Here is a 57,671-nt window from a genome sequence, read left to right as displayed (position 1 = left end):
TTCCAGTCGCACCGAATGAATATCGCCCACGTGGAAATAGGTATGGAAAGCTTCACCCAGAGTGATTGTTTCGTTTCCGGCGTTATGGGTAGTCAGAGACATTTCCAGAGTTTCGGAAACGACAATTTCAAGGCTGACCGGAGTCTCATGAGGCCACTGCGCCCGGGTTTCTTCCGTGGGTTCGAGGGTCAGGGTAATCCGGGTACTGTCCTTGCTGCTTGCTGAATCACTAACGGTCCACAAATGGGTGCGGGCAAAACCATGGGCTGGAAACTGGCTATTGTCGGGATGCGGACCGAACCAGGGCCAGCATACCGGCACGCCACCGCGAATGGATTTGCCGACGGCGAAGCGGGATTTTTCCGAAAGCCAGATGAGTGGATCGTACTGGGAGCGTGGTTGAAACGCCGTCAGATGAGCCCCTTGCAGGAAAACACTGGCACTGGCACTGCTGTTGCGAATGTCCGCAAAAATCTGCCCCCCCGGACCAAAACGAAAAAACACGTGTTCGGGAATGGCGTAGCGATTCAGTGCATCAAGGGATTGCATGGTTATTCCAGGAAGTGAGGGAATTTGGCACATTCTGCTGCTGAAGGTTGCTGCTGGTCAATTGACGGATTGCGATAATGCAGCCAAAGCGGTCGGGCAAGCGTATGCTGTGTTATTCCTGAAATTCGCTGACAAGGTGACTGAGTGGCGCAAAATCCCTGGCAACGTCCGGCCAATAAAAACCTCTGGGTGTTATGGAAACTCAAGCCCTTTTTACGCTCCCGGCTGGGGCTGCTGCTCGCCTATTTGCTGGCCATGCTCTTCAGCGCTGCTGCTTCCTTGGTTTTGCCCCAAGGCGCACGATTTATTCTCGACAAGGGGTTCCACAGTTACAAGGCATTACTTTGGATCAGCATTGCGCTGTTCATATTAGGGATGTTTACGGTCGCCATGCGCGGGCTGCGAGATGGTCTGGCAACCTGGCTGGGGCAGGGGGTTGTCGCCGATTTGCGCAGTGCCGTGTTCAGTCATGCTCTGCATCTTCCCGCCATTTTTTATGAAACGTTCCGGACCGGTGAAGTCATTTCGCGTCTGAGCAGTGATGTGACCATTTTACGTTTTGGTTTGACGGGCGTGCTCGGGCGCAGTCTGCAAAGCGGAATCACCCTGGTCGGCGCGCTGGTGTTGATGCTGGTAACCATGCCTCAGTTACTGATCCCGGGAATATTGGTGTTGCCGTTGCTGGTGTTTGTCAATATCCGCTCAGGACGCCTGCAGCGCGGATACAGCCGCAAGGAACAGGATTATCTCGCCGATCTCAGTGCGCACACCGAAGAATCCATCAATGGCATTCGGGTTATTCAGGCGCTTACCCTCGAACCCCAGACCGAAACCCGGTATCGCCAGGATATTCATCTGTTGCTGGGGCAAGTCTGGTCGCGGGTTAAAGTCCAATCCTGGTCCACCTTTCTGACGGGAAGCCTGGTTTTTCTGGCACTCAGTGCCATGCTTTATCTGGGTGGTCTGGCGGTTCTTGAGAAACAGGTAGGCATGGGCGTACTGGCGGCATTTCTGCTTTATGCCCTGATGGCTGCCACGTCTTTAGCCTCGTTGGGGGAGTTATGGGGCAGCATGTCGCGTTTGGCGGGTGCCACCGAACGCTTGCTGGCGCTTCTGGATGAACGGCCAGAACACAGTGTCCCGGCTTTACCAGGCGAAGTCGGCAAGGTTCCGGAACCCTCTGAGTTCTCTGTCAGAAATCCGGCACGATTAACCCTGGAGCGTGTCGCCTTTCGGTATCCTTCGCGGCCGGATGTGCCCGCTATTGAAAATATTTCCCTGAATATTGAACCTGGAGAAACCGTGGCTTTTGTAGGTGCTTCCGGGGCCGGTAAAAGCACCGTATTTTCCCTGCTGATGCGCCATTATCAACCCAGCGAAGGGCAAATCTTGCTGGATGGAACGGCCATTGATGCCATGCCCTTGCGTAGCTTGCGCCAGCAACTGGCGGTAGTTCCTCAACATCCTGTCATTTTTTCCATGAGTATTGCAGATAACATTTTGATGGCGCGTCCTGATGCCAATGAGGCAGCTTTACTGGCTGCTGTTCAGGCTGCTCGGGTGGATGAATTTTCTGACCGACTGGAAGACAAACTGAAAACCCATGTTGGGGAAAAAGGCGTAACCTTATCCGGAGGACAACGCCAACGCATTGCCATTGCCCGAGCCATTCTAAGAAACCCTCGTGTGCTGATTCTGGATGAGGCCACCAGCGCCCTGGATGCAGAAAATGAGCGGCTCATTCAGGAAGCACTGGCTAATTTGACTGCCCAGCGGACCACCCTGGTGGCGGCGCATCGTTTGGCCACTATTGTTCATGCCGCGCGCATTGCCGTGCTTGATCAGGGCCGACTCATTGCTATTGGCAGTCATGAAGCGCTGCTGAAAAGTTGCCCCACTTACCGACAATTTGCGGAATTGCAGCGCCTGCACGAACAATCTCCGGAATTGTCTGCCATAGAAAAAATACGCGCCTAAAGAAAAACAGAACTATAGTCAAAGCTGGCGGTCTGAACTTGGGTAGTTATTTTTGAATACCAAATGTGACCGATAAAAGGGTGGGAGGCCCTCTATGAGCACAGATTTTGACCAAAGTACCGCCTGGATCAGGCGCGCGCAAGGTGACATGAAGGCTTTTGTTGAAGGATTGGCGGCAAGGCTGGAGGGAGATATGCCCGGCCTGGTTGAAGTAGAAAGAAAAAAAGACGGTTTTTTTGCCAAAACCAGCCATGTCCATGCCATTACTGTTCACACCAACAATAACGATTATTTACTGACTCATGAGGGTGCGCATATCAGCACGGTTCGCGCCAAAACCGTCCGGGGTGTGGTGCTAAAACACGAGGATTTACCACTCGCCACCTGGCTGGAAAGCCTGGTGAAAGACCTCGGTGATTTGTCTGGGGAAATGCAGGGAGCCAGCAATACATTGCACGATTTTCTCATGGGGTAACGGCAAGGAGGTACTATGTCCATTTGGGACAAGATTAAACACGGAATTGAGGAAGTCGCCCAGGATGCCCAGCGCGCGGCCGATAATCTAAGTCATAACGTGAGTCAGGGCGTCCGTTCACAAACCCCTGAGGAAATGCAGCGTTATTCTGAATGGGAACAGGCCTTGCAGCAACGCCGCCTGCCCAATTTTGTCCAAAATCGCATGTTTGCGACCAGTCAGGGTCATCTTCCCTGGATCAGTACGGCCACTGCCGCAGAACTTCTTTTGCAGCGTAGTCACGGGGTTCAGCCCATCGGAATGGTAACCGGAAACTGTTGGTATCACTTTGGCTATTCCTGGACCCAGGGACACTACGATGGCTGGCACACGGCAGTAGAACGTATGCGCCTGGAAGCCATCGCTCTGGGAGCAAATGCCATTGTCGATGTGCGTATGAAAGTGCGGCATGGAGAAGGCGAGGATATGGATTATGGGGTGACCGGCACCGCTATCCTGCTAACCGGAATTCCCCCTGCTGCTGTGCCCGTTATTGCCACGGTGTCGGCCCTGGAATTTGTCCGTTTACTGGAAGATGGTGTGGTTCCTGTGGGTATTGCCATTGGAGCCAATTTTGACTGGTACATGCCCTGGATGGGTACTGTCGCTGATCAGGCTTCCCAGCAGGCACCTTTTGCGGCACGTTACTGGAACATGGAAATTACCGACCTTTCTACTTTTCAGGAAAATGTCCGGCGTCGGGCGCTTTATGATTTGCGCGAAGATGGCCGCAAGATGGCCGCTGGAGTGCTTGGACACACCAGTTATACCCAAATGTTTCGGGTACCCGCCGATCAGGACAACCCCGAACGTTTTCTTTGTCGCCACATCAGTATTGGTACCGCCATCAGTTATCTGCCAAAAAACCCACCGCAACACGAACTGCTTGCCATGATATCACTGGCTGATCACCCACTGACCAGTGCTACTGACTCCAAAAAGGATTTGATATGACCGATAGTACAGAACATCTCGCTCCCCATGCTGTAGAACGTCTGAAAGGACTGCGTTCGCAGGGCAGTCACGAAGGTATATTTACTTCAGATTTGTCTGTCAACGAATTTGTGATGGTCCGCAAGGCCAATTTTGAGCCCTTGGGCCTGGTGGTTGGCTCGTGTATTTATCACATGGGTATCCAGTATGGAAACTGGAATCAAAACATGGAAATGGATGTGCTCTCCCAGGCCATGTATCAGGCCCGAGAGCTGGCTATCAGTCGTATGGAGCAAGAATCCATTTTACTGCAGGCCGACGGTATTGTGGGTGTGCGTCTGGAAGTGAAGCGTATGGAATGGGATCAGGACATTCTCGAATTTATGGCGATTGGTACGGCCATCGCCCACCGCAGTGGTGCGTCAGGCTTTAAGGGGGTGGGCGGCAAGCCCTTTACCAGTGATCTGAGTGGTCAGGACTTCTGGATGTTGTTGCAGGCGGGTTACCGCCCCATGGAAATGGTCATGGGTTCCTGTGTGTATCATGTGGCGCATCAAGGGCTGCTGAAATCTATGGGAAATGTGGGTCGCAATACGGAAATGGAACAATTTACCCAAGCCATGTATGACGCCCGGGAACTCGCCATGGAACGTATGCAACATGAAGCGCAGGAAGCCCAGGCGGACGGCATTACCGGTGTTCAGCTTCATGAAGGCAGTCACAACTGGAAACCCCATATTATCGAATTTTTTGCCGTCGGTACCGCCGTGAAAGCCATGGAAAATGCCGATGCTCTGGTTGATGGCCTGAGCCCGCAACTGGTTATTCCGGTCAACGATTAAAGCGCGAGTCATTCGCAAGGAGAATATTCAATGTCATTATTTAAGCATGCCTCAGAAATATTGCAGGGCAAGGTCAATCATTTTCTGAATAATGCGGAAGATCCTGCTGAAACTCTGGATTTATCGTATGAAAAAATGATCACTAACCTGCAGGAAACCAAGCGCCACTTGGCCGATGTGGTCACCGAAAAAGTCTCGCTGGAAAGTCAGATGGCACAAGCTCAAAAAGCCGCTGACAAGGCCGATGCAGATGCCAAGATGGCTCTGGGTGCCAACCGTGAAGACCTGGCCCGTGCCGAATTGGCCGAAAAGCAGTCCGAATTGCAAAAACTGGCCAGCCTCAAGGATGCGCATGATGCAGTAGCGGCTCAGTCTCAGAAACTGCAGGATTATGAGCAGAAATTGCAGGATCATATCGAACAGTTCCGTACCCAGAAAGAAGTGACCAAAAGCGAAATGATGGCGGCCAAGGCTGAGGTCCAGGCTGGAGAATCATTAAGTGGTATCGGCAAGGGTATGGATGACGCCGGTGAAGCCATGCGTCGCGCCCAGGACCGCACCGCCCAAATGGAGTCCAAGGCGACTGCCATGGATGGCCTGATTGAGTCGGGTGTCCTCAGTGATCCCCTCGATACCCGCAGTCAAACCGATAAGGAACTGGATAAAGTGCGCGCCAGTAGCGGCATCGATGATGATCTCGCCCGTCTGAAGGCGGAAATGGCCAAAGAAAAAGCCGGAGGGGCATCTGGAGACAATTCGGGAAATCCCTGAGCATTTGTGGCGGCTGCTGGCGCAACATATTGACCCCGGCCAGTGCAGTCGCTATATTACGCCCTCGTTGCGCTCGTAGCTCAGCTGGATAGAGCAACTGGCTACGAACCAGTAGGTCGGGAGTTCGACTCTCTCCGAGCGCACCAATAAAATCAAGGGTTTAGACTTAGGTCTAAACCCTTTTTCTTTGCCTAATTGAGTTTGCAGCGTAATTGTTAATCAGCGTCATTCGTTTGCCATCTGTCAGCATCAGGTATTTACCGCCCCATATGTTGCGACTAAGAACTAATAAAATCACTATCTCGCTATTTATTGCGAATTGACTAAAGTAGTTTATTGATCTATATATATCGCAACGACTGACGATATACAGCGGTTCAACCGGAATATTCGCAATATATTACGACTATGAAAATCACTGGTCTACACACCGATGATGCCGTGCTGGCCGAACTGGGCGCACGGATTGCCAGCCGTCGGGTTGAATTGCAGTTGACCCAGGCAGCGGTGGCTGAACAGGCGGGTATCGCCAAGCGCACCCTCGAGCGCATGGAGGCTGGGCAAACCTCACAGTTGGCCACTCTGGTTCGTGTGCTGCGGGTGCTGGATGCCGCATCCGGGCTGGATAGCCTGATACCGGAGTCCGGGCCCAGACCGATGGATTTGTTGAAGCGCAAGGGCAAGGTCCGGCAACGGGCGTCGGGCCAACGTGCCGCAAAGGCGACCGGCAAACCATGGCGCTGGGATGAGAAGCCGTGAGCACGCTTGCCGAAGTCAGGCTGTGGGGTAAGACCATCGGCGCGGTCTCGCTGCAGGATGGGCAGGAAGTCGCCAGCTTTGAATACGATGCGGCATTCGCGCAGAGCGGCATTCAGGTCGCGCCGATGGTGATGCCGCTTTCCCGGCGCGTGTACCGCTTCCCCGAGCTTGCACGCCCAACTTTTTTCGGGCTACCCGGCCTGCTGGCCGACTCGCTGCCGGATAAATTCGGCAACGCGCTGATTGATGCCTGGCTGGCATCGCAGGGGCGGCAACCGAATTCCTTCAACGCGGTTGAGCGGCTTTGCTATACCGGTGAACGCGGCATGGGTGCGCTGGAATTTGCTCCCGTCACCGGCCCCAGAGCAAAGCAGACAACACACATTGAAGTCAGTCAGCTGGTTGATCTGGCATCGGAGGTGTTGACCCACCGGAACAATCTGCAGGCGTCTTTTGCGGCTACAGACAGGGGAGATACGCTGAGGGATATTCTGTGCGTGGGCACATCCGCCGGTGGCGCGAGGGCGAAGGCGGTCATCGCATGGAACCCGAAAACCAATGAAGTGCGCTCGGGCCAGGTCAAGGCCGGCAAGGGATTTGAATACTGGCTGCTGAAATTTGATGGTGTCAGTGGCAACAAGGACAAGGAACTGGAAGACCCGCAAGGCTACGGGGTGATTGAGTATGCGTATTACCTGATGGCGCTTGAATGCGGCATCGATATCAGTGAATGCCGGCTGTTCAAGGAGAATGGCCGGTCGCATTTCATGACGCGTCGCTTTGATCGTTTGGCTGCCGGCGAGAAACTTCACATGCAGTCGCTCTGTGCCTTGGCGCACTACGATTTCAATATGGCGGGTGCCTACAGCTACGAGCAGGCGTTGTTGGTGATGCGGCAACTGCAGTTGCCGATGCAGGCCATCGAGCAACTGTTTCGGCGCATGCTATTCAACATCGTGGCCCGCAATCAGGATGACCACGTGAAGAATATTGCCTTCCTGATGAACAAGGCCGGTGAGTGGTCGCTGTCGCCGGCCTTTGATATGACCTACAGCTTTAATCCTGCGGGTGCGTGGACGGCAAGCCATCAGATGACGATGAATGGAAAACGCGACCATTTCACGCTGGAGGACTTCAACGCCTGCGCAAAGACCGCTTCGATGAAACGGGGGCGCGCTGCGAAAATCGTTGCCGAGGTGCAGGCGACGGTATCGAAATGGGGGTCGTTTGCAGAAAAGGCCGGCGTGCCTGATGGCGTGCGCGAAAAAATCCAGCGCACGTTGAATCTGAAGCCCTATTTATGAGGCCCTATCCATGAAACTGGGCGAACACAAAACAGTCCAGGCGCGCATCCTCGGCTACGCCGAGGCCATCGGCTGGACGCTTGTGTCCCGCGAGGAAGCCGAGCAGCGGCGCGGCTTTGATCTGGAGGTACCGCCCGCCGACCGCACCAAGAACCGCTCGCTCTTCTTCGACGACCTGCTCGATGCCTAGCTGCGGAAATTCAACCCGCCGCCGGGTTACGCATATTCACCAAAAACACTGACTTTGCATTATGTAAGCCTGATAGTGTCGCAGTATCATTGAGCTTTTCAGTCTGGATATTGGTGAAAAGGCAGCCAAGCGACACAAACAGAAAGGCCAGAATAAAACGTTGCATGGGAATATCCTCCTTAATGGGTAGGCTACTGAACGACAGCTCCGGGATTTTTTTGAATCAGTGCCACGTAAGCTGGATTCATTTCCTGCTTGGAGAAAAACGCCTTCCAAGTGGTGATCGGCAACAATTGCGTCGGCGGCGGAGCAAAAACCAGGTCCTGGTGGCGGACCAGCACATGACAGGCAATGCAACTGCCCACTTTGCCATAAGCCAGGACTTTTCCGGTGGGATCATAGGCAGCCATAATCCAGTTACGATCAACCGGATCATAATGTGCATCATGAATAGCCGCGCCCGACATTGAGTTGCCGGACACCTTCAAAAAGAAGGAAGCCTCACTATGGGGCAGGCAGTATTCATTCAAATCCAGTGTCTTTTCCACATAATCATCAGCTAGTGAAGGCATGCCTGCGGCGACCTTGGCAATGAAAAGCGGTACTGTGGATGAAGGTGCATGCGCATCACGCCGCATCACGGTCAGCCCAACCTTGGCAAGCTTCTCTATAGTCCTTGCATCCAGCGTCATGGCTATCCTCTTCTGAGAATAAACTTGAATGACTTTTACCGTATTAACGGTTCACCTAACCCTGTACAGCACCCACCAAACATTTTACCCGAAATATAGGTGTGCCGCTTTCATAGCCATGCGGCTTATCCACCGTTCAATAGCTTGACCAAATCTTCCGGTTTCAGGTGATTGTACCTTTTCAGCATTTGCATGTTCTTGTGGCCGGTGATGGCCGAAACCTGCATGAGGGCAAGCCCTTTTTCAAACAGACGGCTGGTAGCTTCGTGGCGCAAGTCATGGAAGGTCAGACCTTTGATGCCCGCACGTTTGCAGGCTCTTTTATAGCTTGTTCGCATACCATCATCGGTGTAGGTCCATACCTTACCATCCAAATTACGTGGCAAGTCACGTAATATCTGAGTGGCTTTAGTAGTCAGCGGCACGATGCGCTTTTCACCATTCTTGGTATCTTCCAAAGTAACGGTCTGGCGCTTCAAATCCACCTTATTCCAAGTCATGCCCATAATTTCCCCTTGGCGCATAGCGGTTTCAATGGCGATACCCACAATGGATGCCAGTTCGGGACTGATAGTTTGGCAAGCATCCAGCAATCGGGTTTCTTCATCGCCAACCAAGCGGCGGTCTCTACCCCTTGGCAGTTTGGGTTTGCGGACCAGTTCCACGGGATTATTGAGGGATTCCATACCCCATTCCTTGCGGGCGATGGTGAACAGGTGTGAAAGCAGGACCAAATGTAGACGAATAGTATTGGGGGATTTGCCTTCGGATTCCATATTTCTCATGGCGGCAGCGACATCTTTACCTCGGATGGATGCCAGAAACATCTTGGCAATGGGTCGGGTTTGCCATTGGTGCAAAAAGCCCATCTCTCTGTTGCCAGATTTCTTAGACGGGATGATTTCTTCCGCATAACGGTCAAAGGCTTCCATTAAGGTAGTGTTTTCACTTTCGGAACGGTCCCGCCAGACCCCACGCTGCATTTCCGATTCAACGATGGTTGCCCAAGCCTGAGCGTCGGCCTTGCTGCGAAAAGTTTTAGTCTGGGATGGATACCCTTTGCGCTGGACCTGAACTTGATACCCGATGACGACCCCGTCACGGTCTTTTCGTGGTCGAATTGCAGCCATTTTTACCCCCTTATCCGATGCCTAATCTGGGCACGGTTTGGGCATTATTTGGGCAAAAAGTCAATTAGACGCAAAAAAACACCCAGCAAGTTGCGCTAAGTGACTGTTTTATATGGTGCCGTTGAGGGGAATCGAACCTCTGACCTACTGATTACGAATCAGTTGCTCTACCGACTGAGCTACAACGGCGTGGGCGCGATTGTACCTGTCATGGGGCAGCGCGACAAGAATCCACCCCATGCCCGCCCCATGGTTAAGATTACTCCGGTTCGTCCGCAATCAATTCGCGTCGATGTACATAAAAACCTTTCAAATAGCTGCTTTCGGGCACAGCCGGGTGGATGGGATGATCCATGTCCTGGGTTCCTTCGCCGATGATGGCGTAATCGCCTCTTTGCGCTCCGAAGGCAATCTGGCCAAGCAGCGTTTCGCGGTTGAGATGATGGGAGCACGAGGCCGTGAACAAAATACCGCCAGGCGCGAGTAGGCGCATGGCCAGATCATTGAAGCGCCGGTAGGCAATGCTGCCTTCCTTGAAATCCTTTTTGGATTTGATCAATGCCGGAGGGTCGAGGACGATCAGATCAAACTGCTCACCACGGTCCCGAAGTCGAGCTAAAGTTTCCATGGCATCATCGTGCATAATGCGAATAGGTGCTACGGCATTGCGCCGGGCATTTTCTTCCAGCAAGGCCAGAGCGGGCGCTGAGCTGTCTACTGCGGTGACTTCAAGCGCCCCGGCCTTGGCCAAAGGAATACTGAAAGCGCCGAGATAGGCAAAGCAATCCAGAACGCGTCTACCGGGGGCATAGTTCAGCAGGCGGCGACGATTGGCGCGATGGTCGTAAAACCATCCGGTTTTTTGACCGCCGCGCGGGTCCATCTCAAATAAGCAATCATTCTCCCAAATCTGCAGGCGCTCCGGAACCTGTCCGAATAGAACCTCTACCCGATCTTCCAAACCTTCCAGACGCCGCGCTGCGCCGCCAGCTTTCAATAAGATGCCCGTGGGGTGTAAAAGTGCTTGCAGGGCGTTGGCAATCAGGGCGATGTCCCGATCCATGCCCAGACTGCCAGGCTGCAGGACCAGTGTGTCTTCGTAGCGATCAATAATCAGGCCGGGCAGGCCATCTCCCTCGCCATGCACCAAACGGTAAAAAGGTGCGGAAAACAATTTTTCACGCATGCGCAACGCCTGTTGCAGCCGCTCCTGGTAAAACTCCTGATTAATCAGGAGATGAGGATCGCGGCTGAGCAGGCGTCCACAGAGGAGGGTGTGCGGGTTGATATGCGCCAGGCCGATGGCTTTCCCTTGGGCATCTTCTACTCTGCAGACACTACCGGGGATGATGGCATGCAGGGGTGTTTGGGCGACGTCAATTTCGTTGCTGTAAATCCAGAGGTGACCGGCACGTAAACGGCGGTCTTCTTTGGGGCGCAGGCGCAGAACAGGGTAATGGTGGGTGGCAGACATGATCAAAACCTATAGGAAAAGGAAAGTTGCCCCGGCATTTCGGGGGCGGGTAAGGTCCCGCATTTTACAGATATTTCGTTGATCCGTATATTGAGTGCGCCGTGTATTTTATCCGGCGCGCCCGAAGTCCGCCACTCAGGAGATTCTCTGTGCCCATAGTCGATAATATTCGTGCCATTCGTTGGGAAGATCATCAGCTTTGTCTGCTCGATCAACGCTTGTTACCACAACAGGAAATCTGGTTGCAGCTGGGGGACTATCGCGAGGTGGCTGTGGCCATTACCCAAATGGTGGTACGCGGGGCGCCGGCTATAGGCGTGACTGCGGCTTATGCCATGGCATTGGCTGTGCAGGAAATGCAGCAATTTTCTGATTGGCAGCAGCGTCTGGCAGGGGCGGCAGCGGAAATCAAGGCGGCGCGACCCACAGCCGTCAATCTGGCCTGGGCAACAGATCGTCAATTAACGCTGGCGCAAGGCGAAAGTGCTGCCGACCGGGCTGCGACATTATTGCTGCAGGCCGCCCATGACCTGCTGGAACAGGACATCGCTGATAATCAACAGATGGGCCGTCATGGTGCCGCCTTGTTACCCGAGCAAGGGGGCATCCTCACGCACTGCAATACCGGGAGTCTGGCCACGGGGGGCTACGGTACTGCGCTGGGCGTCATCCGGGCGGGCATTTCTGCCGGAAAACAATTGCAGGTGTATGCTGACGAAACCCGGCCCTGGTTGCAGGGTGCGCGTCTGACCGCCTGGGAACTCCAGAAGGACGGCATTCCCTTTTACCTGAATGCGGATAGTGCAGCGGCCTATCTCATGCAGCAGGGGCTTATTCAGGCCGTGATTGTAGGCGCTGACCGGATTGCCGCCAATGGGGATACAGCCAATAAAATCGGAACATATAGTCTCGCGGTATTGGCACAATATCATCAGATCCCCTTTTATGTGGCCGCACCCTTAAGTACGGTAGATTTCGCCATGCCCGCCGGAGAAGGGATCATTATTGAAGAGCGCCCGGACAGCGAAGTCCGGCAGTGTGCGGGGCATGATGTGGCTCCGGCGGGTGTTAAAGTGCGGAATCCGGCTTTTGATGTCACACCCGCTGCCCTTATAACGGCGATTATTACTGAAAAAGGGGTGGCTCGGCCGGACTATCTGCACAGTCTTGCCAATCAGCGTGGCTGAAGCATGCAGAAAGCGTCCTGTTGTGGCATAATGCCGCGTTAAAATAATCAAGGATATCCCGTCTCCAGATGATAGAGTTCGCCAAAGAAACCATTCCCGTCAGTCTCGAAAAGGAAATGCGCCAGTCCTACCTCGATTACGCCATGAGTGTGATCGTCGGACGGGCGCTTCCGGATGCCCGTGATGGCCTGAAACCGGTACATCGACGGGTGCTTTTTGCCATGCACGAGATGAATAACGACTGGAACAAGCCCTACAAGAAATCTGCCCGCGTGGTGGGTGATGTCATTGGTAAATATCATCCGCATGGAGATACTGCCGTTTATGACACCATGGTGCGTATGGCCCAGGATTTTTCCATGCGCTATCCACTCATTGACGGCCAGGGTAACTTTGGTTCGGTGGATGGTGATAGTCCGGCGGCCATGCGTTATACCGAGGTGCGCATGTCGCGCATTGCCCACGAAATGCTCGCCGATCTGGAAAAAGAAACGGTCGATTTTGGCCCCAACTACGACGAGAAAGAATGGGAACCGCTGGTCATGCCAGCACGTATCCCAAATCTGCTCATCAACGGTTCGGCGGGTATTGCAGTGGGTATGGCCACCAACATCCCCCCTCATAACCTGACCGAAATCATCAATGCCTGTCTGGCCTTGGTAGATGACCCGCAGACATCTGATGAAGATTTGTTCGATCTGGTGCCTGCACCCGATTTCCCGACGGCCGGCTACATTCTTGGCCGGGCTGGCAGTATCGAAGCGTATCGCAGTGGGCGGGGCCGCGTGGTCATGCGTGCGCGTACCGAATTTGAAACGGACAAAAAAACCAATCGGCAGAGTATTATTGTTACGGAATTGCCCTATCAGGTGAATAAGGCTCGCCTGATTGAACGCATTGCTGAAATGGTCAAGGAAAAACGCCTGGAAGGCATCAGTGACCTGCGCGATGAGTCGGATAAGTCAGGGATGCGCATTGCCATTGAGCTGAAGCGCGATGCCAATGCAGATGTGGTGCTCAATAATCTGTTCCAGCATACGGCCATGCAAAGTGTTTTCAATATCAACATGGTGGCTTTGCTTGATGGTGCGCCCCGGACTTTGGGTTTACGTGAGCTGCTCGATGCTTTCATTCAGCATCGTCGGGAAGTCGTTACCCGCCGCACCATTTTTGAACTGAAAAAAGCGCGTGATCGTGCTCATATTCTGGAAGGTTTGGCAGTGGCTCTGGTGAACATCGATCCGCTCATCAGTCTGATTCGTGCAGCGGCCAATCCAGCCGAGGCCAAGGCCAAAATGCTGGCGCGGGTCTGGGAACCGGGGATGGTGGCTGCCCTGCTTGCCGAGCGTGGCGAACCCTCTGACGGGATGCAGGCTGATGGTTATCACCTTTCTGAAACCCAGGCGCAGGCAATTCTCGACTTGCGTTTACATCGGCTGACTGGTCTGGAGCAGGATAAAATCCGTGATGAGTACCTGGGCTTGCTGGATCGCATTAAGGAATTACTGGAGATTCTCGGGTCGCATCGGCGTTTGATGGAAGTCATTCGCGAAGAACTGGTGGCCATTCTTGATCAGTATGGGGATGTCCGACGCAGTGAAATTGTGGCTGATACCGGCGATATTTCCAATGAAGATCTCATTGCCGAAGAAGAAATGGTGGTGACTTTCACCCATGCCGGTTATATCAAAGCCCAACCGGTCACCGTATTTAATGCCCAGCGTCGCGGTGGTAAAGGAAAAATGGCGACGACCACCAAGGAAGAAGACTTTGTGGAGCGGATGTTTTGTGCTTCTACCCATGCTTACTGCCTGTTTTTCAGTAACCTCGGCAAGGTTTTTTGGCAGAAAATTTATCAGTTACCCCAGGCGGGTCGCGGTGCCAAGGGCAAGCCGATTGTAAATCTGCTGTCGCTGGCTCCCACCGAACGTATTACTGCAGTGTTAGCAGTGCGTGATTTCACCGAAGGACAATTTGTGTGCATGGTAACTGCACATGGAGTTGTCAAAAAAACCCCGGTTATGGATTATTCCCGACCGCGTAGTCAGGGTATTAACGCCATCAATCTCGATGACGGAGATCGGCTGGTAAGCGTTTGCCTCTCCGATGGACAACGCGAAGTCATGCTCTTTACCCGTCACGGCATGGCGGTCCGTTTCCCGGAAGAAAAGGTCCGGGCCATGGGACGCAATACCCGGGGTGTACGGGGCATCAGTCTGGCAGAAAACGATCGGGTGATTTCTGCGGAACTGGTCGATGCGAATCAGATCGTACTGACAGCGACAGCCAATGGTTATGGCAAGCTCACGACGGTCGAGGAATATCGCCGGACCAATCGCGGGGGTAAAGGGGTCATCGCCATTCAGACGAATGAACGCAACGGGAATGTGGTTGGTGCTCTGGCAGTGACGGAGCGGGACGAGTTGATGTTGGTCTCCGACCACGGCACCTTAATCCGAATTGCGGTGGATAGCATCCGGCGCACGGGTCGTAATGCCCAGGGGGTGCGTTTGATTAACCTGGGCGAGGGCGAACAGCTTGCCGGTTTGGCACTTATTGCAGAGACGGATGAAGAGGAGGGGGAGCAGTCCGAACTGCCCCAGGAATAAATCATGAATCAGCCGGTATATAATTTTGGTGCGGGTCCCGCCATGTTGCCGCCTGCGGTGCTGGAGCAAGTGCAGGCGGAAATGCTGGATTGGCATGGTCGTGGCATTTCTGTCATGGAAATGAGCCATCGTGGTGCGGACTACATGCAGATTATTGCGGAAGCCGAGCAAGATCTCCGTGATCTCATGAACATTCCAGACAATTACAAAGTTCTGTTTTTGCAAGGCGGTGCCACCCTCCAGTTTGCCATGGTTCCGCTCAATTTATTACGCGGGCATCATAAAGCCAGCTATGTGCAAACGGGTATCTGGTCGGAAAAAGCCTTGAATGAGGCGCGGCGTTTTGCTGAGGTGGAAGTTTCTGCGAGTAATGCTGATCGTCAGGCACGTCTGGTGCCGCCCCAGTCCGAATGGCAGGTCAGCAAAGACACTGCTTATGTGCATATTGCCGGCAATGAAACCATCGGTGGCGTGGAATTTGATTTTGTGCCGGAGCTGGGAGATATTCCGCTGGTCAGTGATGCATCTTCCCATATTTTATCTCGCCCCGTGGATGTCAGCCAGTTTGGGCTGATTTATGCGGGTGCCCAGAAAAATATTGGTCCTGCTGGCTTGACCCTGGTCATTGTGCGTGAAGACTTGTTGGGACATGCCCCGGCCAATACGCCGACCATGCTGGATTATGCCGTGCAAGCCAAAGAAGGATCCATGCATAATACCCCGCCCACATTTGCTATTTATGTGGCCGGTTTGGTATTCAAATGGCTGAAAAAAACCGGTGGCCTGCAAGCTATGGCTGAACGCAATGCGCACAAAGCGAAATTGCTGTATCAGGCCATAGACGGATCAGAGGGTTTTTATGCCAATCCGATTGAACAGCGTAACCGGTCCTGGATGAATGTGCCCTTTACCCTGAGAAACGCCAATCTGGACAAGGCATTCCTCCAGGAAGCCGAACTTCAGCATTTGCTCCAACTCAAAGGCCATCGCCTGCTGGGTGGGATGCGCGCATCCATATATAACGCCATGCCCGAGACCGGCGTGCAGGCATTAGTGGATTTCATGCGGGACTTTGCCCGCAAGCACAACTAGGAGCGTAGGTTTTGAAAACATCCTCGCGCAGCCTGGTAGAATTGCGTGCCGCCATTGATCAGGTCGATGGCAAGATTTTGGCGTTACTGAGCGAGCGGGGTCATCTGGCCCACGCAGTCGGGGAACTCAAACGGGCTGAGGGCGAAAGCCGTTTTTATCATCCTGATCGTGAGGCAGAAATCTTGCGACGGATTATGCAGGAAAATCCCGGACCTTTTACAGATGCCCAGGTGGCCAGCATTTATCGGGAGATCATTTCGGCAGGACTGGCTCAGGAAGAAGCCTTGCAAGTCGCTTATCTGGGGCCGGCAGGTACCTTCTCGCAGATGGCCGCGCAAAAACATTTTGGCCGTTCGGCTGCTTTTCAACCGACTGGCAGTATTCCTGAAATTTTTCGGATGGTCGATGGCGGGCAGGCACAATTTGGCGTGGTTCCGGTGGAAAACAGCACGGAAGGTTCTGTTAACCTGACTCTGGATTTGTTACTGGATTATCCCCTGCAAATTTGCGGGGAGGTGCAGTTACGCATTGTGCATAATCTGGTGGCCAATATTCCCATGGAACAAATCCGCAAGGTTTATGTGCATTACCAGACCCGCGCCCAGTGTCGACAATGGCTGGCTACGCATCTTCCCCAAGTCGAGTTGGTGGATGTCCCCAGTAATGGAGTAGCCGCAGAACGGGCAGTCCAGGATCCGCAAGGTGCTGCCATTTCAACCACCGTGGCTGCCGAAACTTATGCCCTGAATATTTTGCAGGCAGGCATTGAAGATAATCCAGAAAACACCACACGTTTTCTGGTCATCGGAAAAATCCTCACGCGTCCTACTGGTCAGGATAAAACCAGCCTGGTGGTGGCGGGCATTAATCGGCCGGGGAGTCTCCACGCGCTCTTGTCACCCCTCGCCGATGCGCATATCAGTCTGACCCGCATAGAATCCCGTCCCGCTCGTTCTGCGGTCTGGGAATATGTTTTTTATCTGGATATGTTGGGACATTGTCAGGATTCCGACTTGACCCCGGTACTGGATGCTCTGGCGGCACAGTCTTCTTTTTATCGTTGTCTGGGCAGTTATCCCAAGGCGGTTTTTTAATGACACTGAATTTTCTGGAGTACGCAGTTCCGGGTGTGGCGAATTTACGTCCCTATCAGCCTGGCAAGCCTCTGGCTGAACTGGAACGTGAATTGGGCATACGCGATGCCATCAAGTTGGCTTCCAATGAAAATCCCCTGGGCCCCAGTCCTTTGGCGCTGGCGGCAATACGTGACGCATTGCCCGATCTGGCCCTTTATCCAGAAGGTGGCGCTCCGGAACTGCGCGCGCGCCTCGCGCAAATTCATGACCTGGACCCCCGGCAATTTATTTTTGGGAATGGTTCGGATCAGGTTATCGAAATGGCGGTCCGTACTTTTGCCGGGCCAGGGACGGAAGTGATTGTATCACAATATGCTTTTGCTGCTTATGATATTGCTGCACAGGCCAGTGGTGCGACGGTACGGACAGCGCCTGCCCGAAATTACGGACATGATCTGGATGCGATGGCAGCCTTACTCAGTGAGCAGACGCGGCTGGTATTTATCGCCAACCCCAATAATCCAACCGGGACGCAATTGTCCGGCGCGACCCTGGAAACCTTTATTGATAGTGTCCCGGCGCATGCCTTAGTGGTTCTCGACGAGGCCTACCTGGAACTGATGGACGACGAAAATTATCCCGATGGTCGCCAATGGTTGGGACGTTTCAGTAATTTGCTGGTAACCCGGACTTTTTCCAAGGCTTATGGCTTGGCCGGCCTGCGCTGTGGTTATGGAATGGGGCATCCGGACCTGATTGCCGTGCTGGAACGTGTGCGCCAACCCTTCAATATCAACAGCCTGGCGCAGGTGGCCGCGCATGCTGCCTTGCTCGATACCCGGCATCTGGAGGCAACGCGCGTCAATAATCGTCAGGAAAGACAGGTTCTGGCGGAGGGGTTGGATAAATTTGGATTGACAATTCTGCCCCCTGCAGGCAATTTTACCGCCTTCGCCGTACCGGGAGGAGGGCAGCGCGTGTATTCGGCGTTGTTACAGCGTGGTGTGATCGTGCGCCCCCTCAGCCCCTACGGCATGCCGGATCATCTGCGGGTGAGTGTGGGCCTGCCGGTGGAAAATCAACGTTTTCTGAAAATGCTGGGCGAGGTCCTGTAATCCCATGATCGTCATTGTCAAACCACAAGTAAGCGCAGAGCAAATGGAGCAGTTGCTGGAGCGAATTCGTCAATTCGGCCTGCAGCCTATGGTGAGTACAGGCTCGGAACGAACTGTGGTAGGTCTGCTGGGCGACGAACGCTTGTTGCCGGAAGGCGCGCTGGAATCCTTACCCGCAGTGGAACAGGTTATGCCCATTCTCAAACCCTATAAGTTGGTCAGTCGTGAATTCAAGTCCACCGATACCATAGTTGAGGTACGGGGAATTCCCTTTGGTGGTAAACAAATCCAGATTATTGCCGGCCCCTGTTCCGTAGAAACGCCGGAACAGATGCGCAGTGCTGCAGAGGCCGTAAAAGCCGCTGGATGCCGTTTGATGCGCGGTGGTGCTTTTAAACCGCGCACCAGTCCATATACCTTTCAGGGTGTTGGTGATGAGGGTCTGGACTATTTCCGGACGGCTGCTGACGCAGTGGGCTTGCCCATTGTTACCGAATTGATGGATGTCCGAAAAATCGACCTTTTTCTGGAAAAAGGCGTGGATATTATTCAGATTGGTACCCGCAACATGCAGAATTTTGATCTGCTCAAGGAAGTGGGGCGTCTGGATGTGCCGGTTATCCTCAAGCGGGGCCTCAGCGCCACGATCAAGGAATGGTTGATGGCAGCGGAATATATTGCCGCCCATGGTAATCACAAAATCATTTTTGCCGAGCGGGGCATCCGCACTTTCGAGACTTCCTACCGGAATGTGCTGGATGTCACGGCTATTCCGGTGCTCAAGAAGGAAACCCATTTGCCGGTGATCGTCGATCCCAGCCATGCCGGTGGTAAGTCCTGGCTGGTTCCGGCACTTTCCAAAGCCGCCATTGCCGCTGGGGCCGATGGCTTGCTGGTGGAATCCCACCCCTGTCCGGAAGAAGCGTGGTGTGATGCAGATCAGGCGCTGAGTCCTCAGCAGTTGATGGTCTTGATGGATGATCTGCATAAAGTCGCAGCGGCCATAGGACGCGAACTGTAAGATGCCGGAGATTCCCTTTCAGCGAGTGGCCATAGTGGGCCTCGGGCTGATGGGTGGCAGTGTTGCCAAGGCCTTGCGCGCTGTGGGGTATGAAGGTCATATTCATGCCGCGTTGCCCAGTGCCGCTGCCGTAGCCTCTCAGCAGTCCAGCGCAGAACCTTGGCGGATTGTACTGGGGCATCAGTTGCCGGAGGTGTTGGTAGATGCCGATCTGATCCTGCTGGCCACGCCGCCCAAAGTATTACTGGCCCAGCTTCCGGAAGTTGCGCGCTGGGCAGATCCTGCTGCGGTAATAACCGATGTGGCCAGTACCAAAAATACTATTACCTGCCGGGCTACGGAAATTTTCGGGACGCGCTTTGTGCCGGGCCATCCGGTGGTCGGCAGTGAAATGACTGGCTTTCGGGCGGCGCGTGAAGACTTGTATCGGGCTGCTCAGGTGGTTCTTACGCCGCTGCCAGGTCGGACGGATGCGCTGGCGCTGGGCAAAGTCCGGCAGTTCTGGATGGCCTTGGGTGCCGAGGTGCAGGAAATGTCGCCCCAGGCGCACGATGCAGCGCTGGCAGCTACCAGTCATCTGCCGCATTTGTTGGCATTTATTTATTTGGCCGGACTGGAGTCGCAGTTTCCCGGTCTGGAAAACTTGGCGGGTGGCGGTTTGCGTGATTTCTCGCGGATTGTCGATTCCAACCCCGCACTTTGGGCCGAAATTCTGCTGGAAAACCAGCAGGCAGTGCGTCAGCAACTGCAACAACTCCAACAGAACTTAAGACTGGCCGAACAATTTCTGGTGGACGAAGCCACGCCTGATCTGCAGTCCTGGCTGGCACGTGGCAAAACGGTTCGCCAACAATTTCATTTTCCACCGGTGCTTCCTGAATGACTACCCGCTACATCGTTAGACCTGGCCATGCGCTCAAAGGCCGCTTCCCTGTTCCGGGAGACAAGTCCATTTCCCATCGCTCGGTCATACTTGGTGCCCTCGCCGAAAAAGTGACCGAAGTAGAGGGGCTCTTGGAGGGCGAAGATGTACTGGCGACCATTGCTGCATTTCGGGCCATGGGGGTCCATATGGACGGTCCGGAAAATGGCCACCTGCGCATTCATGGAGTGGGGTTGCATGGCCTGAAAGCACCACAAGTCCCGCTGGATTGTGGTAACTCAGGCACGGCTATGCGTCTCCTGTCCGGGGTGTTGGCCGGGCAGACTTTTGCTAGCACCCTGGTGGGTGATTCCAGTTTGCAGAAGCGACCCATGGGCCGGGTTTTGAAGCCGCTCTTGGCCATGGGGGCCGATATTCAGGCACAAGACGGAAAAGCACCGCTGCATATTCATGGAAAACCCTTGCAGGGGATGCATTATGATATGCCGGTTGCCAGCGCCCAGGTGAAATCCGCCGTATTATTGGCGGGTTTATATGCCCAGGGTGAAACCTGCGTCACCGAACCGGCACCTACCCGGGATCATAGTGAACGCATGTTGAAAGGTTTCGGCTATGCGGTATCCCGACAGGAAAATCGTGCCTGCCTGGAAGGTGGCGGTCAGCTCACCGGGCAACGTATCCAGGTACCCGGCGATATTTCTTCGGCAGCTTTTTTTCTGTTGGGTGCCAGTATCACCCCGGGGTCGGATCTGCTGCTTGAGGGGGTAGGCATTAATCCCACCCGCACCGGAATCATTGAAATTCTCACCCGGATGGGCGCGCGGATTGATTTGACGGCTCTGCGCGAAATTGGTGGTGAGCCGGTGGCGGATATCCGGGTACGTTATGCCCCACTGCAAGGCATTGAGGTTCCTCCCCATTTGGTGCCTTTGGCCATTGATGAATTTCCGGCCCTGTTTATCGCCGCCGCCTGTGCAAAAACACCCAGTATCATTTCCGGAGCTGAAGAATTGCGGGTGAAGGAAAGTGATCGCATTGCCGTGATGGCTGCCGGTTTACGGGCTTTGGGCGTGGCGGTGGAAGAGCGGCCTGACGGAGCGATAATTACACCTTCCACTTTCTGTGGCGGGCAGGTCGATAGTCATGGCGATCATCGCATTGCCATGGCTTTTGCCATGGCCGGGCAGGTAGCCTCCGGAAATATTGAAATATTGGATTGTGCCAATGTCGCCACATCTTTCCCCGGTTTTCCGGCGCTGGCTCGTCAGGCCGGACTGAACCTGGAGGTTTTCGCCGCATGAGCCTGATTCCCGTAGTGACTCTGGATGGTCCGGGCGGTGTGGGTAAAGGAACATTGGGACGCATGCTGGCGCATGATCTCGGCTGGCACTTGCTGGACAGCGGGGCTATTTATCGTGCCTTGGCGTTGGCGGCAGATCGATCAGGAATTGCCAAAGATGATGAGGCGGGCCTGGTTCAGCTGGCGCTGGAATTGCCCTTGCGTTTTCGGGGGGATGGCAACCAGACTCTGGTGCTGCTGCACGATGAACCAGTGGACGAGGCTATTCGTACCCCATCTATTAGCGCCCTGACATCGCAAATTGCTGTTATTCCGGCGCTGCGTACGGCCTTGTTGCAGCGGCAAAGAGACTTTGCCCAGGCTCCGGGTCTGGTAGCCGATGGCCGGGATATGGGTACAGTGGTTTTCCCGGAAGCGGTGCTGAAGGTTTTTTTGACCGCCAGTGCCGAAGAGCGCGGTAAAAGACGCCTCAATCAGTTGATGGAACAGGGGATTAGTGCTAATCTCGCGGGCGTTGTGGCGGAAATTGCAGAACGGGATGCCCGAGATCAACAACGCAGCGTCGCGCCGCTTCGGCCCGCTGCGGATGCCCGAATTTTGGATACCAGTGCGCAAACAGTCGTCGAAACCTATACGGTCTTGCAGGCGTGGGTAAAAACCGCGTTGCGGGAGAATTGAAACCGCCATTGATATGGCATTGAGCAGTAATCAAAAGGGACACCCACGGTGCTCCCGGTACATGAGGCCTATTGAAATTTATGACCACCCCTAACGCTGAAATGCTTGTTGAACCCAGTTTTGCCGAGATGTTTGAAGAAAGCCAGAGTACCCAGGGTCTGAAGCCTGGTGAGTTGCTTACCGGCATTGTCACCCGCGTGGATAATGATTTTGTCATCGTCGATGTCGGCCTTAAATCCGAAGGACCCATTCCTGCCGAGCAGTTTCGCAACGCCGAGGGTGAAATCGAAGTCAAGGTCGGTGACTCGGTTGAGGTCTGTCTGGAGTTGGTCGAAGATGGCATGGGTGAAACCCGTCTGTCGCGTGAAAAAGCCCGTCGTGCCAAGACCTGGGTCGATCTGGAAAAATCTTTCAATGACAATGAAGTAGTACATGGCTTCCTGACCGGTAAGGTCAAGGGTGGTTTCACCGTCAGCATTGATGGTGTTCGTGCCTTCCTGCCGGGTTCATTGGTGGATGTCCGTCCGGTGCGTGATGTGGCTTATCTCGAAGGTAAAGACCTCGAGATGAAAATCATCAAACTGGATCGCAAGCGTAATAACGTGGTGGTGTCTCGTCGCGCCGTGGTTGAGCAGGAACAAAGCGCTGAACGTGGCGTGTTGCTGGAAAGCATCCAGGAAGGTGCCATTCTCGACGGTGTGGTGAAAAACCTGACCGATTATGGTGCATTTATTGATCTGGGCGGAATTGACGGTCTGCTGCATATTACGGATATGGGTTGGCGTCGCGTCAAGCATCCCAGCGAAGTGGTTACCGTTGGTGGCGAAGTGCGTGTCCTGGTCCTCAAGTTCGACCGCGAAAGAGGTCGTATTTCTCTGGGCATGAAGCAGTTGGGTGAAGATCCGTGGCGTGATATTGCCCGTCGTTACCCTGAATCCACCCGCATTTTCGGTAAGGTCACCAATGTCACCGATTATGGTGCCTTCGTTGAAATCGAAGAGGGCGTGGAAGGTCTGGTGCACGTTTCCGAAATCGACTGGACCAACAAGAACATTAACCCGGCCAAGGCTCTGCATGTCAGTCAGGAAGTAGAGGTGATGATTCTTGATATTGATGAAGAGCGTCGCCGTATTTCTCTGGGTATCAAACAGTGTCTGCCTAATCCATGGGATGATTTTGCCCAGAACTTCCAGAAAGGCGATCGGGTCTCCGGCCAGATCAAGAGCATCACCGACTTTGGTGTATTTGTGGGTCTGGATGGTGGAATTGACGGCCTGATTCATCTCTCCGACCTTGCCTGGGATCGTACCGGTGAAGAAGCTGTGCGTGATTTCAAGAAAGGCGATACGCTGGAAGCCGTGGTGCTCAGCATTGATCCGGAACGTGAACGTATCAGCCTTGGCATCAAGCAGATGGAAACGGATCCTTTCATTCAGTTTGTCGTCGCCAATGAAAAGGGCGCGCTGGTAGAAGGTGAAGTCATTTCCGTAGATGGTCGTGGCGCAGAAATTCGCCTGGGTGAAGGGGTTGAAGGCCACCTGCCGCAACGTGAGTTGAATAAGGGCCAGACCCTGGCAGCAGGTGACAAGATTGAGGTGGCCATTGCCGCCGTAGATCGTAAAAACCGCACCTTGACCCTGAGTACCAAAGCGCGTGATGTGGCCGTAGCTCCAAGTGCTGAAGAACAGGCTGCTGCTACCCAGCAGTATGCCCGCAGCGCGGCAACAGGCACCACCAGTCTGGGTGACCTGATTAAAGAGCAGCTCAAGCGTAAGCAGGAAGAAGAGGGTTAGTTGTAAGACGGCTCCTCGGATGCCCTTATTGAGTATCCGGGGAGCCACTTTTTTAGGCGTCAGGCCGAAGTTCTTACCGTCTGACGTTTTCATAGTTTTCCAATCAGTGCTTATTTGAAGAAGCTAAAAATCATGACTAAATCTGAATTGATCAAAAACATCAGCGCCCAATACCCGCAGCTCAGTGTGCGTGATATTGAAATGGCCACCCGCCATATGCTGGATTACCTCAGTGATGCACTTGCTGAAGGTGAGCGCATTGAAATTCGTGGCTTTGGCAGCTTTTCCATGCATGTACGTCCTGCTAAACAGGGGCGTAATCCCAAGACCGGCGAATCGGTCATGGTGCCGGAAAAGCGGGTTCCACACTTCAAACCGGGTAAGGAACTGCGTGAGCAGGTCGATTATCCGGAGAATACATCCGGCAAAGCCTGATTGACCATTCTGGGCGTGGATTCTGCGGTTGTCCTCGTCCTGGGGATAGTATCAGGCTTTGCCGCCCTGCTGGGTTTCTGGCTGGGACGTACCCAAAAAGAGCCAGCTAGCAAAGCCATCCCTCAGGTTTATATTCAGGGCCTGAATTATCTTCTGAGTGAACGTCAGGACGAAGCGGTAGAGGTTTTTCTGGAAGCCTTGCGCCAGCACCCGGAAAGTGTCGATATACTCCTGGCCTTGGGCCGTCAGTTTCGACGACGTGGCGAGCTGGAAAGGGCATTGCGGGTACATCAGTACTTACTGGAGCAGCCTGCCCTGGTTGAGGGGTTAAGGCAAAGTGTGCTGTTTGAAATTGCCCGCGATTATTTGAAAGCCGGTATTTTGGATCGGGCAGAAAGTATTCTCAAAGAGCTGCTCGAAAGTCAGCCTGCGCATACCGAAGGGCTCGCCACGTTGGCTGAACTCTATGAATTAGGTAGTGAGTGGGCTTCCTCCATTGCCATTCGCAAGCGTTTGCTCCAATCAGGAATGTCCGCACAGCAAACGGTAATTGCCTTGTTGTACGGCGAGCTGGCAGAAGAATCGCTGCGCAGTGAAGATTACTCCCAAGCACAAAAGTATCTGAATGCCGCGCGCCGGGAAGTGCCCGACAATCCCCGCGCCCTGATGATTGCCGGGCGTCTGGCTTTTGACAAAAAAGATTGGCAGGGTGCCCTCAAATACTGGAATAGATTGCTGGCACTACCTACCGACTCGACGATTTTACTGGTGCTGGAGCCCTTTCTGCAGGTTTTGCAGCACATGGGAAGCCAGCAGTCAGGTCACTTGCAGCGTTTGCAGGCTCACTGTAGTTCGCCGCTGGCCATAAAACGCCTGGCAGAAGCTTTGCAGAAGATAGAGGGGCAAGCGGCTGCCAGTACTTTTTTGCGGCATATTCTGATCAAAAAACCTGATCTTAGGGTGTTTCAGCTGTTGTTAAGCATGGACCCGAACGCACCCGAAGCGGAGCTGATCGAAAAAATGGTCTTGGCCGTGCGTCAGTGGCAACTGGAACCCCAACTGTTTCATTGTCAGTCTTGTGGTTATCAAAGTACGCAGTATTACTGGCGCTGCCCCAGTTGTCGCCAGTGGGGTGTCTTTTCAGGAGAGGAAAAGCTGTGAAATCACCACTTATTGTCGCGCTGGATTATGCAGATATGACAGCAGCACTAGCCATGGTCGAACTTTTGGATCCCCGCCAATGTCGGGTCAAAGTGGGCAAGGAACTCTTTACAGCATCTGGACCCAAAGTAGTTGAACAACTTCAAAACAGGGGCTTTGAGGTGTTTCTGGATCTCAAATTTCATGATATTCCGCAGACGGTGGCCAAGGCCTGTCAGGTTGCCGCCCGCTTGGGGGTATGGATGCTCAATGTGCATGCCAGTGGGGGTAAAGCGATGCTGGAAGCCGCGCGGGAGGCTATTGATGGCGTGACGGCTTCCGGGCATCAGCCGCTGCTGATTGCGGTGACAGTATTAACCAGTCTGGATGCAAATGCCTTGATGCAGCTGGGTGTGCAAGACCCTGTTGAGCTTCAGGTAGAAAGGTTGGCCGCGCTCAGTGCAGAAGCCGGTCTGGATGGACTGGTCTGTTCTGCGCAGGAAGCTTCCCGGCTCAAACAATTGCATCCGGAGTTTTGTCTGGTGACCCCCGGTATCCGTCCCGCCCAGTATGGCGCTGATGATCAGAAGCGGACCATGACGCCTGGAGCAGCACTGGCGGCGGGTTCAGACTATCTGGTCATTGGTCGCCCCATTACTGCAGCGCCGGATCCGGCAGAAGCTTTGTCTGCCCTGTTGGCTGCTTGCGCGGGATAAGGTGTCCCATTTTATAAAATCAGACTAATGGAGAAACAAACTCAGTGACAGCAGATGAAGTAGTGGATTTATACAAAAATGATGGTGCCTTGTTACAAGGACATTTTTTATTGTCCTCTGGCTTGCACAGCGATACCTACTTGCAATCCGCAAAAGTGTTGCAGAATCCAGAACATGCAGAACGGCTCTGTGCCGCGATGGTTGCCGGTATTCCAGAAGCCATCAGGAAGCAGATCCGTTGTGTTGTGGGACCCGCCATGGGTGCCGTGTTGGTTTCTTATGAATGTGCCAGAGCCCTGGGGGTACGCAGTCTTTTTACTGAACGTGAAAATGGCCAGATGGTCCTGCGCCGGGGCTTTGCTTTATCTCCAGGTGAAGGGGTATTGGTTGTTGAAGATATTACTACGACAGGTGGCTCGACCCGTGAATGCATAGCTGCAGTAGAGGCAGCCGGAGGCAAGCTGTTGGCGAGTTCTGCGATTATTGACCGTAGCGCGGGCTTCCAGGATTTTGATGGTATTCCGTTTTACCCACTCCTGCGTTTGCCGGTGCGGACCTGGTCCGCTGAAGATTGTCCGCTCTGCGCGGCGGGTGGTGTCCCGGTGAAACCGGGCAGTCGGGGGCTGCGCTGACCTTGAGGGGCGGCGGGCTTGAGTTTATGATGGGTGTTTAGGCTTAGACAAAATGAAAAACAAGGATCAGTTCATGCAAATTTCTACACCGGAGGCTGCGCCTCTGGAACGCCACATTCATGTGACCATTCCTGCCAGTGAGGTGGAAAATGGTGTCACGCAACGTTTACGCAATAAGGCCCGCTCAGCGCGGTTTCCGGGATTTCGGCCGGGCAAGGCACCATTGGCTATTGTTGAACGCCATTATGGTTCAGATGCCCTCATGGAAACCTTTGACCAGCTGATTAACGAGCGCTATTCCCAGGCTGTGCGTGAACAATCCCTGCGTCCCGTAGGGCGTCCCGAAGTGCAGGTTGAAAAAGGCGGGCGCGGAGAAGACTTCGTGTTTACGGCGGTTGTTGAAGTCTATCCTGAATTCGAGCCCCAAATTCCCACGGCTACGGTGATTCGAAAGAGTGCCGTCGTGACGGAAAGTGATGTAGATGCCACGATTGATATCATGCGCCAGCAGCGCCGTTTTTATGTTAAAACCGAGCGTGCGGCACAAAATGAAGACCGGGTTACGGTAGATTTCCAGGGACTTATGGATGGCGAACCCATGCCCGGTGGCGATGTGGTGGATTATCAGGTAGTTCTGGGTGCTGGGCGGCTGCTGCCTGATATTGAACAAGGCCTTATCGGGCTTTCTGCCGGTGAAGAAAAAAGCGTTTCGGTACAGTTTCCTGCGGATTATCATGTGGCAGAATTGGCGGGCAAAAATGCCGAATTTCATCTCCAGGTCAAGGAAGTGGCTGAAGCACAGTTGCCCGAATTAAACACCGAATTTGCTCTGGCGCTGGGTATCGAAGACGGCGATGTCGCGGTCCTGCGTCAGGAGGTCAAAGAGAATCTGGAACGCGAAGCCCAAAGACTGAGTCATGCCCAGGTGAAATCGCAACTGCTGGATCTGGTGGTCGAAAGCAACCAGCCAGACCTGCCCAAACAAATGTTGGCCCAGGAACTGGAACAATTGCAGAAAGACCCCAATGCCAGTGCTGCTGAAGACCTGGAAAACATCTCCAGGCGCCGGGTAGTGCTGGGTCTGGTCCTCAGTGAAGTCGTGCGTCGGGAAAAACTGCAGGCCAGTTCTGCCGAGGTGACGCAAGTCATTCGCGACATGGCCGAGCAATATGAGGATCCCGACCAGTTTGTGGCCTGGTATCGCAGCAAACCGGAGCAGCTGGAACAGGCAGAAGCCATGGTGCTGGAGGATAAAGTGGTGGCATGGCTTCTGGAGCGTGTTAAAGTGACCGAAGAGTCGGTGAACTTTAATCAGTTGATTGGCCGTTCTCCGGCAACCCCAGCGGCGTAAATCGGGCATTCAGACGAAGGTGGCAGCGTCCCTTAATCGAGGAGCAGCAATGATGTGGAAACAAGCAGGAGATCCAGTTACGTCCGTCCCCCAGGGTTTGGGATATGTTCCGATTGTGGTGGAACAAACGGGTCGTGGTGAGCGGTCTTATGATATTTATTCCCGCCTGCTAAAAGAACGGGTTATTTTCATGGTGGGTCAGGTAGAAGACATGATGGCCAACCTGGTGGTAGCCCAGCTGCTTTTTCTGGAAGCGGAAAATCCTGACAAGGATATTGCTTTGTATATCAATAGCCCGGGTGGTTCGGTGACGGCGGGTATGGCTATTTATGATACCATGCAGTTCATCCGTCCCAAGGTGAGCACGGTCTGTATTGGACAGGCCGCCAGTATGGGTGCCGTACTGCTCGCCGCTGGTGCGGAAGGCAAACGCTACGCATTACCCAACGCCAGAATCATGTTGCATCAGCCTTCCGGTGGTTTCCAGGGGCAGGCGCATGATATCGAAATTCACACCAAAGAAATTCTGCGCATTCGTGAACGACTCAACGATATTCTGGTCCACCATACTGGACAGAGTCGTGAACGCATTGAGCAGGATCTCGACCGGGATTTTTTCATGTCGGCCGAAGAGGCCCAAACCTATCATCTCGTGGATGCCGTGATTACCCATCGCGGTGATGACGAGACCGCCTGAAACAGGCAGGAGAACAGCTATGGCTGGAAAGCATGAGGGAAGTGGCGAAAAGACCTTGTATTGTTCTTTTTGTGGAAAAAGTCAGCACGAAGTTCGGAAACTGATTGCCGGTCCATCGGTATTCATCTGCGATGAATGCATTGAACTGTGCAATGATATTGTCAAGGACGAAATCCTGGATGATCTGCACGGTGATCAGCAGGATAAACTTCCGAAACCCATGGAAATACGCAAGACGCTGGATGATTATGTGATTGGTCAGGATAGTGCCAAAAAAGTGCTTTCCGTGGCGGTCTACAATCATTACAAACGTCTGGAGCATGGTGGTAAGGACAATGAAGTAGAGCTCGACAAAAGTAATATTTTGTTGATTGGTCCGACCGGATCCGGCAAGACCCTACTGGCCCAGACCTTGGCACGGCTTTTGAACGTGCCTTTTGCCATGGCCGATGCCACGACCCTCACCGAAGCCGGTTATGTTGGTGAGGATGTGGAAAACATTATTCAAAAATTGCTGCAGAAATGTGATTATGACGTCGAGAAAGCTCAGACGGGAATCGTCTATATTGACGAAATCGACAAGATCACCCGCAAATCTGAAAATCCTTCCATTACCCGCGACGTATCGGGAGAAGGCGTGCAGCAGGCCTTGTTGAAACTGATTGAAGGCACCGTCGCCTCGGTTCCTCCCCAGGGAGGCCGTAAACATCCACAGCAGGAGTTTTTGCAGGTGGATACCCGCCACATTCTGTTTGTCTGTGGAGGTGCGTTTGCGGGCCTTGAAAAATCCGTTTCTTCCCGTCTCGAAAAAGGCGGAATGGGCTTTAATGCGCCCCTTAAAAAACGGGACAAAGATGCCACTGCCGCCATGCTCATGCAGAATCTGGAACCGGAAGATCTGGTGCGCTATGGGTTGATTCCCGAATTTGTTGGACGTTTGCCTATTCTGGCACTTTTGGAAGAGTTGGACGAAGAAGCGCTCATGTCCATCCTCACTGAACCCAAAAATGCCCTGATCAAGCAATATCAGAAAATGTTCTCCCTGGAGGGCGTTACCCTGGAGTTCCGTCCGGAGGCGCTCAAGGGCATTGCCAAAAAGGCCCTTGCGCGGAAAACCGGTGCCCGTGGCTTGCGCTCCATCCTTGAGCAGATTTTACTGGACACCATGTATGAGCTGCCCTCCATGACCGGCGTCAAAAAAGTAGTGGTGGATGCTGCTGTAGTAGAAAGTGGCGGCAAGCCGCTTCTGGTTTATGACGATGCCATCAAGGTGGATATGTCTCATCCGGCCTGAAACAAGCAGGGGCGCGTTGAAAACTCGATCATGCGCCCCAATCTGCTTTCCTAATGATGGTTATCATCGAATTTCTGGAGTGAACCGTGGCGCAAATAGATAAAAGTCTCCTGGTAGAAGAAGAATCCCTGATGGTGCCCGTACTTCCGTTACGGGACGTGGTGGTTTTCCCATATATGGTGATCCCGCTTTTTGTAGGTCGTGCAAAGTCTATCCGCGCGCTGGAAGAAGCCATGTCAGGAGAAAAACAAATCCTGTTGGTTTCTCAGAAAAATGCTGCTGATGATGATCCCCAGCCGGAAAATATTTATCGCATTGGGACCTTGGCCACTATTTTGCAGTTGCTGAAATTGCCGGATGGAACGGTAAAAGTCCTGGTGGAAGGTACGGATCGTGCCAAGATTGTTTCTTTTTTGCCAGCCGATGAATCGCTCCGCGCCCAGGTCCAGGTGGTGGTCAGTGCTGCCGCCAATGATCGTGAACTGGAGGCGCTGATGCGTTCAGTCAGTGCGCAGTTCGAGTCCTATGTAAAGCTGAACAAAAAAATTCCGCCGGAAATTTTGTCTACTCTGGCCAGTATGGATGATCCGGCGCGACTGGCCGATACGGTGGCTGCCCACCTCAGTCTCAAGCTCGAAGAAAAACAGGATATTCTCGAAAAGGCAGATACGCGTGTGCGGTTGGAACATCTGCTGGGTATGATGGAATCCGAAATTGATCTGCTTCAGGTAGAGAAGCGGATTCGTGGACGTGTCAAACGGCAAATGGAAAAAAGCCAGCGCGAGTATTATTTGAATGAGCAGATGAAAGCCATTCAGAAGGAGCTCGGCGATCTTTCGGAAGAGGGCGGCAGTGAACTGGATGAACTCGCCCGTAAAATTGAAAAAGCCGGAATGCCCAAAGATGTGCGGGCCAAGGCTGATGCCGAATTAAAGAAACTGCGCATGATGAGCCCCATGTCTGCAGAAGCGACGGTGGTGCGTAATTACATTGACTGGTTGGTGGGTGTTCCATGGCGGAAACGCAGCAAGATCACCAAGGATCTTAAGCGTGCCAAGGCCATCCTGGATGCCGACCACTATGGTCTGGAGGATGTGAAGGAGCGCATACTGGAGTATCTCGCAGTGCAGGAACGTGTGGGTAATAGTCGTGGACCCATTTTGTGTCTGGTTGGCCCGCCCGGTGTTGGTAAAACCAGTTTGGGTCGCTCCATTGCGGAAGCCACCAATCGCAAATTCGTGCGGATGTCGCTGGGCGGCGTGCGTGATGAGGCGGAAATTCGCGGACACCGGCGCACTTATATCGGCGCATTACCGGGAAAAATTGTCCAGAGTCTGGCCAAGGTGGCAACTCGCAACCCGCTGATGTTGCTGGATGAAGTGGATAAAATGGCGATGGATTTTCGGGGTGATCCGGCTTCGGCGCTGCTTGAAGTGCTCGATCCGGAGCAGAATGCCACTTTTAATGATCATTATCTGGAAGTGGATTTTAACTTGTCTGAGGTAATGTTTGTCACCACAGCCAACACGCTGAATATTCCGGCGCCTTTGATGGATCGTATGGAAGTCATCCGGATTTCCGGTTATACCGAAGATGAAAAAATCCATATTGCCAGTAAATATCTGCTCCCGAAGCAAATCGAGAAAGCGGGTTTGAAAGACGGGGAGATGCAGGTTTCGCAAACCGTGATTCGCGACATCATCCGTTACTATACGCGCGAGGCGGGGGTGCGGAATCTTGAGCGGGAGCTGGCGCGCATTTGCCGTAAAGTCGTCAAGGAGCTCTTGCTGGACAAAAAACGCACTAAAATTCAGGTATCCGATCGTAATCTGGACAAATATCTGGGTGTTCGGCGTTTTGATTATGGCAAAGCGGAAATAGAAAATCGTATTGGCGAAGTCACCGGCTTGGCCTGGACGGAAGTCGGGGGTGAATTGCTGAGCATTGAAGCTGTGGTTGTACCGGGTCGGGGTAAACTCCTGATTACCGGAAAACTCGGTGACGTTATGCAAGAGTCCATTCAGGCGGCTATGAGTGTGGTGCGTGCCAGATCACGTGCGTTGGGTATTCCGGCTGACTTTTATCAAAATCGGGATGTCCATATTCACGTTCCGGAAGGTGCGACACCCAAAGATGGACCTAGCGCAGGTATCGGTATGGCTACAGCACTGGTTTCTGCGCTGACCGGTATTCCGGTAAAAGCTACGGTGGCCATGACGGGTGAAATCACCCTTCGTGGTGAAGTTCTGCCTATTGGGGGTTTGAAAGAAAAACTGTTGGCGGCACATCGCGGAGGGATCAGTACCGTGCTGATACCGGCAGAAAATGAAAAGGATTTGCAGGAAATCCCCAAAAATGTGCGTGATGCACTCACGATCAAGCCGGTACGCTGGATTGACGAAGTGTTAGCTATTGCCCTGGAGACGTCGCCAGCGCCATTGCCTGATGATGGAGAACCTCTACTGGGTGTTGTACCGCCAGTTGGTGGAGATAACGCGGAAGATAAGGCTACAGCGCACTAGGCTGCAGTTATCGGCCTCTGGGAATATGATTATTTTCAGAGGCCATATTATGTTCTGCTATTAACTGGCAATGTTGATAATCTGCTGCTGATTAATGCATGACCGTCGCTAAATCACGACTAAATTTTTAAGATGGATAGGGTCTAACATGTGAAATCATTTGTAGATTTTGTTGATGATCTTGACAAGTGTTTTTTTACCCTGCTATAACCTCTAATAGTTTTAGCTGATTCGTAGTTTTACAGAAGTGTCTGGGTCTATAACAGGAGAAAGAAATTATGAACAAATCCGAATTGATCGAAAAAATTGCAGAAGAAGCAGGTGTTACGCGTGCCGCCGCAGGGCATACCTTGGATGCCGCTATCAAAGTGGTTACCGCTGCCTTGAAAGCGGGTGATCAGGTCACTCTGGTAGGTTTTGGTTCTTTCCTGGTTTCCGAACGCGAAGCGCGTAAGGGTCGGAATCCTGCTACGGGCGCAGAAATCATGATTGCCGCTAGTCGCACACCTAAATTTAAAGCTGGTAAAGCACTGCGTGATGCAGTAAACTAGCGCGTCTGGTTAGGGCGGTTAGCTCAGTTGGTAGAGCGTCGGCTTTACACGCCGAATGTCGGGGGTTCGAGCCCCTCACCGCCCACCACCAATTTATTGGGGTGGTAGTTCAGTTGGTTAGAATGCCGGCCTGTCACGCCGGAGGTCGCGGGTTCGAGCCCCGTCCGCCCCGCCAAATGAAGAAAGGCGCCCTCGCAAGTGGGCGCTTTTTTGTTATTTTAAGGTGGATAATCCCTGATTCGCTTTGGTTATATCCAGGTGTTATTCGTAGTCAGAAAGGCTTTCACCCACCTTTGCAGTGGTCATGCATACCAGAGTGACGTTTCGCGAGGATTCTAATTATGATGGATGTATTTCGTAATTTTGGACAATCATTTATTGCCAAAATAATCATGGTACTCATTGCTTTGTCTTTTGTCCTCTGGGGCGTTAGTGGTTATTTGATGTCCGGCAGTTCTGGGCCTTCGGCTGTAGCATCCGTAAATGGCCAAAAAATTACTGAAGCCGTATTTCATAAACGTCTGGAAGAAGCGCAAGCACGTTATAGTCATGTTTTTGGAGCAGCAACGGCTGCTAAAATGGCACAGCAGAGCAGCTTTGCGCACGATGTACTGAATGGATTGATTGATAATATATTATTGGGCACCGAAGCAGGACACCTGGGTTTACAGGTGTCGGATACGGCCTTGGCCAAAAAAGTTGAAGCCATTCCGGCCTTTCAGGAAAAAGGTGTTTTTTCCAAAGCCAAATACCAGAAATTATTAGCCGCCAACGGGATGACGCCAGCACAATTTGAAGGTATGTTGCGGGAAAGTATGCGGCTGGAGCAACTTCAGGTAGTGCCTCAAATTATTGCCAATGCTTCTGATCAGGCAGCTACTGAAGTATGGGGTTGGTCGCAGGAATATCGGGATATCAGCACAGTGACCATCACTGATGCGCATTTTGCTGAGCAGGCCAAGCCGGATGCGGCAGCAGTGCAATCTTTTTATCAGTCGCACTTATCCGAATTCCAGTTGCCTGCTGAGGTTGAAGTGCAATACGTGGTTATGGGACCACAAAACTTTCGCGGCGCGAACCAGATATCGGTAAAAGACGTTACTGCAGCGGCTGCTTCCGGAAGCAACCATTCAGAAAAGACAGATCAGGCTGCGGAAAATGCTTTTCAGGCCCAAGTTGAAAATTTCAAGGATCGCCTCTTCAGTAGTCCCGATGGACTCCAGTCGCTGGCCAAGGCGTATCACCTCAGCATTGAATCGAGTGGGCAGCTTACCGCCGGAAAAGAATTATCCAGTGGGCCCTTTGCTGATTCGAAGGCGTTGGACCTGGCTTTCAGTAAAGCCGTATTGGCTGGTAAAAACAGCTCGGCCCTGACCCTGAAAAATGGCGATTTGATGGCCGTCCACTTGGTCCATTATACCCCGGGTAGAGCCCAGACTTTAGCGGCAGTCCAAAGTCAAATTACGGCTCAATTAACGGCAGAAAAAGCCACGCAACTGGCAAAAAGCAAAGCGGAAGCCTTGCTGGCTTCAGCCCGTAAAGCCGGTAAGGTGGAAATGTTGAGTGCAGATGGTACTTATCCTGTCAAAGTCCATTTGAATGTTACCCGGAAAGATGCTCGGGGTCTGTCTCCGACTTTGCTGAACGCAGCATTTGATGCTCCAGCTCCTGTGCAGCATATACCTTCCATGGGTATGGTGCGTGGGCAGGATGGCTACACGGTATTTGCGGTGACTCAGGTGATGGCCCCGTCTTCAGTAGCCGTTAATCCCAAGGTGACAGACGAAATTCGTGCGTCACTGGAAGAACAACGGGGAAGATTGTTGTCGGCAGCTTATTTGCGTGATCTGCGCGATCATGCCAAGGTAAAAATCGACGCTGCGAAGCTCGCGGCTGCGAGCAGCCAATAATTCTTGCTAAAGTATCCACGTTAACGATCGGAATTTTTTAAAAACGGGCAGTGGGCCTGAAGGCTTTTTGCTCCAACGCCCCTTGCCTGTTGTTCTAAGGTTCATCCTGCTGTCAGGAGAGAACTCGCCCTTTGGGCTCAAACAGCTCTCCTGACGGGCGCAGGATTTCACCAAGAACAACAACGGCGCGGGACAAAGTCGCTGCAAAGCCTTCAGGCCCACTGCCCGTTTTTAGGCTGCTGATTTTGGCCTACTGATGCGCGTTTGAAGCGCTCGTTTCCACCAATTGCAGATGTACGCTGCGTGCTGTGGATTTGGCAGCGATTTCTCGATAAGCCAAATGGAGTGGTTTAATGTTCAGGGGTTCTTTCAGATACTGACTTCCTGGCGGATCCCAGGAGCCGATTGCAGCGTGGCTGACGGTAACAGGCGTTCCATAATGGATGAGTCCGTACACTTTGCGTGCCGCGCTTTCGGGAAGCTCCACGCATCCTGCACTTTGGGGAAAGCCGTAATTGGTCCGGGGGTAAAAATGTACGGCACGGCCTCTGTCGAAATAATTAACCCAACGGATATCCGGGTCATCATAATGTTGGTACTGCACCCAGTGGTGGTGATAGTGGGAATAATGCACGGATTGGAGGGCATAACCCGCCGACTTCGCGGCCTCATATAAGCGTATTTGCGCGTGGGATACTGGTATGGGAAAGCGGCCAACCATGGCGGTATGGGTATCACGGGCATAAACCGGCCAGGTCCCATCTGGAGTCGCATGCATGACGCCGGTATTGGCTTTGCTTTGGAAAATCCAGCCACGCCCACCCATAAACAAATGAATTTCTTCCGGGCGCGGAAATTTGGTCACCAGTATCCAGGTCCAGGGATCCGGATCTGTTTTTTTTGCGTGTAACAGGGCTTTTTCTATGTTCAGCGGTAATCCTCGTATGCCCATTCCGCCTGGGACTATCGGTAGATTATGCACCGCTTCGAACTGATACAACGCACCCAGTACCAACGGATTCCAGGGATCTTGCCAGGAATCTGATGCGGCAAGGGCCTGCAAGGCTCGCGGAATTTTAAAGCGCCACAGGTAAGTTTTATGAATATGCCCATGCGTGCCCAAATATTTTTCTGGGACCAGCGGAAGGTAATGAAGATGAATCAAAATATGCCGCGTTTCCTTGGCGCTCAGGACTGTTGGGGAGGCACTGGAAACCACAGCAGCGGTGGGCGATGCTGGTAACAGCATGACAGTCCTTTTCGATGGTCTTTGTGGTGATTATTGGTGTAATTTTACATGGTAATTAGTCATTCGTAAGATGATTTAAGTTCCCTGTTGCGTTGACTCGAAGCCTTTGCGTGCATTCTGGTTTTTCCAGGAACTCCGGAGCTCCGGTAGTGGTCGATCCAGTAGTTTCTCCAGTTGCTGGATTTCCGGTTCATAAAAGGCTTGTAAAAAACTCCGGGCTTCGACATCGATGGGCGGTTTATGGCTTTTCATCAGGAAAAAGTGGCGCCAGATGTAATCTCCCCAACGACGGGGGAAAAAGTGTTCTCCAATGCGGCGGCTGATGGGATGACTGGCAAGTATGCGCGCCCAGTTTCCCCGTGGCAGGCGATAGGCATTATGGATAGATTGTAGATCAATATGATTGATAGCCTGAGGATCAATTCCCAGAAACTCGCAGATGTTTTTGAGGACCTCTGCAGGATTTTTTTTGAGGTCTTCCAGCAAGCAGATATGGACGTTTTCAGTACCAAAACGCTGCTGGTATCTGGAAATCTGTGCGGCGTATTGGCCGAGTTCCAGATATAATTGGGACACGCCCCAACCCTTGTCCGGGCGTGTCCAGTCTTTTTTCAAGGCGGCTAAAAATGGCAAGTTAATAACGCCTTCATTATGGTCCATGAGGTATTGGGCATAAGCACGCTGCACCGGATCGCGTAAAATGACGATCATCCGGGCATCTGGTCTTACTTGATAAATGCGTTCCGCAGCTTCTGGGCACCATAAATAAGATGGGCTGGCATCTCCTACGCATGAAAAATTTTCTGATCCCCGGTACAAATGTTGGTATTCACTCTCGCTGGATACGCGCTGGATTAAATGATCTTGCTCGGGTCGCGGATGGGCTTGGGTGAAATAGTGCGGTTCCTTCATGTTAGGCAGAAAAACCTGCGGATGCTGCTTCAGATAAGCATAAAGGGAAGTCGTACCGCTTTTCACCGCACCGACAATATAAAAATTCGGCCAGATGAAGTCACGCATTACCAAACCGCTTATTGTTCGACCGGATAAAAATCATGAAATCCCATTTTTTTCATGGCGGCGACAGCTTGTACGGCAGCAATACCATCGGGAAGGGGGCCTACCTGCACTTTGTAAAACTGCTGACCTTTAACCAGGCCAGGCACAATCAATACATCCTGGAAACCAGCGGAAATCAGGCGATTCCGTTCTGCGGTCGCGTGGATTAGGGCTTTGAAAGCGCCGGTTTGCAAATAGGTTTGGGTTGGCCCTTGAATTTCTAGGGTATGCATGGGTGGGCTGGCCTCGGAACTATTTACTCCGGTTGGGGTTATGCTGGAGGGGGCGAGCGCGACAATCTGCACGGCGGCTGTACCTTGGCGGGTCATCCCCAAGGCGCTGGCGGCACCATAGGAGAGATCCATGCTGCGTCCATCCACAAAGGGTCCTCGATCATTCACCAGAACCACAATACTACGACCATTGCTCAAATTGGTGACCCGGGCACAGGTAGGGAGCGGTAAGTCACGGCTGGCCGCCGTATAAGCCCGGGGACGAAAAGGGGTTCCCATGGAAGTTTTGGAACCGGATTCCCAGCCATACCAGGAAGCCAGGCCACGCACATTGTAGCCGGCAGCACTTTGCAGGGGATGATACAGGCGTCCATGAATCTGATAGCTGCGATTGTAGGCTGCCCGCAGGTTGGGAGCCGGCGCACTGCAGCTTGCCGCAGCCGCCTGGGCGGTGAAGTTGCCCTGAGGGGCCTCCTTCTGGTTGACGCCGGCGCAACCACTCATCAGCAACGCAGCGACGCTCAGCAGGCCATATAATGCGTGTGATATAGGCTTAATCATTCGGACAGGAACCCAATAAATGAATCATGATTTCGCTGTAAATCCGTGACAAATCTTCCAGGTCTGTCACGGCTACACATTCATTAAGCTTGTGAATGGTACTGTTGATGGGGCCGAGCTCAACCACCTGGCCTCCCAGTTGCGCAATGAAACGCCCATCGGAAGTCCCTCCACCCGTAGAAAGACTGGCCGGATGACCGAGCACTTTTTCCAGGGCGTGCTGGGTGGCCGCCACCAGGGGGCCGGGTGCCGTAAAAAAGGGTGGTCCCGACAATTGCCAGTCAATCTGATAATTGATTGGCGCAGCATCGAGAAGACCATGGACGCCAGCCTTTAGGGATTCCGGGGTAGATTCCGTAGAAAAGCGGAAGTTGAAGTCGGCACTGAGCTGGCCCGGAATGACATTATTGGCGCCGGTGCCTGCGTGAATATTGGAAAACTGCAAACGGGTGGGCGGAAAAAACTGGTTGCCCGCATCCCATTGTTGATCCACCAGATCGGCCAGCGGGCGAAAAGCCCGATGAATGGGATTATCGGCCTTGTCAGGATAGGCTACATGGCCCTGCACACCCTGCACGGTCAGGCGCCCGTTCAGGGATCCGCGCCGCCCGTTTTTAATGATATCACCCAGGCGGTTTTCCGATGACGGCTCACCCACCACGCACCAGTCAATCTGGGTATTCTGATCACGCAGCCAATCCACGACGTGGCGGGTGCCATGGGTCGCAATACCTTCCTCGTCAGAGGTAATCAGAAATGCGAGGCGGCCGCCGTGATCTGGATGCCGGGCGATAAAATGTTCAGCCGCCACGATCATCGCTGCCAAGCTGCCTTTCATATCGGCGGCACCGCGTCCATAGAGCATGCCGTCGCGAATGCTGGGGGTGAAGGGATCACTGTGCCAGGCTTCCAGCGGGCCGGTGGGCACCACATCCGTATGCCCGGCAAAGCAGAGATAAGGCCCGGATGAACCGCGTTCTGCCCAGAAATTCTCAACACCACCCGCTGCCAGACGGGTCACCCGAAAACCCAGCGCTTCCAGGCGCGCAATCAGCAGATTTTGACAGCCAGCATCTTCCGGGGTCACTGAAGGTCGGGAGATCAGATCTTCGGCCAAGGCCAGCACGCTGCTTTTTTCCATGGGCGACTTCCTTCAGATATCGCGCAGAATTTGGTTGATGCCCACCTTGCTGAGCGTTTTGGCATCAACCTGCTTGACAATCACCGCACAGTAGAGACTGTAGCTACCATCCGCAGAGGGCAGGCTACCGGATACCACAACCGAACCGGCAGGCACCCTTCCATAGCTGATTTCGCCGGTTGACCGGTTGAAAATACGGGTACTGGAACCGATGAATACGCCCATGGAAATCACCGAGCCTTCTTCAACAATGACGCCTTCCACAACTTCGGAGCGCGCACCAATGAAACAATGGTCTTCAATGATGGTGGGATTCGCCTGCAGCGGTTCCAGAACGCCGCCAATGCCGACGCCCCCGGAAAGATGCACATTTTTGCCAATCTGCGCGCAGGATCCGACCGTGGCCCAGGTATCGACCATGGTTCCTTCATCCACATAGGCGCCGATATTTACAAAAGAAGGCATCAGTACACAGTTGCGGCCGATAAAGGCTCCGCGCCGGGCGGTGGCGGGCGGCACCACGCGAAAGCCTCCGGTGCGAAAGTCGTTGCTGTTATAATCCGCAAACTTGCCTGGCACCTTGTCATAAAAGTTGGTCTCCGCACCAGGAATACGGCTGTTATCGTGGAGACGAAAAGACAAGAGCACGGCCTTTTTGATCCACTGATGGGTAACCCATTCGCCGTCACGTTTTTCGGCCACCCGAAGCACGCCTTTATCCAGCCCTTCAATGGTCTGGTGAACCGCATCGCGCAGATCAGCGGGTGCCTGCTTGGGTGAAATTTCCGCCCGATTTTCCCAGGCAGCATCAATAATGGTTTCAAGACTATGGCTCACGAAAGCTCCTTCACAAATGGTCACAAATGGTTCAATAAGAAAATGAGGATAATGGATGGGTTTCCAGAAAATGCCGAATCCGCTCCAACCCTTCGACGCAGTCCTCATGGCTGCCAACCAGGGCAATGCGCACCCGATCCTGACCGGGATGACAGCCCTGCGCCTCCCGGGATAAATAAGCTCCCGGCAGACAGCGTACATGTTCTTCGGCAAACAGGGCCTTCACAAAGGCTTCACCATTTCCGACCTGTGGCCAGAGATAAAAGCCGCCAGCCGGGATTTCAATGGGTAGATATTGGCCGAGAATAGTCTGGGCTGCCGCAAATTTTTGGGTATAACTGGCCCGGGTCTGGATGACATGAGTTTCATCCTGCCAGGCACTGATGGACGCCGCCTGAATAAAAGGTGGCATTGCCGCACCCAGATAGGTCCGATACAGGACAAAAGCCTTGAGTATTTTGGCATCACCAGCCACAAAGCCGCTGCGCGCGCCGGGAATGCTGGAACGCTTGGAAAGACTGTGAAAAGCCAGCACATTGTCCAGACTGTCGGTTTGTGCTGCGGCTTCAAGAATGCCAGCGGGGGCATCTGGACCAGTGTAGAGCTCGCTGTAACATTCGTCTGCAGCTAATGCGAATCCATGCTGACGGGACTTCTCAATAAGCCATTGCAGGGTTTCGCAGGATAGCGTCGCTCCCGTCGGATTATGGGGTGAGTTGATATAGAGCAGGGCACAGCGTGCCCAAACTGTTTCGTCAATGGCTTTAAAATCGGGCTGACCATTCGTGCCACAATTCAGATAGTAGGGTTCTGCTCCGGCCAGCAGAGCCGCACCCTCGTAAATCTGATAAAAAGGATTGGGCAGTAGTACCAGCGGTTGAGGCTTTGCACAGGCGGGTAACACGGCCTGGGCGATACTGAACAGCGCCTCACGACTGCCATTGGCAGGGATGACCTGGGATTCGGGGTTCAGAAAACCGGGTGGCAAATGAAAGCGTTGGCTGGCCCATTGGGCAATCGCTTGACGCAGCCGCAGCTCACCCAACACCTTGGGATATTCCGTCAAACCATGCAGATGCTCAATAATCGCTTCACTGACAATGCCCGGTGCCGGATGGCGTGGCTCGCCAATGGAAAAATCGATTAGTTCCCGGTCTGGAGCTGTCACTCCAGCCAGTAACTGCCGCAGCCGCTCAAAAGGATAAGCTTGCAGGGTGTCCAACAATGGATTCATGGCGTGTGTTGTCATAGGTTTTGATTCTGGGGCATGGATGGCGTTTATGACAAGCCCTGATCAGCGCCTGAGAAACTGAGACGCCGCTTGCCAATCCCGATATAATCTGAAAAATTCTTTCCGAAATTCTCCTTGGGACAGGTTCTCAGCAGACTGATGCCACGTATTATCATGCAGAACTTGCCGATTATGGCTTTACTCCTGGGTTCCAGCCTGTGGGGCGTGCTGTGGCTGCCTTTGCGCTACTTTAATGGGGCGGGGCTGCATGGTGCCTGGCTGATTCTGGCCACTTACCTGCTTCTGGCCCTGCCGGCAGGATGGTGGTCCTGGCAGCGTCGCGATGAATTGCGGGGACATCATTGGACCCTGATCGGATTGCTGGTTTTTGGGGGCTGGACTAATGTGGCTTTTATGCTGGCACTGGTCCATGGTGAAGTAGTACGCATCCTTTTGCTCTTTTATCTCTCGCCGGTCTGGGCGATTTTTGCCGCCCGGATTTTTTTGCGGGAAGCAGTGGGGTGGCGTGGTGCTTTGGCTGCCGCCCTTGCAGTAGGTGGCTCGGCGCTGGTTGTCAGTCATGGTCAGGGCTTTTCTGTAAGTGATCTGAGTACCAACGATCTCTTGTCCATTTCTTCGGGTTTTGCTTTTGCCCTGAGCAATGTGGTGCTGCGCGCCGATGAGGCGCTGGGAGATATGCATCGGGCTACTTCGGTGTGGTGGGGCTGTGTCCTGTTGGCACTGCCTTTTGTCTGGTTCCAACCCTGGCCCAGTCTTTCCCCCATGCAATATCCCTATTTACTGGGATTTTCCTGGCTCTGGATTGCCGGTGCAACATTAGCCATCCAGTACGGGGTGGCGCGTATGCCGGTCAGCGTGTCTGCTGTGATTATGCCTTTTGAGGTGATTGTCGGAGCACTATCTGCCTGGTGCTTGGCCGGGGAAAAGCCCGGCTTGCTGGAAGTGCTGGGCGGCGTATTAATTCTTTCCGCTGCGCTGCTGCAAATCACCCGAAGCCAACAGCATCCGGTTTCATTGGGCGGTGTAGACATGGAAAAGGGCGGGCTGCAGTAATTCACTACGGGTAATGATTTGATCAGCCTCCCAGTTTTCCGGGGGATGTTCCGCCTCCACATAACCCCAGCCAGCTGCCCAGCACTGCGTACCCGCCGCGTGGCCCGCCCGTATGTCACGATGGTCATCGCCAATCATGATGCTCCGCGTGGCTTCGGCGTCCAGTTGCTGCAAAGCACAGAAAACTGGCAAAGGATCGGGCTTGGCGCGGGCAGTGGTATCGCCACTGACGACGACTCCAGGGGCTACCGGCAACGCCAGTGCCGCCAGTAGGGGCGTGGTCAGAAACCCCGGTTTGTTGGTGACAATACCCCAGGGGATTTTGTTTTCATCCAGCCAGTGAAGCACCTGCGCCATGCCGGGGAACAGGGTGCTTTGTTCACAAATCCGCGATAAATAGTCTTCCAGAAATATTTCCCGCAAGACCGGAAATTCACGGTCTTCAGGTTGCAGTCCAAACGCGACCCGCAATAATCCTCGTGCGCCCTGGGAAGCCACCGGGCGCAGGTCAGCCAAGGGCAGGGCAGGGAGACCATGACTTTCACGCAGCCGGTTGGCAGCCGCTGCCAAATCCGGGGCGGTATCTACCAGGGTCCCATCGAGATCAAAAAGTACCGCGCCAGATTGGATCATTTTTGGGTGTGCAGGAGGTAATTCACGGTCACATCATCATTCAGGCGCGCTAAATGGTGGATAGGATCATAATGCATGCCCTTCATTGTGCGGCTCTTTAACTGCGCCTTGCGGGTCATGGCAATGAGTTCGCTGGGACGAATGAATTTCTGATAATCGTGGGTGCCGCGTGGCAACAAACCCAGAACATACTCGGCACCCACAATAGCCAGGAGGTAACTTTTGGGATGACGATTGAGCGTCGCAAAAAAAGCATTTCCGCCGGGTTTCAGCAGCTTTACACAGGCGGCAATAATGCCCGCAGGATTAGGGACATGCTCCAGCATTTCCATGCAGGTCACCACGTCGTAGGACTCGGGCTGTTCCTCGGCCAGATCCTCTACAGCTACCCGGCGGTACTGGATTTGCAGATGCCCGAGTTCGGCGTGGGCCTGTGCCGCTGCAATACCATCTGCCGCCAGATCAATACCCGTGACATTAGCACCCAGCCGAGCCATAGCTTCTGCCAGCAGACCGCCACCGGTACCCACATCGAGAATGCGCTTACCGCGCAAACCCTGACAGCCCTGGGCGATAAAGTCTACGCGCAACGGATTGATTTCATGCAGTGTCCGGAAAGGTCCGGCAGGGTCCCACCAGGTGCTGGCGAGAGCATCAAATTTGCTGACTTCGGCCTGATCCATGTTCATGTATTTTGATCCTTGTCGCGAATACGCTTAACCCATGCTTGCGCGCGGCTGAATAATGCCGATTCTTCCCAATCCACCGCCTGACCCTGACGAATGCGGATTTGGCCATTTACCCAGACGTGGGTCACCTGATCGCGTCCGGCACAATAAGCGACCTGGGATACCGGGTCATAGACCGGGAAGGTGGCCGGGTGGTCGAGGGAAATGGCAATGCAATCCGCAGCCTTGCCGGGTTCCAGACTGCCGGTCAAGTCTCCCCAGCCGATGGCTTCGGCACCCCCTAAAGTAGCTGCTTCCAGAACTTCCCAGGCCGGGAAGGCGGTCGGATCGCCGCTGAAACCTTTGGCCAGCAAGGCCGCAGTGCGCAGTTCACCGAGCATGTCGAGATCATTATTGCTGGCAGCACCATCCGTACCGATGGCCACAGCGATACCCTGCTCACGAATACGGGCCACAGGGGCAATGCCAGAACCGAGTTTAAGATTGGATTCGGGGCAGTGGGCGATGTGCAGCCCGCTATCCCGACAAATCGTCAAGTCATCAGCGTCCAGTTGGGTCATGTGTACCGCCAGAAAACGCGGATTCAGAAGACCCAGCTCCGCGAGGCGGGCCAGGGGACGACGACCATATTGAGCGAGACCTTCTTCCACCTCATGGGCGGTTTCATGGACATGCATGTGGACGGGCAGATGCTCGGCTTCGGCCAGTTCTCTGGTACCCCGTAAACCGGCGTCAGCAACGGTATAAGGTGCATGGGGTGCAAGACTTTGGCGGATCAACGGCATTTGCTGCAGGCGGGGGAGAAGATCGGCGGCTGCTTGCAGGCAGGCATCGGCATTTGCGGCATAAGCCGTAGGGAAATCAATGATGACATGCCCGATATGGGCACGCATACCCATGTTCTGAGCACTTTGGGCGGCGGCTTCGGGAAAAAAATACATATCATTGAAAGTGGTGGTTCCGCCGCGCAACATTTCAGCGATGGCCAGTTCCGTACCCATGCTGACAAATTCCGGGCTGACATAACGGCCTTCCACGGGCCAGATGTGCTCGTTCAGCCAGGTCATCAGGGGCAGGTCATCGGCGAGCCCGCGCATCAGGGTCATGGCCGCATGGGTGTGGGCATTGACGAAACCGGGCATCAACACATGCTGGTCGAGGATCGTGATTTCTGCTGCCGTATATGCCGCATGAATTTCGTCCCGGGGACCGATCGCGACAATGCGTCCCTGCTGAATGGCCAGCGCATGATGATGCAGGAGTGCGCGGGGGCGCACCGGAATGATCCAGCGCGCATTGATAATTTGATCGACCACTGGTTTTGCAGCGTGTTGTGATGGCACACCCGACCTCATGACATGGTATTAGGGGTGCTACATCCTAACACAGGGGCGCTGGCCTGGGGCAATTGTCCCGGCGCTATTGCCGTTTTCAGCTTCAGCCATTCAGTGCCCGTTGAATGGCCTGGGAATAAGCCCAGACAGTGGCTGAATAGTACACGCTGGGGTTGTAACCCATAATGGCGTAGAAGTTGGGGTAGGCTATAAACAGTGTAGGACCTTCGGCAGTTTGCAGGCGGAGCAGGCCAACCGGGGTGTCAGCAGGTAAGGATGAGGGTTTTTCCGGCTGAATTCCGGCGGCCAGAAGTTGCCCCAAGGGATGCTTGCCGTGCAGGAAGGCGGCAGCGTCAACCCCGCCGGAACCCGCCACTCTGGCCATGACTGGTTGCCCTGGTTGCCAACCATGGCCCAGAAAGAAATTGGCGGTAGAGGCCAGCACATCGGCGCGAGATTGCCAGAGATTGGGCAGAGGGCCGCCAGGAGGATCATTCCAGACAATGCCGTAACGCAAATAACTGCTGGCCAGGAATTGCGACATCCCCATGGCCCCTGCTTCAGAGCCCATCAGGGTCGCTGGTGATACCCCCAGCTTTTGGGCCAATTTCAGGGTTTCAGCGGTTTCATGCAGAAAAAACCGGCGACGCCCTGGCAAAGCCAGCGCGAGGCTAAGGTTGCTGTTCAGCACCGAAAAGTTCCCCATGAATGAACCAAAGCCGGTTTCAATGTTGAGAATGCCCATCAAAATCGGCCCGGGAACCCCGTATTTCTGGCTGACCTGCTCAAGCAGGGCGCTATGGGCATTCCAGAACTGCAATCCCCGATTAATCCGGTCGGGATGCAGAAAACGATCGCGATAGCGCCACCACGGATATGGGACTGATGGCTTCTGGCTGGGCGGCGGCGGGGTCATCAGCGTTACGGCGCGGGCATTGAAGCGGGCGTTTTGCAGGGCTGGAATAACATAATTGGCCGGCAAGCCATTGTTTATTTGTAATTGACAGGCAATTTCCTGGAGTGGCAGTTGGTATTGCCGGGGGAAATTCGGGAAATAAACATCTCGTACGCAGGAAGCAGGCCGGGCAGAAGGTAAATTCTGCACTGGCTGGGAGGGTGAAAGATGCATTGCGGGTGCCGGGGCGCGGGAGCTGGGCACGGTCTGGGCGATAGGGTTGCTGACGGTGCCCGTAGGCACGACTTCGCTGGCGCAGGCAGAAAGCAGGGTAGCCATGATGCTGGTGCTGAAAATGCTACGGATGACGGTTTTGGGGGGCATGTTCTCACTCGTTATATCAGTAAATTATGAAGAACCTGGTGTGATTGCCATTGAGATCGGATACGTGTTCAGTTGTCGCGCATGGCCAGTAATTCTCTGGGCATAGGCCGGCGCACGCCATCCAGACGTTCGGCCCAATAAGGGATTTGCAGGCTTTGCACAGCGACGCCCTGGCGTCGGTTCAGTGCGCTGACAAACTGCTGCCCACCGATGTAAATCCCCACATGCGAAAAGGGTTGTCCCATGGTATTGAAAAACACCAGATCACCAGGGCGAATACGACTTAAAGGAACCGATGGCAGGGCAGCAGCCTGGGCAAAAGAAGTTCTGGGAATATCCACGCCAGCCTGCTCCAGCACATATTGAATAAGGCCACTGCAGTCAAAGCCAGCCTGGGGAGTGTCTCCTCCCCATCGGTAGTCCTTGCCGATTTCTGAAATGGCATGGACCAGAACGGCGTCCAGAGTAGTAGCTTCGGCGTGCTGCACATAATCCGAGGATTGCACCGGGGGCCGGGCTGGGGGTGGGGAAGACACAGGACTGTTGGGGGCCATGCTGGCGCAGCCACTGAGCGTCAATGTCAAAAACATTAGAGCTACTCCCCCCTGTTTGAGGGGGCTTTTCGCAAACATAAAGTACTGCCTTGACATAGGCGTCTTCCTCATTCTTTTTTCTAAGGAAAGTAAATAGCCTAATTCTGTTGATTTGGCAAGGGAGGCTAACTACCGGAAACCAACTGCGGGTTGACCTGAATGGCCGCGATTGGTATTTTACGCGCTCTCTGGAACCATTCGGCATCCAGGGCGGTTAGCTCAGTGGTAGAGCACTGCCTTCACACGGCAGGGGTCACAGGTTCGAACCCTGTACCGCCCACCAAATAAATCAATAGGTTACTTTTTGCTTGTAATTATCTCATGGTGCGACTTCGGCGCAGCAAGGCGGACCAATCTGGCTGACATAGCGGGTAGCGGCACCTATTGGATGACCTCCAAGTTGATATTCGGTTACAATCCAGCAGGAAATAATATTAACAATTTTTCAACTGACGGTTTTTTCTAAGGATGTTGCCGATGACAACAGGTTATCCGGGTTTGCGCGCTGTGACTGCCGGTCTGCTGCTGGCGGGGCTCGCGGGTTGCTCCTCCTACATGCCTTACGCAGGACCGCGTGTCGGACCTGTGGAAAGCGTAGCCCATAACAAGACCTTACGCGGCATACAGTTGGTCAAGGTGGATTATGCGCTTGCCCATCAGATCCGGATTCGGGCGGATACGCCGCAGTTAAACCTGCTGCGCAACTTCAGTAACCCCAATCCGCGTCTATATACGGTGGGGCCTGGCGATACCTTGCAGGTTTATATCTGGGAGGCGCCACCCGCCATGCTTTTTGCTTCGGCCGGGGCAGCCAACAGCACGACGGGTTCCGGTTCGGTGATGACCTCCATTCCGGAGCAAATGGTGGGGAGTAATGGCGACATCATCATCCCTTTTGCCGGCAAAATTTCTTGTGCGGGTAAAACCCTGGACGACATTGGCGATGAAATCCGCGCCCGTCTGAAAAATATGGCCCATGACCCCCAGGTGGTGGTCCGTCTGGTCAGCAACCATGCCCAGAGCATTTCCGTGGTCGGCAATGTGCGTAAAAGCACCCAGGTTCCGCTGATCCCGGGCGGGGTCAGCGTGCTGCAGGCGCTGGCGGCAGCGGGCGGGGTCGATAAACCGGTAAACAAGGTAACCATTCAGCTTTCTCATCAGGGTAAAGTGTTACAACTGCCGCTGGAAGACGTGATTCGGCACCCCGAAGAAAATGTTTCCTTGCGGGCAGGGGACGTGATTACGGCTCTGTATCAGCCGCTGCATGTAACCGTCATGGGAGCAACCACCCAGACCAAGGAAATCGATTTTGAAGCCTCGGGTATCAGTCTGGCGCAAGCCCTGGCCAGAGCGGGTGGCTTGAATGGTAACGAAGCCGATGCCAAGGCGGTATTTGTTTTCCGTCTGGAAAAACCCAACTTCCTTACAAATTGGCCAGAGCCTCTGCAAACCAATGCCCAAGGAGAAGTGCCCGTGGTGTTCCGCTTTGACTTCAGCAACCCGGCCACGCTTTTTGCGGCACAAGAGTTTCCTATCCAGAACAAAGATCTGATTTATGTGGCCTCGGCACCTATTACCGATCTTCAGAAATTCCTGGGCCTGATTGTGCAGATTGTTTACCCGATCCAGGGTCTGAGTACGGCGGGCATCGTCAAGTAATCATTTTATGGCAGATCTTGGCGAAGCTCCGGTTTATATAGATATCACCCGGCTTGTCCACCGTATGCGCAAGGGGCGCATACCCACCGGGGTAGACCGGGTGTGTCTCGCCTATGTTGGTCACTTCCATGGCCGGGCACAGGCCATGATGATTCATAATGGCGTGGCGGTTGCCCTATCGGTAATCACCTCTATGACATTGTTTGATACATTGCAGGCCTGGGCGCATGGGCAGCGGCATGGCAGCCTTGCCAAGACGGTTGGGCACATGCTCAAACTGCCCATCCGTCCGGTAAAGTCCGGCAGCTGGATTTTAAACATGGGCCACAGCGGACTGGATCGACCCAGCTATCTGGCTTGGCTGCGTCGCAAAAAAATGCGTCTGCTGGTCATGGCCCATGACCTGATTCCGGTGACTCATCCCCATTTCTGTCAGCTCGATGCCACCCAACGCCACGATAAACGCCTGCAGGTGATTCTCGGGCAGTCGGCAGGTATTGTCAGCAATTCGCAGCACACCGCCGAGGCGCTTCGCGACTATGCAGAAAACATCAAGATGTCGATTCCACCGATGGCGATTATCCCCCTGGGTACGCATTTAAGGCATAGTCCGCTGAGTGGTCCCGCAGTCGCGCCGGCAAAGCCCTATTTTGTGGTGCTGGGGACGCTTGAACCCCGAAAAAACCATGCTTTCCTGCTCTATCTCTGGCAACGCATGATGGCAGAGTGGCGTTGGAATCATATTCCCCAATTACGCATTATTGGTCAGGTAGGCTGGATGTGCGGCGATGTGTTGCATGAATTGCAGCATAATGAGCGATTAAAAGAACACGTCGAATTTCTTCCGCACTGCAGTGACGCAGAAGTGCTCACGCATCTGCGCGGCGCTCAGGCCTTACTTTTTCCTTCGCATGCGGAAGGGTTCGGGTTGCCTTTACTGGAGGCTTTGGAATCAGGGGTGCCGGTATTGGCCAATCCGCTACCTGTATTTGCGGAAATAGCAGGAAATATTCCGGAATATCTGGATACGGACGACGAAGCCGTCTGGCTGCAGGCTATTCGCGATTTCAGCGCGCATGATCATGCCCGTCGTCAACAGCAACTGCAGAGAATAAAAGGCTTTACTGCCCCGACATGGTCTGAACATTTTGAAAAATTCGAACAATTTGTGAGTTTATTGTGAAAAAAGTTGCAATTATTGGCTATGCCTCCCGATTACCACAATGCCAAGAGAAAGACAGCTTCTGGCAACATCTGTTGATGGGCGATGATCTGATCACCCAGGTAGCCGAAGACCGCTGGGCGCAAGATGATTTGCAGCACCCGCAACGCAGTCATCCCGGCACATCAGTCACTTTTGCCGCCGGTTCGTTGGGTGAAGTATCGGGTTTTGATGCCGGATTTTTTCGCATTTCTCCCCGCGAAGCCGCAGCCATAGATCCCCAGCAGCGGCTGCTGCTGGAAATGAGTTGGGAGGCGTTTGCCCATGCCGGCATCCGCCCTGAACATCTGCGCGGCAGCCGCTGCGGCGTGTTTATCGGGCTGGCCAGCACAGACTATGCTTCGCGGCTGGCTGATGATCTAGCTGCCGTGGATGCCAATACCGCCACGGGCTCAACGGCCAGTATTGCGGCAAATCGTCTGTCCTATTTTTACGACTTGCGGGGGCCCAGCTTTGTCGTAGATACCGCCTGTTCTTCGACACTGGTAGCCTTTCATCAGGCTTGCCAGTCGATACTGCAAGGAGAATCGGATCTGGCCCTGACTGGAGCCATCAGTCTGCACCTGCATCCATACGGGTTTCTTATTTTTTCCAAAGCCTCCATGCTTTCCAAACGTGGACGCTGCCGCCCCTTTGATGCTTCCGCAGATGGTTACGTGCGTTCCGAGGGTGGAGGCCTGTTTATTCTCAAGGATTATGCTCAGGCACGGCGCGATGGTGACCGGATCCTGGCGGTGGTCGCCCACAGCGCTATTAACACCGACGGGCACAAATCTGGTTTGACTATTCCCAGTGTCGGCGCCCAGCAAAGCCTGCTGGAACAAGCTTACGCCGCTGCAGGCATTGATCCCCGGCAACTGGATTATCTGGAAGCCCATGGTACCGGGACTCCCGTGGGCGATCCGGTTGAAGTGGAAGCTATTGGCAGGGCATTGGGCATTCACCGCGAGGCCAATCAGCCGCTACCCATCGGTTCTGTAAAAAGTAACATTGGCCATCTGGAAACCGCCTCGGGTATTCCGGGGTTGCTGAAAAGTATTCTGGTCCTGCAAAACCGCTTGATTCCGCCGACTATCGGGATTGAAACCCTTAACCTCCGACTGGCGTTGGATGACTACCATCTGGAGGTGGTCCAGGGTATGCGTCCGCTCCGTGCGGAAGGATCCCTGCTGGTGGGCGTTAATTCTTTTGGTTTTGGGGGTGCCAATGCCCACATCATTCTGGAATCCGCCGAAGCACCACGCCGACGCCGATCCCCGCGCTGGCAGAATTCGGCAGAAGGCCGCAAACCGCTTTGTCTCAGCGCGGCTACGCCCTCTGCGCTGCAAGCTGTGGTTCATAACTTTGCAGATCGGCTGGCCACTGCGGACCCGGATACACGTTATGCGGCACTGTATCAGGCCAATTTCCGCCGGGCCTGGCTAGCACACCGCGTTATTTTCTGGCTGAACCCGCAAGAAGACATGACCGCGCAACTGCATGCCTTTGCCGATGGTCAGGGTGACAGCGTCGCTGTCCAGGCTATGGAAAAAATACACGGCCCGGTATTTGTTTACTCCGGCAATGGTAGTCAGTGGGCAGGCATGGGGCAGGCATTACTTCAGGACCCGGTGTTCGCCAGCGCCATCGCTGAAGTGGATTGCCACTTTGCGCCTCTGGCCGGTTACACACTACACGATGAACTGGCAGGATGTCTGGGGGATGATCGCTATATAGCCACTGAACAGGCGCAACCAGCCCTGTTTGCCCTGCAGGTTGGCATTACCGCCATGCTTCGTGCCGAGGGAATTGTGGCGGCGGCAGTCGCCGGTCACAGCGTCGGCGAGGTGGCTGCTGCCTGGGCCTGTGGTGCCCTGACTTTGGCCGAAGCGGTGCTGGTCATATATGAGCGGAGCCGTTTGCAGGGCCAGTCGCGGGGTCAGGGACAAATGACGGCGGTCGCGCTTTCTGCCGATGCGCTGCTGCCGCATCTTCACGATTGGGGTCTGGATCAGAGCATCAGTATTGCCGCCTGGAACAGTCTCCGGGGTTCTACGGTCGTGGGCAGCCGTGCTGCACTGGGTGAACTGGAGAAAAAGCTCCGGACTCAAGGCGTCGGCCATAAACGCCTGGATATTGATTACCCTTTCCATAGCGCCTGCATGGACCCGCTCCAGGCAGAGCTGATGGAAGTTCTGCAGGATCTGAAACCGCAAGCGACGCAGATTCCCTTTGTTTCTGCGGTCAGTGGTACAGTGCTTGCCGGTGAAGCCCTCAATGCCGACTACTGGTGGCGCAATATTCGTCAGCCTGTTCGTTTCCAGCAGGCAGCGGACGTCGCCCTGGAACAAGGAAATCTTTTTGTAGAAATTGGCGGTCATGCGGTGCTGCGGGGTTATCTGCAGGAGGCAATCACCGCAGGTGGACAGGAAGGGCGGGTGATCCCCACCCTGCGTCGTAACGAAAATCATCCGCAAGCCATCCGTCAGACCCTGGCGGCACTGTGGCTGGCGGGGATAGAGCCCGACTGGAAGCCGTATTTTCCGCTTCGCAGTAACCTCGTAGATTTGCCCGATTATCCCTGGGAACGGGAAAAGCATTGGCATAAAACGACCCCGGAATCAGCGGGTACTTTATATCGTTATGCCGTGCATCCTCTGCTGGGGCATCCTGTGGCCGGACATCCGGACGAATGGGAGCAAAGTCTGGACACCGCGCGTCAGGCTTTTCTGGCCGATCATCAGGTTGGGGATGGCGTGGTTTTCCCCGGTGCGGGTTTTGTCGAACTGGCACTGGCTGCAGCCCGGGAAAAACTGACGGAACGCCAGGATACCCAGGCCTGGACAGTGGAGGAGCTGGATATTCTGCTGCCTTTGCTGCTGGATAGTGCGCGCAGCAAGATCGTCCGCGTGGAGCTTCAGGACGATGGTCATTTCCAGATTCGCTCCCGTAAGCAGATGGAAAACAACTGGGTCGTCCATGCCAAGGGCCGGGTCCGTTTAGGGGCTACGCAAGGCATGACAGAGCGCAGTCTGCAAAGCTCAGGCACAACCCCTGCACCGACCGGCATGCCCGGTGCACCGGCAGATTTTCAGGGAGAAACACATTATGCACGCTGTCAGGCTGTCGGCCTGCATTATGGGCCCGTGTTTCAGACGGTAACTCAGGGCTGGCTGCAGGGCACCACCATCCATGGGCAACTGCAACTGTCCGACAGTGCAATGTCAGATGCCTACCTGCTCCATCCCGCTCTGCTGGATGGTGCCATGCAGTTATTTGTGGATTTTCTGGCGCAAAGCCCGGTTCCGGCTGGTTGGGCTTATGTTCCTGTGCGGTTTGCCAACCTGAGCGTCTTTGTACCGGGTACGCAAACGCTGCGGGTTGTGGTCGACGTTCTGCGCCACTCTCCCCAGTCGCTGCTGGCCCGCCTCAGCTTTTGGGGAGAAGCTGGCGAACTGGTCGCCTGCTGCGATACGCTGCGTTTACGCCGGGTGCGACTGCAGAAGCCGGAAAGGGAAAAGCTCCGCTATGTCCAGTCGGTGCTGCGTCCGCAACCACGTCCTGAACACCAGCATTTTGTCGTAGAACTGGATCAGCCGCGTATCCGTAGCATTTTTGCCGAGCATCAGGCCGGGCAACCCGCCTTGCAGCGTTATGTGCAAGAATATTCACCACTGATTCATACCCTGTTACAGACTTATACCGCCGAATCAGCGGGCCGCAATGACCCGGAAGTGGCGGCGCGTGATATCTGGCAGATGCTTTTACAGGATTACCCAGAGTTTTTCCCGATTACTCTGGCGGTTGGTCGATATGGGCTGGGTACCCGGGGTGAAGCCGGTGACCATGCTCCCGATGGGTCTTTGTCGACAGACCTGATGCCGGTATTGATGGATACCCTCAGCCCAACGCTAGTGCTTTGTTTACAAGAGCTGCAAAACCAATGCTTACAGCAGTTATCCGCTGCGCAAACATTGAATTTCATGGAAATTTGCAGTGGCGAACCGGAAGCCCTCGCGCACTGGGCAGAAAATACCGATCCGCGCATCTCCCTATGGCGGGCTTATGACCCGGAAGACGCCCAAACCCAGCAAGACAAACCCTGGCAGTCCGTGCAAATCACGACAAATCCTTCCGCAGCCATGCATTTGATCTGGTTGCGTCTGGATGCCGCGATGTCTGAGCAACATTGGCAGATGCTAGAATTTGCCGAGCGTTGCCTGGTACCCGGCGGGTTGTTGCTGGTCCAGGGAGTGGAACCCGAAAACTGGTGGAGCGAAGTGGATCCTGCGGCTAGCACTTTCTCCTCGCGAACGCGGATTCAGGACTGGCTGGAGCAGCGCAGCATCTCCCTGAGTCTGGCTTTAACGTCAAACGAAGCAGCGGGAGCTTATAGTTTTATTGCCCGTAAAAGCCCTGAGCAGCCGGGAATGTCTGAGCAGATCCGTACAGAACCGGCTGCTACGGTAATGCTCTGCAGCAGCCCCGACCATAACAGGATTGAGAGCGTTGCCGCCCGTTTACTGGAAAACGCCCTGACCGCCCAGGGGTTGGAATGCCAGCATTTTTCCTGGCTTGTGGAGAGTACGCCACCGCCATCTGCAACATCTGCAGCATCTGCAGAAGCCAAGCCGATAGCCGGGATGATTTTTCTGCCGGATTTTGCGGATAGAGAAGATCTGGCCGAAGCCGGGCAATCAGCAGCTACCAGGCTGCGCATGGAATGCAAACGCTTACAACAGGCAGGACTCTGGTGTTTGCGTCAGGACCCGGTCATCCCCTTGTTACTGTTGAGTGATGGTGGTTTGGGAGGGACTGCTGCTGCGACCGCTTTCAGCGCAACGCACAGTCTGGGTCAGGCCGGTCTGTGTGGTTTCGCCCGCAGTTTGCAAAACGAATGGCCAGAGCTGAAATTGCGCATTGTGGATTGGGGGCAGGGGAGTCCCGAGACCGTACAAATGGTCGTTGCAGAATACCTGAGTCCCGGTCCCGAAACCGAACTTCTGCTGGATGTCCAAGGAGGACGCTATATTTTGCAGGTGCAGGAAGGCACTGTGGCGGACTTAGGGACTGCCGGTCATGACCATCCCCAAATAATCCAGCCCCCAAAAAGCCAGCCCCTCAAAATCCAGCAACTCCAATTTTCCCTGCCCGGTCAGCTCCGCCATCTGCAGTGGGTAGACGTGCCAGAGCGGACTCCCGAAGCGCATGAAGTGGAAATTGCCGTAGACAGTACCGGGCTGAATTTTCGCGATGTCATGTATGCCTTGGGTTTACTGGCGGATGAAGCCCTGGAAAATGGTTTTTCCGGTCCCACGTTAGGCCTGGAATTTGCGGGCAGAATCCAGCAGATAGGCGCTGCTGTGACGCAATGGCAGGTTGGCGACGCGGTACTGGGTTTTGCCCCGGCCAGTTTCAGCACGCGCCTGATGACGTCGGAGCAGGCCATTACCCGCATCCCCGAAGGCATGTCCATGCGTGCCGCCGCTACCATTCCCACGGTTTTCCTGACCGCCTGGTATGCGTTGCACACCTTGGCCCAGTTGCAGCCTGGCGAAAAAGTCCTCATTCACGGAGCGGCTGGTGGAGTGGGTATTGCCGCCATCCAGATAGCCCAGCATTTGGGGGCGGAAATTTATGCGACGGCGGGTTCGCCGCAAAAACGCGATTTTCTGCGTTTGTTAGGGGTTCAGCACATTTATGACTCGCGCAGTCTGGATTTTGCCGACGCCATTCTGGCTGATACGCAAGGCGAAGGAATAGATGTCCTGTTAAATAGCCTGTATGGCGAAGCCGTCCTCCGCAATCTCCAGATACTCAAACCCTTCGGACGTTTTCTGGAGTTGGGAAAACGCGATTTTTACGAGAACAATGCCATTGGCCTGCGCCCTTTCCGCAACAATCTCAGTTACTTCGGCATTGATGCCGATCAGCTCCTGAAAGGTCGACCGCAACTCACCCAGACCCTCTTTACGGAAATCATGTCCCGGTTCGAGGCGGGAGACTTCTTCCCGCTGCCCGCTACCCATTTCCCGGCTGCCCGAGTCACCGATGCCTTCCGGCACATGCAGCAGGCCCGCCAGATCGGTAAGGTAGTGGTCGAGATGGCCGCCCCCTATCTGCCCCATGCGCCCCGATCCGAAGCGATTTTGCGCATACAACTCAATGGGGAGGCAGCCTATCTGGTTACCGGGGGGCTAGGCGGCTTCGGCCTCGCGACAGCACAACGGCTGGCCGAACGTGGTGCTAAAAAGCTGGTGCTGGTCAGTCGCAGCGGTCAGCCCGAGTCTGCGGCCGATCTCATCCTCAATGACCTACGCTCGCAAGGCGTGCAGGTTCACACCTGGTCCTGCGATGTTCGCGAAGTTTCTCAGGTGCAGGCGCTCATTCAGCGTATCACCCGGGAAGTCGGCCCCCTGCACGGCATCATCCACGCGGCTGCCGTGATCGAAGACGCCCTGGCCCAGAATCTTGGCGCGGAGCTGATGGATAAAGTCATCCAGCCCAAGGTGGCCGGTGCCTGGAACCTGCATCAGGCCAGCCTCCATCAGCCGCTGGATTTTTTCGTCCTGTATTCTTCCATGACCACCGTGCTCGGCAATCCGGGGCAGGCGCATTATGTGGCAGCCAATAGCTGGATGGAGGCTTTCGCGCAATGGCGGCGTCAGCAGGGGCTGGCCGCTCTGGCGATTCTCTGGGGAGCCATTGCCGATGTCGGGTATTTGACCAGACACGAAAAAACCCGCGACTTATTGCAGCAACGTCTGGGTGGCGCCGCATTAACCGCCAGCACCGCCCTGGATGTGCTCGAAACCATGATAGTCAGTGATGCGCATGGCTGGATGGTGGCAGATCTCGACTGGCGTGCCCTCCAGCGTTTTCTGCCGGTAGCCGCAAGCCCCCGTTTTGCGGCAGTCATGCCCTCTGGAAAGGCCGAGACAACGTCCAGTGACGAAGACCTGCGCAGTCACCTGCAAAGCCTGCCCACGGCCGAAGCAGAACAATTGCTGGTGGATACCGTCCGTCGGGAAGTCGCCCAGATTCTGCGTCTGTCTGCAGATAAAATCACGCCCGACCAGAATCTCAGTCAACTCGGTCTCGACTCGCTCATGGGCGTTGAACTGGCATTGGCTTTGGAAGAACGACTCGGTGTCAAACTACCGGCTTTTCTGCTCAGTGAGGGACCAACCCCCTTGCGTCTGGCGCGGCGTTTGGTGCAATCTTTGAGCAACGACGCAGAACAACAGGAGGTTCCGGGTGCCGCAAGCATTACCCGTGAACAGTTGGAAGCCCAACACGGCGTTACCTGAGACCGGAAAATGACCAAAGCTGATCGTAGTATCGCCGCCCAGTTCAAGGAAAAGCTCATCCAGAAAGGTCTGGAACAGCGCCTGCAAAAAATCCAGACCGCCCCCGCCTCGGGTGCCCAGGTGGGCGGATCGGATATTCCCGAGGCTTTCACCCGCTTTGATCGCCAACCCGGCTATCAGCAGGTACATCTCATGCAGGAGGGCGCGGAGCGCTTTGGCGTCAAAAGCCCCTTTTTCCATGTGCACCAGGGCACTGCCGGGGCGCATAGTGCCATCGACGGACAACGCGTCATCAATTTTGGTAGCTACAACTATCTTGGACTTTCCGGACATCCCGCAGTGAATGCTGCCGCCCAGGACGCCATTGCCCAATACGGCAGTTCGGTATCCGCCAGCCGCATTGTGGCGGGCGAACGCCCCCTGCACCGGCAACTGGAAAAAGCCCTGGCCG

The 57,671-nt window shown here is 54.2% G+C and carries 48 protein-coding genes, 5 tRNA genes and 1 pseudogene (1 of these 54 running past the window's edge); 37 read left to right on the top strand and 17 right to left on the bottom strand.

Annotated features, from left to right (window positions below):
• Positions 1-549: the 5' portion of a D-hexose-6-phosphate mutarotase gene (locus HJG40_RS08790; protein ID WP_215863832.1), read on the bottom strand. 354 nt of this gene lie to the left of the window's left edge; 549 of the gene's 903 nt are visible here — the first part of the coding sequence; its start codon is at positions 547-549; its stop codon lies off the left edge, out of view.
• 144 nt (positions 550-693) lie between these two features.
• Here HJG40_RS08790 and HJG40_RS08785 point away from each other — a divergent pair, with 144 nt between their 5' ends.
• From HJG40_RS08785 to HJG40_RS08745, 9 genes are all read left to right on the top strand, one after another.
• Positions 694-2,526, top strand: coding sequence for an ABC transporter ATP-binding protein (locus HJG40_RS08785; RefSeq protein WP_215863831.1), 1,833 nt, complete (start codon positions 694-696; stop codon positions 2,524-2,526).
• Positions 2,527-2,620: 94 nt separating this feature from the next.
• Positions 2,621-3,001: a hypothetical protein gene (locus HJG40_RS08780; RefSeq protein ID WP_031573815.1), complete on the top strand. Its 381-nt coding sequence runs from the start codon at positions 2,621-2,623 to the stop codon at positions 2,999-3,001.
• 15 nt (positions 3,002-3,016) lie between these two features.
• The gene (locus tag HJG40_RS08775; RefSeq protein WP_215863830.1) at positions 3,017-3,994 is read left to right on the top strand and encodes a heavy metal-binding domain-containing protein; all 978 of its coding nucleotides are present in this window, start codon (positions 3,017-3,019) and stop codon (positions 3,992-3,994) included.
• On the top strand, positions 3,991-4,815 hold the full coding sequence (locus HJG40_RS08770; RefSeq protein ID WP_010637973.1) for a heavy metal-binding domain-containing protein: 825 nt from the start codon (positions 3,991-3,993) through the stop codon (positions 4,813-4,815). The genes HJG40_RS08775 and HJG40_RS08770 overlap by 4 nt, the downstream gene beginning before the upstream one ends.
• 30 nt (positions 4,816-4,845) lie before the next feature.
• Positions 4,846-5,586, top strand: a complete 741-nt coding sequence (locus HJG40_RS08765) for a PspA/IM30 family protein (protein ID WP_215863829.1) — start codon at positions 4,846-4,848, stop codon at positions 5,584-5,586.
• A gap of 69 nt (positions 5,587-5,655) precedes the next feature.
• A tRNA-Arg gene (locus HJG40_RS08760) sits at positions 5,656-5,732 on the top strand.
• 262 nt (positions 5,733-5,994) lie between these two features.
• Entirely contained in the window at positions 5,995-6,345 is a 351-nt protein-coding gene (locus tag HJG40_RS08755) for a helix-turn-helix domain-containing protein (protein WP_215863828.1), read from the top strand.
• Positions 6,342-7,649: a type II toxin-antitoxin system HipA family toxin gene (locus HJG40_RS08750; protein WP_215863827.1), complete on the top strand. Its 1,308-nt coding sequence runs from the start codon at positions 6,342-6,344 to the stop codon at positions 7,647-7,649. Before HJG40_RS08755 ends, HJG40_RS08750 begins: the two co-directional genes overlap by 4 nt.
• Before the next feature lie 10 nt (positions 7,650-7,659).
• Positions 7,660-7,839, top strand: a complete 180-nt coding sequence (locus HJG40_RS08745) for a hypothetical protein (protein ID WP_215863846.1) — start codon at positions 7,660-7,662, stop codon at positions 7,837-7,839.
• Positions 7,840-7,849: 10 nt separating this feature from the next.
• On the opposite strand, the gene HJG40_RS08740 is transcribed toward HJG40_RS08745, so the two are convergent.
• The 5 genes from HJG40_RS08740 to HJG40_RS08720 form a co-directional block, all read right to left on the bottom strand.
• On the bottom strand, positions 7,850-8,005 hold the full coding sequence (locus HJG40_RS08740; RefSeq protein ID WP_215863845.1) for a hypothetical protein: 156 nt from the start codon (positions 8,003-8,005) through the stop codon (positions 7,850-7,852).
• A 25-nt stretch (positions 8,006-8,030) separates the two neighbouring features.
• Positions 8,031-8,531, bottom strand: a complete 501-nt coding sequence (locus HJG40_RS15095; protein WP_226857328.1) for a S24 family peptidase — start codon at positions 8,529-8,531, stop codon at positions 8,031-8,033.
• Between the two features lie 125 nt (positions 8,532-8,656).
• Positions 8,657-9,661, bottom strand: coding sequence for a site-specific integrase (locus HJG40_RS08730; protein ID WP_215863826.1), 1,005 nt, complete (start codon positions 9,659-9,661; stop codon positions 8,657-8,659).
• A 113-nt stretch (positions 9,662-9,774) separates the two neighbouring features.
• Positions 9,775-9,850: transfer RNA gene (locus tag HJG40_RS08725), tRNA-Thr, on the bottom strand.
• A 70-nt stretch (positions 9,851-9,920) separates the two neighbouring features.
• Positions 9,921-11,135: a class I SAM-dependent rRNA methyltransferase gene (locus HJG40_RS08720; RefSeq protein WP_215863825.1), complete on the bottom strand. Its 1,215-nt coding sequence runs from the start codon at positions 11,133-11,135 to the stop codon at positions 9,921-9,923.
• 149 nt (positions 11,136-11,284) lie between these two features.
• On the opposite strand from HJG40_RS08720, the gene mtnA reads away from it, so the two are divergent.
• The 22 genes from mtnA to HJG40_RS08610 all read left to right on the top strand — a co-directional run bounded on the left by mtnA (position 11,285) and on the right by HJG40_RS08610 (position 35,137).
• The gene (mtnA, locus tag HJG40_RS08715; RefSeq protein ID WP_215863824.1) at positions 11,285-12,322 is read left to right on the top strand and encodes an S-methyl-5-thioribose-1-phosphate isomerase; all 1,038 of its coding nucleotides are present in this window, start codon (positions 11,285-11,287) and stop codon (positions 12,320-12,322) included.
• A gap of 68 nt (positions 12,323-12,390) precedes the next feature.
• The gene (gyrA, locus tag HJG40_RS08710) at positions 12,391-14,931 is read left to right on the top strand and encodes a DNA gyrase subunit A (protein WP_215863823.1); all 2,541 of its coding nucleotides are present in this window, start codon (positions 12,391-12,393) and stop codon (positions 14,929-14,931) included.
• A gap of 3 nt (positions 14,932-14,934) precedes the next feature.
• Positions 14,935-16,023, top strand: coding sequence for a 3-phosphoserine/phosphohydroxythreonine transaminase (serC, locus tag HJG40_RS08705; RefSeq protein ID WP_215863822.1), 1,089 nt, complete (start codon positions 14,935-14,937; stop codon positions 16,021-16,023).
• Between the two features lie 11 nt (positions 16,024-16,034).
• On the top strand, positions 16,035-17,117 hold the full coding sequence (pheA, locus tag HJG40_RS08700) for a prephenate dehydratase (protein WP_215863821.1): 1,083 nt from the start codon (positions 16,035-16,037) through the stop codon (positions 17,115-17,117).
• Positions 17,117-18,214: a histidinol-phosphate transaminase gene (hisC, locus tag HJG40_RS08695; RefSeq protein ID WP_215863820.1), complete on the top strand. Its 1,098-nt coding sequence runs from the start codon at positions 17,117-17,119 to the stop codon at positions 18,212-18,214. Before pheA ends, hisC begins: the two co-directional genes overlap by 1 nt.
• 4 nt (positions 18,215-18,218) lie before the next feature.
• A complete protein-coding gene (gene aroF, locus HJG40_RS08690) occupies positions 18,219-19,235 on the top strand; it encodes a 3-deoxy-7-phosphoheptulonate synthase (RefSeq protein WP_215863819.1) in 1,017 nt (338 codons plus the stop codon).
• Between the two features lies 1 nt (position 19,236).
• Entirely contained in the window at positions 19,237-20,118 is an 882-nt protein-coding gene (locus tag HJG40_RS08685) for a prephenate dehydrogenase (RefSeq protein ID WP_215863818.1), read from the top strand.
• Positions 20,115-21,419, top strand: coding sequence for a 3-phosphoshikimate 1-carboxyvinyltransferase (aroA, locus tag HJG40_RS08680; protein ID WP_215863817.1), 1,305 nt, complete (start codon positions 20,115-20,117; stop codon positions 21,417-21,419). The genes HJG40_RS08685 and aroA overlap by 4 nt, the downstream gene beginning before the upstream one ends.
• On the top strand, positions 21,416-22,096 hold the full coding sequence (cmk, locus tag HJG40_RS08675; protein WP_215863816.1) for a (d)CMP kinase: 681 nt from the start codon (positions 21,416-21,418) through the stop codon (positions 22,094-22,096). Before aroA ends, cmk begins: the two co-directional genes overlap by 4 nt.
• 80 nt (positions 22,097-22,176) lie before the next feature.
• On the top strand, positions 22,177-23,889 hold the full coding sequence (gene rpsA, locus HJG40_RS08670) for a 30S ribosomal protein S1 (RefSeq protein ID WP_010638104.1): 1,713 nt from the start codon (positions 22,177-22,179) through the stop codon (positions 23,887-23,889).
• 132 nt (positions 23,890-24,021) lie between these two features.
• The gene (locus HJG40_RS08665; protein WP_010638105.1) at positions 24,022-24,324 is read left to right on the top strand and encodes an integration host factor subunit beta; all 303 of its coding nucleotides are present in this window, start codon (positions 24,022-24,024) and stop codon (positions 24,322-24,324) included.
• A complete protein-coding gene (locus HJG40_RS08660) occupies positions 24,325-25,485 on the top strand; it encodes a tetratricopeptide repeat protein (protein WP_215863815.1) in 1,161 nt (386 codons plus the stop codon). It begins immediately after the preceding gene.
• Positions 25,482-26,180, top strand: a complete 699-nt coding sequence (gene pyrF, locus HJG40_RS08655) for an orotidine-5'-phosphate decarboxylase (protein WP_215863814.1) — start codon at positions 25,482-25,484, stop codon at positions 26,178-26,180. The genes HJG40_RS08660 and pyrF overlap by 4 nt, the downstream gene beginning before the upstream one ends.
• A gap of 44 nt (positions 26,181-26,224) precedes the next feature.
• Positions 26,225-26,812, top strand: a complete 588-nt coding sequence (gene pyrE, locus HJG40_RS08650) for an orotate phosphoribosyltransferase (RefSeq protein ID WP_215863813.1) — start codon at positions 26,225-26,227, stop codon at positions 26,810-26,812.
• 73 nt (positions 26,813-26,885) lie between these two features.
• Positions 26,886-28,163, top strand: a complete 1,278-nt coding sequence (gene tig / locus HJG40_RS08645) for a trigger factor (protein ID WP_226857326.1) — start codon at positions 26,886-26,888, stop codon at positions 28,161-28,163.
• A 49-nt stretch (positions 28,164-28,212) separates the two neighbouring features.
• Complete coding sequence (gene clpP / locus HJG40_RS08640) at positions 28,213-28,860, top strand: ATP-dependent Clp endopeptidase proteolytic subunit ClpP (protein WP_438263563.1); 648 nt, start codon at positions 28,213-28,215, stop codon at positions 28,858-28,860.
• A 19-nt stretch (positions 28,861-28,879) separates the two neighbouring features.
• Positions 28,880-30,154 carry an ATP-dependent Clp protease ATP-binding subunit ClpX gene (gene clpX / locus HJG40_RS08635; RefSeq protein WP_215863811.1) on the top strand — a complete coding sequence of 425 codons (1,275 nt, stop codon included), beginning with the start codon at positions 28,880-28,882 and terminating at the stop codon, positions 30,152-30,154.
• 86 nt (positions 30,155-30,240) lie between these two features.
• A complete protein-coding gene (gene lon / locus HJG40_RS08630) occupies positions 30,241-32,676 on the top strand; it encodes an endopeptidase La (RefSeq protein ID WP_438263562.1) in 2,436 nt (811 codons plus the stop codon).
• Between the two features lie 278 nt (positions 32,677-32,954).
• On the top strand, positions 32,955-33,227 hold the full coding sequence (locus HJG40_RS08625) for an HU family DNA-binding protein (protein WP_215863810.1): 273 nt from the start codon (positions 32,955-32,957) through the stop codon (positions 33,225-33,227).
• Positions 33,228-33,239: 12 nt separating this feature from the next.
• Positions 33,240-33,315: transfer RNA gene (locus HJG40_RS08620), tRNA-Val, on the top strand.
• Between the two features lie 10 nt (positions 33,316-33,325).
• Positions 33,326-33,402: transfer RNA gene (locus HJG40_RS08615), tRNA-Asp, on the top strand.
• A 166-nt stretch (positions 33,403-33,568) separates the two neighbouring features.
• Entirely contained in the window at positions 33,569-35,137 is a 1,569-nt protein-coding gene (locus tag HJG40_RS08610; protein ID WP_215863809.1) for a peptidylprolyl isomerase, read from the top strand.
• A gap of 250 nt (positions 35,138-35,387) precedes the next feature.
• Here HJG40_RS08610 and HJG40_RS08605 read toward each other — a convergent pair whose 3' ends face one another.
• From HJG40_RS08605 to dapC, 6 genes are all read right to left on the bottom strand, one after another.
• Positions 35,388-36,386, bottom strand: a complete 999-nt coding sequence (locus tag HJG40_RS08605) for a L,D-transpeptidase family protein (RefSeq protein WP_215863808.1) — start codon at positions 36,384-36,386, stop codon at positions 35,388-35,390.
• 75 nt (positions 36,387-36,461) lie between these two features.
• A complete protein-coding gene (locus HJG40_RS08600) occupies positions 36,462-37,406 on the bottom strand; it encodes a sulfotransferase family protein (protein WP_215863807.1) in 945 nt (314 codons plus the stop codon).
• 11 nt (positions 37,407-37,417) lie between these two features.
• Entirely contained in the window at positions 37,418-38,239 is an 822-nt protein-coding gene (locus HJG40_RS08595; protein ID WP_215863806.1) for an SPOR domain-containing protein, read from the bottom strand.
• Positions 38,232-39,380 carry a succinyl-diaminopimelate desuccinylase gene (gene dapE / locus HJG40_RS08590; RefSeq protein ID WP_215863805.1) on the bottom strand — a complete coding sequence of 383 codons (1,149 nt, stop codon included), beginning with the start codon at positions 39,378-39,380 and terminating at the stop codon, positions 38,232-38,234. The genes HJG40_RS08595 and dapE overlap by 8 nt, the downstream gene beginning before the upstream one ends.
• 12 nt (positions 39,381-39,392) lie before the next feature.
• Entirely contained in the window at positions 39,393-40,217 is an 825-nt protein-coding gene (gene dapD, locus HJG40_RS08585) for a 2,3,4,5-tetrahydropyridine-2,6-dicarboxylate N-succinyltransferase (RefSeq protein ID WP_215863804.1), read from the bottom strand.
• 31 nt (positions 40,218-40,248) lie between these two features.
• Positions 40,249-41,466: a succinyldiaminopimelate transaminase gene (dapC, locus tag HJG40_RS08580; RefSeq protein ID WP_215863803.1), complete on the bottom strand. Its 1,218-nt coding sequence runs from the start codon at positions 41,464-41,466 to the stop codon at positions 40,249-40,251.
• A gap of 141 nt (positions 41,467-41,607) precedes the next feature.
• Here dapC and HJG40_RS08575 point away from each other — a divergent pair, with 141 nt between their 5' ends.
• Positions 41,608-42,522: a DMT family transporter gene (locus HJG40_RS08575; protein WP_215863802.1), complete on the top strand. Its 915-nt coding sequence runs from the start codon at positions 41,608-41,610 to the stop codon at positions 42,520-42,522.
• On the opposite strand, the gene HJG40_RS08570 is transcribed toward HJG40_RS08575, so the two are convergent.
• The 5 genes from HJG40_RS08570 to HJG40_RS08550 form a co-directional block, all read right to left on the bottom strand.
• A complete protein-coding gene (locus tag HJG40_RS08570; protein ID WP_215863801.1) occupies positions 42,481-43,155 on the bottom strand; it encodes an HAD family hydrolase in 675 nt (224 codons plus the stop codon). The genes HJG40_RS08575 and HJG40_RS08570 overlap by 42 nt on opposite strands.
• Complete coding sequence (ubiG, locus tag HJG40_RS08565; RefSeq protein WP_215863800.1) at positions 43,152-43,844, bottom strand: bifunctional 2-polyprenyl-6-hydroxyphenol methylase/3-demethylubiquinol 3-O-methyltransferase UbiG; 693 nt, start codon at positions 43,842-43,844, stop codon at positions 43,152-43,154. Before ubiG ends, HJG40_RS08570 begins: the two co-directional genes overlap by 4 nt.
• Complete coding sequence (locus HJG40_RS08560) at positions 43,841-45,187, bottom strand: TRZ/ATZ family hydrolase (protein WP_368355975.1); 1,347 nt, start codon at positions 45,185-45,187, stop codon at positions 43,841-43,843. The genes ubiG and HJG40_RS08560 overlap by 4 nt, the downstream gene beginning before the upstream one ends.
• A 94-nt stretch (positions 45,188-45,281) precedes the next feature.
• Positions 45,282-46,457 (bottom strand): lytic murein transglycosylase, encoded by a 1,176-nt coding sequence (locus tag HJG40_RS08555; RefSeq protein WP_215863798.1) that lies wholly within the window; start codon positions 46,455-46,457, stop codon positions 45,282-45,284.
• A gap of 68 nt (positions 46,458-46,525) precedes the next feature.
• Positions 46,526-47,047: a C40 family peptidase gene (locus HJG40_RS08550; RefSeq protein WP_226857325.1), complete on the bottom strand. Its 522-nt coding sequence runs from the start codon at positions 47,045-47,047 to the stop codon at positions 46,526-46,528.
• 211 nt (positions 47,048-47,258) lie between these two features.
• Between HJG40_RS08550 and HJG40_RS08545 the strand changes: the two genes are divergently transcribed.
• From HJG40_RS08545 to HJG40_RS08525, 5 genes and pseudogenes are all read left to right on the top strand, one after another.
• A tRNA-Val gene (locus tag HJG40_RS08545) sits at positions 47,259-47,333 on the top strand.
• Positions 47,334-47,527: 194 nt separating this feature from the next.
• Complete coding sequence (locus HJG40_RS08540; RefSeq protein WP_215863796.1) at positions 47,528-48,709, top strand: polysaccharide biosynthesis/export family protein; 1,182 nt, start codon at positions 47,528-47,530, stop codon at positions 48,707-48,709.
• 7 nt (positions 48,710-48,716) lie between these two features.
• Positions 48,717-49,892, top strand: a complete 1,176-nt coding sequence (locus tag HJG40_RS08535) for a glycosyltransferase family 4 protein (protein WP_215863795.1) — start codon at positions 48,717-48,719, stop codon at positions 49,890-49,892.
• On the top strand, positions 49,889-57,220 hold the full coding sequence (locus tag HJG40_RS08530) for an SDR family NAD(P)-dependent oxidoreductase (protein WP_215863794.1): 7,332 nt from the start codon (positions 49,889-49,891) through the stop codon (positions 57,218-57,220). The genes HJG40_RS08535 and HJG40_RS08530 overlap by 4 nt, the downstream gene beginning before the upstream one ends.
• Before the next feature lie 9 nt (positions 57,221-57,229).
• Positions 57,230-57,671 (top strand): annotated as a pseudogene (locus tag HJG40_RS08525) (aminotransferase class I/II-fold pyridoxal phosphate-dependent enzyme); the annotation flags it as partial.

Origin of the sequence: Acidithiobacillus concretivorus (genome assembly GCF_018853445.1) — a bacterium.
GTDB lineage: Bacteria > Pseudomonadota > Gammaproteobacteria > Acidithiobacillales > Acidithiobacillaceae > Acidithiobacillus > Acidithiobacillus concretivorus.
This window is presented reverse-complemented; position numbering and strand designations above follow the sequence as displayed.

Coding starts and splice junctions, on each gene's coding strand:
- HJG40_RS08575 (WP_215863802.1), top strand. CDS start 41,608: ATGCCACGTATTATCATGCAGAACTTGCCGATTATGGCTTTACTCCTG.
- HJG40_RS08745 (WP_215863846.1), top strand. CDS start 7,660: ATGAAACTGGGCGAACACAAAACAGTCCAGGCGCGCATCCTCGGCTAC.
- HJG40_RS08755 (WP_215863828.1), top strand. CDS start 5,995: ATGAAAATCACTGGTCTACACACCGATGATGCCGTGCTGGCCGAACTG.
- HJG40_RS08765 (WP_215863829.1), top strand. CDS start 4,846: ATGTCATTATTTAAGCATGCCTCAGAAATATTGCAGGGCAAGGTCAAT.
- serC (WP_215863822.1), top strand. CDS start 14,935: ATGAATCAGCCGGTATATAATTTTGGTGCGGGTCCCGCCATGTTGCCG.
- gyrA (WP_215863823.1), top strand. CDS start 12,391: ATGATAGAGTTCGCCAAAGAAACCATTCCCGTCAGTCTCGAAAAGGAA.
- HJG40_RS08540 (WP_215863796.1), top strand. CDS start 47,528: ATGACAACAGGTTATCCGGGTTTGCGCGCTGTGACTGCCGGTCTGCTG.
- aroA (WP_215863817.1), top strand. CDS start 20,115: ATGACTACCCGCTACATCGTTAGACCTGGCCATGCGCTCAAAGGCCGC.
- aroF (WP_215863819.1), top strand. CDS start 18,219: ATGATCGTCATTGTCAAACCACAAGTAAGCGCAGAGCAAATGGAGCAG.
- hisC (WP_215863820.1), top strand. CDS start 17,117: ATGACACTGAATTTTCTGGAGTACGCAGTTCCGGGTGTGGCGAATTTA.
- HJG40_RS08730 (WP_215863826.1), bottom strand. CDS start 9,661: ATGGCTGCAATTCGACCACGAAAAGACCGTGACGGGGTCGTCATCGGG.
- dapC (WP_215863803.1), bottom strand. CDS start 41,466: ATGACAACACACGCCATGAATCCATTGTTGGACACCCTGCAAGCTTAT.
- HJG40_RS08720 (WP_215863825.1), bottom strand. CDS start 11,135: ATGTCTGCCACCCACCATTACCCTGTTCTGCGCCTGCGCCCCAAAGAA.
- HJG40_RS08625 (WP_215863810.1), top strand. CDS start 32,955: ATGAACAAATCCGAATTGATCGAAAAAATTGCAGAAGAAGCAGGTGTT.
- HJG40_RS08570 (WP_215863801.1), bottom strand. CDS start 43,155: ATGATCCAATCTGGCGCGGTACTTTTTGATCTCGATGGGACCCTGGTA.
- HJG40_RS08555 (WP_215863798.1), bottom strand. CDS start 46,457: ATGCCCCCCAAAACCGTCATCCGTAGCATTTTCAGCACCAGCATCATG.
- HJG40_RS08780 (WP_031573815.1), top strand. CDS start 2,621: ATGAGCACAGATTTTGACCAAAGTACCGCCTGGATCAGGCGCGCGCAA.
- HJG40_RS08685 (WP_215863818.1), top strand. CDS start 19,237: ATGCCGGAGATTCCCTTTCAGCGAGTGGCCATAGTGGGCCTCGGGCTG.
- HJG40_RS08665 (WP_010638105.1), top strand. CDS start 24,022: ATGACTAAATCTGAATTGATCAAAAACATCAGCGCCCAATACCCGCAG.
- clpP (WP_438263563.1), top strand. CDS start 28,213: ATGATGTGGAAACAAGCAGGAGATCCAGTTACGTCCGTCCCCCAGGGT.
- HJG40_RS08535 (WP_215863795.1), top strand. CDS start 48,717: ATGGCAGATCTTGGCGAAGCTCCGGTTTATATAGATATCACCCGGCTT.
- HJG40_RS08550 (WP_226857325.1), bottom strand. CDS start 47,047: ATGTTTTTGACATTGACGCTCAGTGGCTGCGCCAGCATGGCCCCCAAC.
- dapE (WP_215863805.1), bottom strand. CDS start 39,380: ATGGAAAAAAGCAGCGTGCTGGCCTTGGCCGAAGATCTGATCTCCCGA.
- HJG40_RS08775 (WP_215863830.1), top strand. CDS start 3,017: ATGTCCATTTGGGACAAGATTAAACACGGAATTGAGGAAGTCGCCCAG.
- HJG40_RS08595 (WP_215863806.1), bottom strand. CDS start 38,239: ATGATTAAGCCTATATCACACGCATTATATGGCCTGCTGAGCGTCGCT.
- rpsA (WP_010638104.1), top strand. CDS start 22,177: ATGACCACCCCTAACGCTGAAATGCTTGTTGAACCCAGTTTTGCCGAG.
- tig (WP_226857326.1), top strand. CDS start 26,886: ATGCAAATTTCTACACCGGAGGCTGCGCCTCTGGAACGCCACATTCAT.
- cmk (WP_215863816.1), top strand. CDS start 21,416: ATGAGCCTGATTCCCGTAGTGACTCTGGATGGTCCGGGCGGTGTGGGT.
- HJG40_RS08605 (WP_215863808.1), bottom strand. CDS start 36,386: ATGCTGTTACCAGCATCGCCCACCGCTGCTGTGGTTTCCAGTGCCTCC.
- ubiG (WP_215863800.1), bottom strand. CDS start 43,844: ATGAACATGGATCAGGCCGAAGTCAGCAAATTTGATGCTCTCGCCAGC.
- HJG40_RS08770 (WP_010637973.1), top strand. CDS start 3,991: ATGACCGATAGTACAGAACATCTCGCTCCCCATGCTGTAGAACGTCTG.
- HJG40_RS08610 (WP_215863809.1), top strand. CDS start 33,569: ATGATGGATGTATTTCGTAATTTTGGACAATCATTTATTGCCAAAATA.
- clpX (WP_215863811.1), top strand. CDS start 28,880: ATGGCTGGAAAGCATGAGGGAAGTGGCGAAAAGACCTTGTATTGTTCT.
- HJG40_RS08600 (WP_215863807.1), bottom strand. CDS start 37,406: ATGCGTGACTTCATCTGGCCGAATTTTTATATTGTCGGTGCGGTGAAA.
- HJG40_RS08740 (WP_215863845.1), bottom strand. CDS start 8,005: ATGCAACGTTTTATTCTGGCCTTTCTGTTTGTGTCGCTTGGCTGCCTT.
- HJG40_RS15095 (WP_226857328.1), bottom strand. CDS start 8,531: ATGACGCTGGATGCAAGGACTATAGAGAAGCTTGCCAAGGTTGGGCTG.